At 70.7% G+C, this 41,262-nt stretch carries 41 protein-coding genes, 3 tRNA genes and 1 pseudogene (1 of these 45 cut by a window edge); 19 read left to right on the top strand and 26 right to left on the bottom strand.

Annotation, left to right across the window (positions count from 1 at the left end; genetic code table 11):
- Positions 1 to 513 precede the first annotated feature (513 nt).
- The 4 genes from AB0G10_RS25590 to AB0G10_RS25575 all read right to left on the bottom strand — a co-directional run bounded on the left by AB0G10_RS25590 (position 514) and on the right by AB0G10_RS25575 (position 5,122).
- A complete protein-coding gene (locus AB0G10_RS25590) occupies positions 514 to 1,368 on the bottom strand; it encodes a Rieske 2Fe-2S domain-containing protein (protein WP_360926417.1) in 855 nt (284 codons plus the stop codon).
- A 44-nt stretch (positions 1,369 to 1,412) separates the two neighbouring features.
- Complete coding sequence (locus tag AB0G10_RS25585) at positions 1,413 to 2,768, bottom strand: NAD(P)/FAD-dependent oxidoreductase (RefSeq protein WP_360926414.1); 1,356 nt, start codon at positions 2,766 to 2,768, stop codon at positions 1,413 to 1,415.
- A 156-nt stretch (positions 2,769 to 2,924) separates the two neighbouring features.
- A complete protein-coding gene (locus AB0G10_RS25580) occupies positions 2,925 to 4,235 on the bottom strand; it encodes a deoxyribodipyrimidine photo-lyase (RefSeq protein ID WP_360926411.1) in 1,311 nt (436 codons plus the stop codon).
- Positions 4,235 to 5,122: a phytoene/squalene synthase family protein gene (locus tag AB0G10_RS25575; protein ID WP_360926409.1), complete on the bottom strand. Its 888-nt coding sequence runs from the start codon at positions 5,120 to 5,122 to the stop codon at positions 4,235 to 4,237. Before AB0G10_RS25575 ends, AB0G10_RS25580 begins: the two co-directional genes overlap by 1 nt.
- Positions 5,123 to 5,230: 108 nt before the next feature.
- On the opposite strand from AB0G10_RS25575, the gene AB0G10_RS25570 reads away from it, so the two are divergent.
- The 7 genes from AB0G10_RS25570 (at position 5,231) to AB0G10_RS25540 (ending at position 9,764) form a co-directional block, all read left to right on the top strand.
- A complete protein-coding gene (locus tag AB0G10_RS25570; protein WP_360926504.1) occupies positions 5,231 to 6,259 on the top strand; it encodes a polyprenyl synthetase family protein in 1,029 nt (342 codons plus the stop codon).
- A gap of 34 nt (positions 6,260 to 6,293) precedes the next feature.
- Positions 6,294 to 7,772 (top strand): phytoene desaturase family protein, encoded by a 1,479-nt coding sequence (gene crtI, locus AB0G10_RS25565; RefSeq protein WP_360926406.1) that lies wholly within the window; start codon positions 6,294 to 6,296, stop codon positions 7,770 to 7,772.
- A complete protein-coding gene (gene idi / locus AB0G10_RS25560) occupies positions 7,773 to 8,360 on the top strand; it encodes an isopentenyl-diphosphate Delta-isomerase (protein ID WP_360926403.1) in 588 nt (195 codons plus the stop codon).
- The gene (locus AB0G10_RS25555) at positions 8,350 to 9,312 is read left to right on the top strand and encodes a MerR family transcriptional regulator (RefSeq protein WP_360926400.1); all 963 of its coding nucleotides are present in this window, start codon (positions 8,350 to 8,352) and stop codon (positions 9,310 to 9,312) included. The genes idi and AB0G10_RS25555 overlap by 11 nt, the downstream gene beginning before the upstream one ends.
- Before the next feature lie 174 nt (positions 9,313 to 9,486).
- Positions 9,487 to 9,559: transfer RNA gene (locus AB0G10_RS25550), tRNA-Glu, on the top strand.
- Positions 9,560 to 9,601: 42 nt separating this feature from the next.
- Positions 9,602 to 9,675 (top strand) — tRNA-Asp (locus AB0G10_RS25545).
- 12 nt (positions 9,676 to 9,687) lie between these two features.
- Positions 9,688 to 9,764: transfer RNA gene (locus tag AB0G10_RS25540), tRNA-Phe, on the top strand.
- A 338-nt stretch (positions 9,765 to 10,102) separates the two neighbouring features.
- Here the strand turns inward: AB0G10_RS25540 and AB0G10_RS25535 are convergent.
- Together AB0G10_RS25535 and AB0G10_RS25530 are read right to left on the bottom strand one after the other, a co-directional pair.
- Complete coding sequence (locus AB0G10_RS25535; protein WP_360926397.1) at positions 10,103 to 11,521, bottom strand: calcium-binding protein; 1,419 nt, start codon at positions 11,519 to 11,521, stop codon at positions 10,103 to 10,105.
- A gap of 203 nt (positions 11,522 to 11,724) precedes the next feature.
- A complete protein-coding gene (locus AB0G10_RS25530) occupies positions 11,725 to 12,696 on the bottom strand; it encodes a calcium-binding protein (RefSeq protein ID WP_360926394.1) in 972 nt (323 codons plus the stop codon).
- Positions 12,697 to 12,879: 183 nt separating this feature from the next.
- Between AB0G10_RS25530 and AB0G10_RS25525 the strand changes: the two genes are divergently transcribed.
- Together AB0G10_RS25525 and AB0G10_RS25520 are read left to right on the top strand one after the other, a co-directional pair.
- The gene (locus AB0G10_RS25525; protein WP_360926391.1) at positions 12,880 to 13,269 is read left to right on the top strand and encodes a hypothetical protein; all 390 of its coding nucleotides are present in this window, start codon (positions 12,880 to 12,882) and stop codon (positions 13,267 to 13,269) included.
- Positions 13,266 to 13,949, top strand: coding sequence for a DUF2786 domain-containing protein (locus AB0G10_RS25520; RefSeq protein WP_360926388.1), 684 nt, complete (start codon positions 13,266 to 13,268; stop codon positions 13,947 to 13,949). Before AB0G10_RS25525 ends, AB0G10_RS25520 begins: the two co-directional genes overlap by 4 nt.
- On the opposite strand, the gene AB0G10_RS25515 is transcribed toward AB0G10_RS25520, so the two are convergent.
- Both AB0G10_RS25515 and AB0G10_RS25510 read right to left on the bottom strand, forming a co-directional pair.
- Positions 13,936 to 14,319, bottom strand: coding sequence for a hypothetical protein (locus tag AB0G10_RS25515; RefSeq protein WP_360926385.1), 384 nt, complete (start codon positions 14,317 to 14,319; stop codon positions 13,936 to 13,938). The genes AB0G10_RS25520 and AB0G10_RS25515 overlap by 14 nt on opposite strands.
- A 19-nt stretch (positions 14,320 to 14,338) precedes the next feature.
- Positions 14,339 to 14,737, bottom strand: coding sequence for a hotdog fold thioesterase (locus tag AB0G10_RS25510; RefSeq protein WP_360926502.1), 399 nt, complete (start codon positions 14,735 to 14,737; stop codon positions 14,339 to 14,341).
- A gap of 131 nt (positions 14,738 to 14,868) precedes the next feature.
- Between AB0G10_RS25510 and AB0G10_RS25505 the strand changes: the two genes are divergently transcribed.
- Positions 14,869 to 15,117, top strand: coding sequence for a hypothetical protein (locus AB0G10_RS25505; RefSeq protein WP_360926382.1), 249 nt, complete (start codon positions 14,869 to 14,871; stop codon positions 15,115 to 15,117).
- 45 nt (positions 15,118 to 15,162) lie between these two features.
- Here AB0G10_RS25505 and AB0G10_RS25500 read toward each other — a convergent pair whose 3' ends face one another.
- From AB0G10_RS25500 to AB0G10_RS25485, 4 genes are all read right to left on the bottom strand, one after another.
- The gene (locus AB0G10_RS25500) at positions 15,163 to 16,440 is read right to left on the bottom strand and encodes a PrsW family intramembrane metalloprotease (RefSeq protein ID WP_360926379.1); all 1,278 of its coding nucleotides are present in this window, start codon (positions 16,438 to 16,440) and stop codon (positions 15,163 to 15,165) included.
- A 43-nt stretch (positions 16,441 to 16,483) separates the two neighbouring features.
- A complete protein-coding gene (locus AB0G10_RS25495) occupies positions 16,484 to 17,065 on the bottom strand; it encodes a hypothetical protein (RefSeq protein ID WP_360926376.1) in 582 nt (193 codons plus the stop codon).
- Between the two features lie 83 nt (positions 17,066 to 17,148).
- Complete coding sequence (locus AB0G10_RS25490; protein WP_360926373.1) at positions 17,149 to 17,715, bottom strand: RNA 2'-phosphotransferase; 567 nt, start codon at positions 17,713 to 17,715, stop codon at positions 17,149 to 17,151.
- Entirely contained in the window at positions 17,712 to 18,494 is a 783-nt protein-coding gene (locus tag AB0G10_RS25485) for a methyltransferase domain-containing protein (protein WP_360926370.1), read from the bottom strand. The genes AB0G10_RS25490 and AB0G10_RS25485 overlap by 4 nt, the downstream gene beginning before the upstream one ends.
- 14 nt (positions 18,495 to 18,508) lie before the next feature.
- Here AB0G10_RS25485 and AB0G10_RS25480 point away from each other — a divergent pair, with 14 nt between their 5' ends.
- Positions 18,509 to 18,883: a PPOX class F420-dependent oxidoreductase gene (locus tag AB0G10_RS25480; protein ID WP_360926367.1), complete on the top strand. Its 375-nt coding sequence runs from the start codon at positions 18,509 to 18,511 to the stop codon at positions 18,881 to 18,883.
- 132 nt (positions 18,884 to 19,015) lie between these two features.
- Here AB0G10_RS25480 and AB0G10_RS25475 read toward each other — a convergent pair whose 3' ends face one another.
- Complete coding sequence (locus AB0G10_RS25475) at positions 19,016 to 19,225, bottom strand: BldC family transcriptional regulator (RefSeq protein ID WP_014687221.1); 210 nt, start codon at positions 19,223 to 19,225, stop codon at positions 19,016 to 19,018.
- Between the two features lie 281 nt (positions 19,226 to 19,506).
- Entirely contained in the window at positions 19,507 to 20,346 is an 840-nt protein-coding gene (locus tag AB0G10_RS25470) for a hypothetical protein (RefSeq protein ID WP_360926364.1), read from the bottom strand.
- A 148-nt stretch (positions 20,347 to 20,494) separates the two neighbouring features.
- Between AB0G10_RS25470 and AB0G10_RS25465 the strand changes: the two genes are divergently transcribed.
- Both AB0G10_RS25465 and AB0G10_RS25460 read left to right on the top strand, forming a co-directional pair.
- Entirely contained in the window at positions 20,495 to 21,559 is a 1,065-nt protein-coding gene (locus tag AB0G10_RS25465) for a Glu/Leu/Phe/Val dehydrogenase dimerization domain-containing protein (RefSeq protein ID WP_360926361.1), read from the top strand.
- Positions 21,560 to 21,751: 192 nt separating this feature from the next.
- The gene (locus tag AB0G10_RS25460; protein WP_014440246.1) at positions 21,752 to 21,967 is read left to right on the top strand and encodes a DUF3073 domain-containing protein; all 216 of its coding nucleotides are present in this window, start codon (positions 21,752 to 21,754) and stop codon (positions 21,965 to 21,967) included.
- A 125-nt stretch (positions 21,968 to 22,092) separates the two neighbouring features.
- Here the strand turns inward: AB0G10_RS25460 and amcA are convergent, their stop codons facing one another.
- From amcA to AB0G10_RS25435, 5 genes are all read right to left on the bottom strand, one after another.
- Complete coding sequence (gene amcA, locus AB0G10_RS25455; protein WP_360926358.1) at positions 22,093 to 22,317, bottom strand: multiple cyclophane-containing RiPP AmcA; 225 nt, start codon at positions 22,315 to 22,317, stop codon at positions 22,093 to 22,095.
- Entirely contained in the window at positions 22,286 to 23,389 is a 1,104-nt protein-coding gene (amcB, locus tag AB0G10_RS25450; RefSeq protein ID WP_360926499.1) for a cyclophane-forming radical SAM peptide maturase AmcB, read from the bottom strand. Before amcB ends, amcA begins: the two co-directional genes overlap by 32 nt.
- A gap of 118 nt (positions 23,390 to 23,507) precedes the next feature.
- Entirely contained in the window at positions 23,508 to 24,659 is a 1,152-nt protein-coding gene (gene purM / locus AB0G10_RS25445; RefSeq protein WP_360926355.1) for a phosphoribosylformylglycinamidine cyclo-ligase, read from the bottom strand.
- Between the two features lie 35 nt (positions 24,660 to 24,694).
- Positions 24,695 to 26,245, bottom strand: a complete 1,551-nt coding sequence (gene purF / locus AB0G10_RS25440) for an amidophosphoribosyltransferase (RefSeq protein WP_360926352.1) — start codon at positions 26,243 to 26,245, stop codon at positions 24,695 to 24,697.
- Positions 26,246 to 26,360: 115 nt separating this feature from the next.
- The gene (locus tag AB0G10_RS25435) at positions 26,361 to 26,723 is read right to left on the bottom strand and encodes a sterol carrier family protein (protein WP_360926349.1); all 363 of its coding nucleotides are present in this window, start codon (positions 26,721 to 26,723) and stop codon (positions 26,361 to 26,363) included.
- A gap of 314 nt (positions 26,724 to 27,037) precedes the next feature.
- On the opposite strand from AB0G10_RS25435, the gene AB0G10_RS25430 reads away from it, so the two are divergent.
- Entirely contained in the window at positions 27,038 to 28,576 is a 1,539-nt protein-coding gene (locus AB0G10_RS25430; protein ID WP_360926346.1) for a carboxypeptidase-like regulatory domain-containing protein, read from the top strand.
- Positions 28,577 to 28,630: 54 nt separating this feature from the next.
- On the opposite strand, the gene purL is transcribed toward AB0G10_RS25430, so the two are convergent.
- Genes purL through purS form a run of 3 tightly spaced genes read right to left on the bottom strand, consistent with a single transcriptional unit; the run spans position 28,631 to position 32,033 of the window.
- The gene (gene purL, locus AB0G10_RS25425; RefSeq protein ID WP_360926343.1) at positions 28,631 to 31,072 is read right to left on the bottom strand and encodes a phosphoribosylformylglycinamidine synthase subunit PurL; all 2,442 of its coding nucleotides are present in this window, start codon (positions 31,070 to 31,072) and stop codon (positions 28,631 to 28,633) included.
- Positions 31,069 to 31,782: a phosphoribosylformylglycinamidine synthase subunit PurQ gene (gene purQ / locus AB0G10_RS25420; protein ID WP_360926496.1), complete on the bottom strand. Its 714-nt coding sequence runs from the start codon at positions 31,780 to 31,782 to the stop codon at positions 31,069 to 31,071. Before purQ ends, purL begins: the two co-directional genes overlap by 4 nt.
- Positions 31,779 to 32,033 (bottom strand): phosphoribosylformylglycinamidine synthase subunit PurS, encoded by a 255-nt coding sequence (purS, locus tag AB0G10_RS25415; protein WP_127544662.1) that lies wholly within the window; start codon positions 32,031 to 32,033, stop codon positions 31,779 to 31,781. The genes purQ and purS overlap by 4 nt, the downstream gene beginning before the upstream one ends.
- Before the next feature lie 258 nt (positions 32,034 to 32,291).
- Between purS and AB0G10_RS25410 the strand changes: the two genes are divergently transcribed.
- Positions 32,292 to 32,966: a trypsin-like serine protease gene (locus tag AB0G10_RS25410; protein ID WP_360926339.1), complete on the top strand. Its 675-nt coding sequence runs from the start codon at positions 32,292 to 32,294 to the stop codon at positions 32,964 to 32,966.
- Between the two features lie 102 nt (positions 32,967 to 33,068).
- Here the strand turns inward: AB0G10_RS25410 and purB are convergent, their stop codons facing one another.
- Positions 33,069 to 34,490, bottom strand: a complete 1,422-nt coding sequence (purB, locus tag AB0G10_RS25405) for an adenylosuccinate lyase (protein WP_360926336.1) — start codon at positions 34,488 to 34,490, stop codon at positions 33,069 to 33,071.
- Between the two features lie 105 nt (positions 34,491 to 34,595).
- Here purB and AB0G10_RS25400 point away from each other — a divergent pair, with 105 nt between their 5' ends.
- Positions 34,596 to 35,048 carry an SCP2 sterol-binding domain-containing protein gene (locus AB0G10_RS25400; RefSeq protein ID WP_360926333.1) on the top strand — a complete coding sequence of 151 codons (453 nt, stop codon included), beginning with the start codon at positions 34,596 to 34,598 and terminating at the stop codon, positions 35,046 to 35,048.
- Between the two features lie 60 nt (positions 35,049 to 35,108).
- Here AB0G10_RS25400 and purD read toward each other — a convergent pair whose 3' ends face one another.
- Complete coding sequence (gene purD / locus AB0G10_RS25395) at positions 35,109 to 36,344, bottom strand: phosphoribosylamine--glycine ligase (protein WP_360926330.1); 1,236 nt, start codon at positions 36,342 to 36,344, stop codon at positions 35,109 to 35,111.
- Between the two features lie 96 nt (positions 36,345 to 36,440).
- Here purD and AB0G10_RS25390 point away from each other — a divergent pair, with 96 nt between their 5' ends.
- The 3 genes and pseudogenes from AB0G10_RS25390 to AB0G10_RS25380 form a co-directional block, all read left to right on the top strand.
- Positions 36,441 to 37,730: an adenylosuccinate synthase gene (locus AB0G10_RS25390; protein WP_360926327.1), complete on the top strand. Its 1,290-nt coding sequence runs from the start codon at positions 36,441 to 36,443 to the stop codon at positions 37,728 to 37,730.
- Positions 37,731 to 37,735: 5 nt separating this feature from the next.
- Positions 37,736 to 38,710, top strand: coding sequence for a diacylglycerol kinase family protein (locus tag AB0G10_RS25385; protein WP_360926324.1), 975 nt, complete (start codon positions 37,736 to 37,738; stop codon positions 38,708 to 38,710).
- 183 nt (positions 38,711 to 38,893) lie between these two features.
- Positions 38,894 to 39,820: pseudogene (locus AB0G10_RS25380) on the top strand (ParA family protein); the annotation flags it as partial.
- Positions 39,821 to 40,333: 513 nt separating this feature from the next.
- Here AB0G10_RS25380 and AB0G10_RS25375 read toward each other — a convergent pair.
- Together AB0G10_RS25375 and AB0G10_RS25370 are read right to left on the bottom strand one after the other, a co-directional pair.
- Positions 40,334 to 40,756 (bottom strand): DUF3151 domain-containing protein, encoded by a 423-nt coding sequence (locus AB0G10_RS25375; RefSeq protein ID WP_360926321.1) that lies wholly within the window; start codon positions 40,754 to 40,756, stop codon positions 40,334 to 40,336.
- Positions 40,757 to 40,793: 37 nt separating this feature from the next.
- Positions 40,794 to 41,262, bottom strand: partial view of an ADP-ribosylglycohydrolase family protein gene (locus tag AB0G10_RS25370; RefSeq protein ID WP_360926318.1) — the 3' end only. Its footprint extends 524 nt past the window's final position; only the last 469 of its 993 coding nucleotides appear in the window; its start codon lies off the right edge, out of view; the stop codon is at positions 40,794 to 40,796.

Here is a 41,262-nt window from a genome sequence, read left to right as displayed (position 1 = left end):
CGTCCTGAGCCAGGATCAAACTCTCCAACAAAATCTGTGGAAAATCTGATTCCCAGCAACATGATATGTTGCCAAAGGAATCTCCCACCCATCCCGAAGGACAGGCCGGGGTATTGCCATAATTGGCACTGGCTTATCAAGCACCCTGTTGAGTTCTCAAAGAACAACCGCACACCGTTTCAGCGTTTCCGCTTGCCCGGGGCACTCGCTCTACTTTACTAGAGCTTCTCGGCGTTGTCAACCGGTTGATCCCGGTTGGTACCGATCTAGCCCAGTAAATCCCCCTAGACAGCCCACAGCGAAGCCTTAAGATCCGTTCCAGAGGATTTGGCAGGACGGCCGCTGCGTTCCTGAACTTCCAGGACCGCCGCTCGCCCGTTTCCCTGCCGGCTCGCAAAACATTACCCGCAGGTTTCCCGCTGCTCCAAATCGGGTCCCAGTGTTACGCATCCCCGCAGGTCAGCGCAGGGAAAAGCGGGAAGACGCAGGCTCGTGCCCGAGGAAACCGGCGATCTAGGGCCGGCGGACCTCGACCATCCCGCCCACGACCCGGACCGGAAGCACCGGCTGATCGTTCCCGGCCGGCCCGTGAACGGCCGCTCCATCGCTGAGCCGGAACGTGCTGCCGTGCCACGGGCATACGACACAGGCTTCCCGGCCGCTTCCGATCACCTCACCCTCCCCGAGCGGACCCGCCTCGTGCGAGCACCGCTCGATCAGCGCCGTGACCCGGTCCCCGCGGCGGAAGAGCAGGACGGGCACGTCCCCGGCCTTCCGGACGGCGACCTTCTCCTCGGGGAGCGAGGAGAGCGAGCCGACCGCTGTCCACTCCTCCGGGACGCGGGCCACCTCGGGCGCCGCGTGGCTGATGCCGCCGCCCTGGGCGTACGAGAGATGCCCGCCCAGATAGGCGCCGGCGCCCGCGACCGAGAGCCCCGCGTAGGCGAGGGCTCTCCCCCGGGACGCGTGCCCGGTGAGCCGGGCCACCAGGGAGCCGGCATAGAGCGCGGTCGCCACCAGGTTCGTCGCGGCGTGCACGAGGCCGACCCGCCGGCGGTCCTTGGTCATCTCCGACCAGTCCACCCAGCCGGCCACGGCGGCCGGGAGCACCGCGGCCGTGCCCACGCCGATCAGCGTGGTGGCCGCCTTGTGAGCGCCCGGCACCAGGTCGAGGACGGCCGCCGACATGAACGCGCCGACCGGCACCTGCACCAGGACCGGGTGCAGCGGATGCCCGAACTTGGTGCCGTGCAGCACGTCGCGCAGCGTGCGCGGCCGGATGGCGGAGCTGACCGTCGCCTGCATGGTCTCGCTGATGCCGTCGAGAGCTTCGGCCTGTTCGAGTCGGGTGATCGCCTGCCGCAACATGTAAAGGCCGTTCCCGGAGGGGAACGGCCCAAACAAAAGAGACCTCAGGCGAGCTCGGCGAGCGCCGACCCGATTCCCCGGTGGAACGTCGGGTAGGCCCAGATCGTGCTGTTCAGCGTCGCGATCGGGACGGCCGCGTGCACGGCGACCGACAGCGCGCCGATCATCTCGCCGCCGGCCGGTCCGGCCGTGGTGGCGCCGACGAGGACGTCCCCGGCGGCGATCACCTTGATGAAGCCCTCGTTGCCGGGGCCGTGGATGAAGCCGCGCGAGGTGCCGGATAGCGGGACGTACCCGACGCGCACGTCGAGGCCCTGGTCGCGAGCCTGCTTCTCGGTGAGGCCGACCGCGCCGATCTCCGGGTCGAGGAAGGTCACCCGCGGGCGGGCGCGGTAGTCGGCGCCGGGTCCGCCCTGGCCGAGGATGTCCCGGACCGCGATGTCGGCCTCGTACATCGCCATGTGCGTGAAGGCGCCGTTCCCGGTGACGTCGCCGACCGCCCAGATGCCGTCGGCGACGCGCATCCGATCGTCGGTGGTGAGGAAGCGGGCCGACGGGTCCAGCCCGACGGTCTCCAGCCCGAGGTCCCGGAGCCGGGCCGACCGTCCGGTCGCGACGAGCAGTTTGTCCCCTGTGACAACCGACCCGTCCGAGAGCGTCACGGTGAAGCCGTTGTCATACCGGACATTCTCCGCGCGGACCGACGTACGAACGGTCACGCCGTCCGCACCGAGCACCGACGCGGCGACCGCCGACGACTCCGGCTCCTCCATGGCGAGCAGCCGCTCCGACCCCTCGATGATCGTGACCTGGACGCCGAACCGGGCGAACGCCTGGGCGAACTCGGTCCCGATCGCGCCGCCGCCCAGGATCAGCAGCGAGCCGGGCAGGGTCTCGGCCTCGACGGCGTCCCGGTTGGTCCAGTACGGGGTGCCGGCCAGCCCGTCGATCGGCGGGATGACGGCGGCCGTCCCGGTCGCGACGACGAGCCCCTTCGAGGCGGCGAACTCCTGGTCGCCGACCCGCACCCGCCCCGGTCCCGTGATCATGGCGGTCCCCCGTACGAAAGCTCCGCCCTTGCTCGTGAAGCGATCGACCGCGACCTTGTCGTTCCAATCGTCGGTGGCCTCCTCGCGAATCCGCTTCGCCACCGGCCGCCAATCCGGCTCGACCGTCGCGGAACCGGCCAGGCCGGGGATCCGCCGCGCCTCGGCCAGCGCCGAACCGGCCCGCACCATGATCTTCGTGGGGATGCATCCCCAGTACGGGCACTCGCCGCCGACCAGGTTGTGCTCGACGCCGACCACGCTCAGACCGGCCGCGGCCAGACGTCCGGCGACCTCCTCGCCGCCGACCCCGAGGCCGAGGACCACCACATCAACTTGCCGCACGTCACTCATGCGCCCAGATAACCATCCCGATGCGCATGAGATCGCTTCGCGGTGGGAAAGGTCGGACGCCGGAGAGCGCGGTCCGCGGGGCCTACCGGTGAACGTTTTGACGGACGCAACCGCCGGCAGGCCCCGCGCTCCCCATCCGGCACGCCGGACGGGAACTCATGGCCGCAGCCACACCGCCTCGTCCCGCTGCGACTCGAGCGGTCCGGGATAGTCGAGGCCGCGGCGTTCCGTCCCGGGCAGGCGCCACGGCTGATGGACGGCCGGACCGTCGATGCCCTTGAGCTCGGGTACGTAGCGCCGAACGTACACGCCTTCGGGATCGAATCGGAGCGCTTGGCGGATCGGATTGAACCGGCGATGGGGTCGGCTGTCGTTCCCGGTGCCGGCAACCCATTGCCAATTACCCGAATTATTCGGTACGTCCCCATCGATCAGCCAGCGGAAGAACCAGTCGAGGCCGAGCCGCCAGTCCACGCCGAGGTGCTTCGTGAGGAACGCCGCGGTGATCAGCCGGGCCCGGTTGTGCATCCAGCCCTCGGCGCGCAGCTGACGCATCCCGGCGTCCACGACCGGCACCCCCGTCAGCCCGTCCTGCCAGTGCCGGAGCGCGTCCTCGTCGTAGCGCCAACCCCGGTCGCCCGCCGGTCGCAGCGGCTCGGTCGAGAGCTTCGGGAAGACCCGGGTGACCTGGTAGTAGAAATCACGCCAGCAGAGCTGGCGCACGAAGGCTTCGGCGTTTCTCGCCCTGGCTGCCTCGGCGACGCTCAGTGGGGAGAGACAACCCCAGCGGAGGTACGGGCTGAGCCTGCTCGTCCTGTCCCCGGGCATGTCGTCGTGCCCATCGGCGTACGCATCGATGGACAGCAACCAGGCACTCAGCCGGCGGTGCCCGAGGGTCTCGCCGCCCTCGGCGGCATGGGGCGACTCCCCGTCCGGGATGTCCGGAAGGCGGCCCGGATCGACGCCCTCGGGCAGCGTGATCCGATCGGGGGTGCTCGCCTGCTGCCGCCACGTGGCCTGTGACCAGGAGCGGTAGTAGGGCGTGAAGACCTTGTAGCACTCGCCGCCACCGCCCGGCCGCAGCGCGCCCGGATCGACGACCGTGACGCCGGGGTGCACGCGCAGATCCCGCTCGCCGGCCAGCCGGCGCTCCCGCCGGCGGGCGTATCCGCTCACGTCGGCGGCCACGTGGATCGCCCCGGCCTCGTGCTCGCGCGCCAGCCGGATCGTCTCGGCCACCGGGTCGCCGGTGCGCACGACCAGGTCGCCCCCGCGCTCGCGGAGCTGCCCGCGCAGGTCGGCCAGGCTCTGGTGGAGGAACCGGGACCGGTTCGCGGAGAGGCCGCCCAGCTTCGGGTCGAGGACGTAGAGCGGGATCACGGTCTCCGCGCGCTCGCAGGCCTCGGCGAGCGCGGGGTTGTCGTGCACCCGCAGGTCCCTCGTGAAGAGGACGACCGCCGTACGCATCAGGCGGCCATCTGGATCGGCGTGCCCGGCCTGGTCAGGAGACTGCGGACGGCGACGGCGGCGCGGCGGCGGTTCGGCACGGTGGCCCGGCGGGCGAAGACGTCGTAGCCGGCCGCCTCGATCTCGCCGAGGATCCCGCCGTAGAGCTGGAACGCGGTCCGCATGCAGGCCTGGGAGGCCGGCTCGAGCAGCGGGATGCCGGGCGCGGCGGCCGCGTAGTGCTCCCGGGCCTTGGCGATCTCGAACTTGATCAGCTCCTTGACCGCCGGGGTGGCGACCCGCCGGTCCAGGATCCTGCGCGTCACGCCGAACTCGGCGAGGTGCTCCTCGGGCAGGTACACCCGGTCCCGGTCGAGGTCCTCGGCGATGTCCCGGATGAAGTTGGTGAGCTGGAAGGCGAACCCGAGCTGGCGGGCCGGCTCGCGGGCCGCGACCGGGTCGGACGAGCCGAGGATCGGCAGCATCATCGTGCCGATGACCGCGGCCGAGCCCTCCATGTAGTCGAGCAGGTCGTCGTAGGTCGGGTACGCGCTCACGGTGATGTCCATCGCCATGCTGCGCAGGAACTTCTCGAAGTCCTCCAGGTCGAGGTCGAAGACCGCGATGGTGTGCAGGACGGCGGGCAGGAGCTCGTCCCGGGTGGGCTCGCCCCGCAGCCCCGCCATGAACTTCGCCGACCAGGCCTCGAGCAGCGCTGCTCGCTCCGCGGTGGGCCTGGACTCGGTGCGGTCGACGATTTCGTCCGCATATCGGGTGAATCCATAGAGAGCGTGCACGTGCCGCCTCTTCCACGCCGGTAGCAACCGGGTCGCGAGGTAGTACGTCCGTCCGTGCTCTCGGTGAAGTTCACGGCAGCGGGTATACGCAGCCGTCAGATCGGTATCCATCCCGGGCCTCCCGGCCAAATCGACGCACGAATCGACGCAACTTCAAAAAGTTAGGGTACGGTATTCCGCGTGGCCAATCACACCCTCGAGGGAAGTCGCTGTGAAGCGATCCCACGCCAGCCGGTCTCGCATCGGGCGCTGATCGGAGCCGTCGAGGGAACCCTCGCCGACTTCCTCGCCTCCCAGATCGCCGCCCTGGACGCCGTCGACCCGGCGCTCGGCGGCTTCGCCCGTACCGCCCGTGATCTAGTCATGGCAGGCGGGAAGCGGCTTCGGCCGACGTTCGCCTACTGGGGCTGGCGCGGTGTGGTCGGCTCCGCCGAGCCGCTCGAAGCGGTCTTACCCGCACTCGGCGCTCTTGAACTCATGCACACGTTCGCGCTGGTGCACGACGACCTGATGGACGAGTCGGACACCCGGCGCGGCCGGCCGACGGCCCATCGGATCTTCGCCTCCCAGCACGGGCGGCACTTCGGCGGCTCGGCCGCGATCCTGGTCGGCGACCTCTGCCTGGTCTGGGCCGACCAGCTGCTGGCCCGCACCCGCCTGCCCGCGGCGGCCCTGCTCGACGTGCGCGACCGCTACGACCGGATGCGGGTCGAGGCGATCGCCGGCCAATACCTGGACGTCCTCGGGGAGAGCGACCCCTCGTCCTGGTCGGTGGAGCGGGCGCTCACCGTGGCCCGGCACAAGACGGCCAGCTACACGATCCAGTGGCCGCTCTCGTTCGGGGCGGCGCTGGCCGGCGGCGACCGGCGGCTCGACGAGGCGTACCGGGTGTACGGGATCACCGTGGGCGAGGCGTTCCAGCTCCGGGACGACCTGCTCGGGGTCTACGGCGATCCGGCCGTCACCGGCAAGCCCGCCGCCGACGACCTGCGCACCGGCAAGCCCACCACCCTCCTGATGATGGCGAAGCGGATGGCCACGCCGGCGCAGCTCACCGCCTTCGACACCGGGGACATCGCGCTCCGCGCCCAGATCATCGCGGACACCGGCGCCCCGGCCCGGGTCGAAGAAATGATCAAAATTAGGGTCGACGAGGGCGTGGCAGCGCTCTCCGAGGCGCCCATCCACCCCGACGCCCGGGCCGCGCTGATCGAACTGGCGACCGTGGCGACCCACCGCCCGGCCTGATGTCCTCCTCCCCCCTCATCCTTGGAGTTCTCCCGTGCGCGTTGTGACCGGACCCACCGACCGGGTCGTCATAGTCGGGGCCGGCCTCGGCGGGCTGGCCTGTGCCCTGCACCTCGCCGCCGCCGGCCGGCAGGTGACAGTCGTCGAGCGTGAGCCGATCCCGGGCGGCCGGGCCGGCCGTCTCTCGGTGGGCGGCTACGAGTTCGACACCGGGCCGACCGTCCTGACCATGCCGGAGCTGATCGAGGAGCCGCTCGCCGCGGTCGGCGAGAAGCTGTCCGACTGGCTGGAGCTGCGGCCGCTCGACCCGGCGTACCGGGCGTACTACCCGGACGGCTCGACGCTCGACATCCGTACCGACACCACCCGGATGGCGGCCGAGATCGCCCGGGTCTGCGGCCCCCGCGAGGCGGACGGGTACCTGCGGTTCGTCGAGTACACCCGCCGGCTCTGGGAGCTCGAGCGCAACGACTTCATCGACAAGAACCTCGACACGCCGTTCGACCTGATGAATCTCGGGCTGCTCAAGCTCCTCGGGATGGGCGCGTTCCGGCGCCTCCAGCCGAAGATCGAGCAGTTCTTCCGCGACCCGCGCACCCAGCGGATCTTCTCGTTCCAGGCCATGTACGCCGGGCTCGCACCGCACGACGCGCTCGCCATCTACGCCGTGATCGCCTACCTCGACTCGGTGGCCGGGGTCTACTTCCCGGTCGGCGGCATGCACGCGGTGCCGAAGGCGCTGGCCGGCGCGGCCGAGAAGCACGGCGTCACGTTCCGGTACGACACCACCGTGGAGCGGGTGCTCACCGCGAACGGGCGGGCCACCGGCGTCGTCACGGCCGGCGGCGAGCACATCCCGGCCGACGTGGTGGTGCTCAACCCGGATCTGCCGGTCGCGTACCGGGATCTGCTGCCGGAACGGCGCCGCCGGCCGCTGCGCTACTCGCCGTCCTGCGTGGTGCTGCACATCGGCTCCGACCGCAGCTACTCGAAGATCGCCCACCACAACATCCACTTCGGGAAGGCGTGGAAGGGCACGTTCGACGAGGTGATCCGCAAGGGCCTGCTCATGAGCGACCCGTCGTTGCTGGTCACCAACCCGACGCACAGCGAGCCGTCGGCCGCGCCCGAGGGCCGGCAGACGTACTACGTGCTGGCCCCCGCGCCGAACCTGGAGGCCGGGCCGATGAACTGGCGCGGCGGCCTGGACCGCCGGTACGCCGACGAGATCCTGCGCGTGCTGGAGCACCGCGGCTACATCGGCTTCCGGGACGGCATCGAGGTGCAGCGGATCGTCACGCCCGCCGACTGGGCCGACGAGGGCATGGCGGCCGGCACGCCGTTCGCGGCCGCGCACTCGTTCACCCAGACCGGCCCGTTCCGGCCGTCGAACATGCACCCGAGCCTGCCCAACGTCGTCTTCACCGGCTCCGGCACGCAGCCCGGCGTGGGCGTGCCGATGGTGCTGATCTCCGGCAAGCTGGCGGCCTCGCGGGTCACGGGTGGTCTCTAGGTGGGCTCCCGGGAATCGCATCTGGTCGAGCTCGTCGACACCTCCGGGGTCGCCGTCGGCTCGGCGACCGTCGAGGACGCGCACAACGCCCCGGGGCGGCTGCACCGGGCGTTCTCGGTCTTCCTGATCGACGGCGAGGGGCGGGTCCTGCTCCAGCAGCGGGCCTCCGTCAAGACCCGGTTCCCGCTGCGCTGGGGCAACACCTGCTGCGGGCATCCGGCGCCGGGCGTCCCTCCGGCGGATGCCGCTGTGGAACGGCTGGGTGAGGAACTCGGCGTCGGCGGGGTGCCGCTCGTTGAGGTGGGCGTGTACACGTACTTCGCCGAGGATCCCGTCACCGGACGGGTCGAGCGGGAGTACGACCACGTGCTCCTCGGCCGGCTGCCGGTCGGCACGACGTTCCGGCCCGACCCCACCGAGGTGGCGCGGCTGCTCTGGGTCTCACCGGAGGATCTCCAGGAGCGCCTGGTGAGCGATCCGGACTCCTATGCGCCGTGGCTCGGCGGGGTGACGTCCCGCCTGGTCTCGCATCTCTCGGATTCCTCGCATCCCCCGCTTCTCCGTTCGGAGTGGCCGGGTGGCGAATGACGGACTGAGCGCGGGCGCCGCCGCCCGGCGGCTCGGCGTCGCGGTGACCACCCTGCGCACCTGGCATCAGAGGTACGGGCTGGGTCCCAGCCGGCACGAGCCGGGCCACCATCGGCGGTACACCGTCGAGGACATGGCCCGGCTCCAGGTCATGCAGCGGCTCACCGCGCAGGGTGTGGCGCCCGCCGAGGCCGCCGCGTGGGCGAAACGGTCCCCCGCCGAACCCCCGGAACCGGCGTCCGCGGTCCCCGCGGCACCGGTCGGCGCGGTCCCCGCAGCACCGGTCGACGCGGTCCCCGCGGCGCCGGCCGGCGGTGGGCAGACCATCGCGCTCGGGTCCCGCGCCGACCCCGCCGCCCGCGGCCTCGCCCGGGCGGCCATGCGGCTGGACGGGCCCTCGATGCGCCACATCATCGAGGACGCCGTGACCGGTCGCGGCGTGATCCCGGCCTGGCAGCAGGTGGTCATGCCGGTGCTGATCGGTATCGGGCAGCGCTACGAGGCCACCGAACGGTTCGTCGAGGTCGAGCACCTGCTCTCGCGGACCGTCACCGAGGTGCTGGCCGCCGTGCCGCGTCCGCCCCGCGACCGGGAGCCGCGCGTCCTGCTCGCCGCGGCCGACGAGGAACAGCACACGCTCCCCCTGGAGGCGCTCACCGCGGCGCTGGCCGAGGCGGGGGTGCCCACGCGCCTGCTCGGCGCGCGCGTGCCGTCACGGGCGCTGCTGGACGCCGTGGAGCGCACCGGACCGGACGTCGTGGTGCTCTGGTCGCAGCTGCCGGCCACCGGACGGGTTGATCAGCTGGAGCGGCTCATGGCCGTACCCCGCCCGCCCCTCATGCTCGCGGCGGCCGGTCCCGGCTGGCCCACCGAGGGTTTGCCCCCCGCGACGACGACGTTCGGTGATCTCGCGAGCGCGGTCCGTGCCATCGCCGCGGCAACCTCCGGATGACCCTCACGTTTCTGCAGGTCAGGGACTTACGGAAAGAAAGGGGGGTACCGATTTGGAGACCGCTCGGGGGATCACATATGCTTTGCAAGCACTCAACGGGGCGCGGTTGAGGCGAACGAAGGCCACCAGCGTTGCGATCTCGCTTCCAGCGGGGTGTGCAATGATGGCGGAGTTGCCCTCATCGTCTAGTGGCCTAGGACGCCGCCCTTTCAAGGCGGTAGCACGGGTTCGAATCCCGTTGGGGGTACTGGTAAGTTAGCAGCGCAAGTTGCTGACGAACCAAAAGCAAGGTCCTGTGGAGCAGTTGGAGTGCTCGCCGCCCTGTCAAGGCGGAGGTCGCGGGTTCAAGTCCCGTCAGGACCGCAACACCAGCACGGCCAGGTAGCTCAGTTGGTACGAGCGTCCGACTGAAAATCGGAAGGTCGGCGGTTCGACCCCGCCCCTGGCCACCAGGCTCTTCGCCGGGCACTGAGCATCGTCCACCAGCGTTTCCGCGCGGTGGACGTTTTGCTTTTCCAGGCCCTTTCCGACGCCGTGGTCCACGCCTTCGTTCGCGGGCCGCAGGAGGAACCTGCGCGGTTCATCGTCGTCGTGTCAGAAGCGGCGCCCTCGCCAGATGTGGGGAGGCCCGCGCGGTCACGGGGGAGACGGCGCGGGCCCGGACGCCACCATAGCGTCGATCAACGTGTCTGATCGAGAGGCTGCGGCGGATACATAGGGAAACCACAGGGAGACGGGAACAGCCCGGCCGCCACGAGGGCGACCGGGCTGTCCGGTGTTGCTTCGGTGATTACTTGCGGGCACCCGCGGAGGACGCCTCGGCCTTGACCTTCGGGGCCTCGAAGCCGGTGCCGGCGCCGCCCGCGGACTTGGCCGAGAGGCCGCTGCTGTCCGCCGGGAAGGAGTCCATCTCGCAGTTGACGGCCGAGCCGGCGGCGAGGACGACGCAGATGTCGCCGTCGATGTGGGCGCCACCGTCCAGCTTGTCCGTGGCGGCCGGGTTGCCGATCGGGTTGCCGGCGTCGTCGAAGTCGTCGGCGATCAGGGCGTCGTCGCCGGCGTCGCCCCAGAGGCGGTCGTTGCCGGCGAGGCCGTAGATGATGTCGGTGTCGTTGCCGCCGCTGATGCTGTCGTCGCCGGCCTCGCCACCCATGTAGTCGATGCCGTTCTCGCCCCAGACGTAGTCGTTGCCGTCACCGGACCCGACGAAGTCGTCGCCGGAGCCCGCCCAGATGCGGTCCACGCCGGCCTCGCCGTAGAGCTCGTCGGCGCCGTTGTTGCCCCACACCTTGTCGTCGCCGCTGCCGGCCTGGACCAGGTCGTCGCCGTCGCCGCCGTGCAGGGTGTCGTTGCCGTCCCAGCCGTACACCTTGTCGTTGCCGGCGTCACCGTACGCGGTGTCGTTGCCGGTGTAGGCCCAGAGGGTGTCATTGCCGGTGCCGCCGCCGAGCTTGTCGTTGCCGACGCCGCCCCAGATCTTGTCGTTGCCCGACTCGCCGTACACGAGGTCGTCGCCCGCCTCGGCGTCGAGCTCGTCGTTGCCGGTGCCGCCGACCACGCGGTCGTTGCCGGTGCCGCCCCACAGGTCGTCGTCGCCGGAGTCGCCGTAGATCTTGTCGTTGCCGGTGCCGGCGTCGCCCAGGTCGTTGCCGGAGCCGCCGTAGACGACGTCGTTGCCGGACTCGCCGAACAGCTTGTCGTTGCCGGTGCCGCCGTAGATGCCGTCGTTGCCCGACTCGCCGAACAGCTTGTCGTTGCCGCCGGCGCCCCACAGCTTGTCGTTGCCGGAGCCACCCTGCAGCTCGTCGGCGCCGGAGCCGCCGGTCAGCCGGTCGTTGCCGGAGTCACCGAAGACCAGGGAGGCCACCTTGGTCTTGTTCTTGAACGAGTCGTTCTTGTTGCCGAGGACCGCGATGATCTCGCTGGTCTTCTTCTTGGTGGTGCACTTGACCTTGGTCGAGTCGACCCGCTTGCAGCCCTTGCCGGGCTTGATCGCGACCTTGTCGTCGAGGGTCACGGTACGGCCCTTGATCGTCACGACGAGCGAGTTGGTCTTGTTCTTGCCGGCCACGAACTGGACCTTCGAACCGACGACCTTCGCGGCGCCGGTGGAGGCCGCCTGAGCGGGCGAGGCGAGGAGAGCGGTCGAGGCGACGGCGACGGCGGTCGCACCGATGGCCGCCAGGATCCGGCGCTGGTAAAGGAACATGGATACCCCCGTGAGAGATGTGCCGTCATTTCAACGCATGTAGATCCGTAAACCAAAGAAATTCCCGCAGGACGGGACCGTACCGACGCTTTGTCCAACAGGTGGACAACCGATCCGGACAACCGGCCCGAAAGGCCCTCCGGCCTCGGAGAACGAAGACGGCCCGGACGCGAGAGCGTCCGGGCCGTCGTGGGTTGCGCCGGTTACTTGGTACGGGCTTCGAGCAGTCGCTTCTTCACGTCGGCGAGTTCCGGGGCGACGCCGCCCGCCGACGCCGCCGCGAGGTCCCCGAGCGGAATCTCGGACAGCTCACAGTTGGCCTTGGTCGCGCCCGCGAGGGCGAGGCAGACGTCGCCGGTCAGCTGCGGGCCACCGTCCAGCTTGTCCGTCGCGGTCGCGCTGCCGACCGGCTTGAGCGACTCGTCGAAGGACTCGGCGATCAGCAGGTCGTCCTCGGTGGAGCCGGACAGCACGTCGTTGCCGGCCTCGCCGACCAGACCGTCGAAGCCGGCCTCGCCGTAGAGGAAGTCGTTGCCGGTGTCGCCGAAGGCGGTGTCGTCACCCGCGCCGGCGTAGATCCGGTCGACGCCCGCGCCACCGTCGAGGAAGTCGTCGTGGTTGCCGCCGAGCAGCTTGTCGTCGCCCGCGCCGCCGTCGGCCCAGTCGTATCCGTCGCCGGCACTGAGCACGTCGTTGCCGTTGCCGCCGATCAGGTAGTCGTCGCCGCCGACACCCCAGATCCTGTCGTTGCCGGCGCCGCCCCGCAGCTCGTCGGCGCCCGATCCGCCGGTCAGCTTGTCGTTGCCCGGGCCACCGTTCGCCAGGAGCGCGACCCTGGTCTTGTTCTTGACGGCGTCGTTCCTGTCGCCGAGCGCCACCTTGATCAGCTTGGTGGCCTTCTTGGTGGTGCACCTGACCTTGGTCTTGTCGACCTTCCTGCAGCCCTTGCCCGGCTTGAGCGCGACCGAGTCGTCGAGCGTCACGGTGCGGCCCGAGATCGAGATGACCAGGTTGTTGGCCTTGCCGTTCAGGGCCTGGAACTGGACGGTCGTGCCGACGACCTTCGCGAGACCGGCCGAGGCCGCCTGCGCCGGCGTCGCCAGGACGGCGGTCGAGGCGACGGCCGCGGCCGAGGCGCCGATGAGCGCCAGAGCCTTGCGGGTGAACAGGAACATGCGGTTACCCCCGTGTGAGCCGAAGTGCCGTGGCGCACATTTCAACGCACGTGGATCTCGGTGCCAAGGCCGTTTTCGGCAGAACGGCACGGTACCGGCGTGTTGTTCACCCAACCTTCACTGTGGTGCGGAAAACCACCCGTCCGCGAGCGTCGCTTGACGGTTGGACGTACCTTTTCTTGCGTGACCGAAGTACCACAGCACGCATTCGACGACGCCGCTCAGATCCTCGAGTGCGCGATCAGCGGCGACAGCGCTGCTGTGGCCGACACCTTCGACGCGGTCGTCGACCGCGAGGGTGTGGTCGGCGCGTGGGACGTGGCGTGGTGCCTCGCGGCGACCATGGTCGGGCAGCTCCCCGGCGGCGGCGCCTGGACGCTCGAGTTCCCCGGCATCGACGACGCGCAATACGACAAGCGCTGGGTGGCGCGGTTCGTCAGCGCGTACGTGAACGGCGACTTCCCGACCGGCGAGGCGCTCTTCGGCGCCGCGATCGCCGACGGCCTGCTGCCCGACTGCCTGCTCGCGCTCGCCGGCTCCACCGTGGCGACGCTGCGCCGCCGGGCCGCTTGAGCGAGCGCGTGGCCACGGAGCTGGCCCGCGTACGCAAACTCCTCGCCATGGCCGAGGACCCGGCCTGCACACCCGGCGAGGCCGAGGCCTTCACCGCGAAAGCCGCCGCGCTGATCGCGAAGTACGGCGTCGACCGGGCCATGCTCGCGGCCGGCGACCCGGCGGCTGACCCGGTCGGGGATCGCGTCGTCACGATCGACCCGCCGTACGCGCGGGACAAGGCGGGCCTGCTCGCGGCCGTGGCGTCACCGCTGCGCTGCCGCGTCGTCCACCTGGAGCGCCGCGGGATCGCGCGCAGCCACCTGTTCGGGCACGCGGCCGACCTGGAACGCGTCGAGCTGCTCTTCACCTCGCTGCTGGTGCAGGCCGCGCACGGGCTCGCGGCCGGTCCGGTGCCGTTCGCCGAGCATCCGGCGGCCTACCGGCGGTCCTGGCTCGTCGGGTACAGCCAGGCGGTCAGCGCCCGGCTGTGGTCGGCCGAGAAGGACGCCGCGGCCGAGACGCCCGGCGCCGAGCTGGTCCTGGTCGACCGCACCGATCTGGTCGAGCGGCGGCGCGACGAGGCCTACCCCCGGCTGGCGAAGCTGCCGCCGCGCCGGCTGCGAGGAAGCGGGCGGGTCCGCGGGTACCGCGCCGGGCAGCAGGCCCACCTCGGCGGCCCCGAGGTCAGTGACTCCTGAGATACAGCGCCTTGGCGTACTGGGTGGCGGCGGCGCTGTTGTACATCTGGGCCAGGGACATGAAGAACTGGTTGTCCGAGATCGAGCGGGCCGCCTGCGAGGTGCCGGAGTAGCGGATGTCAGCCTCCGCTTCGGACAGTCCGCGCGCCTTGAACTGCCGGCGCATCGCCATCTTGCCGGAGCGGAACGCGTTGCCGGCCTCCTCGGCGTTCTTCATGAAGGCCATGGCCTTCTCGCTGAGTGCTTCCGCCAGGGTGTACGCCGCCTGCTCCGCTTCGTTCGTGAAGGTCTGCACGATGTCGCCCTCCTCGATGAGACCGAGACCCGTTAACACTCTGATCGAACGGTTCGCGGCCATCAAGAGGCTCATCAGGAAGAGGCAGCGGGCGTCAGGCGCCGCGGAGCAGGCACGTGATCCGCGCGGTGCAGACCCGCTCGCCGGACTCGTCGGTGAGGACCACCTCGTACGTGGCGACCGCGCGGCCCCGGTGCACCGGCAGCGCGACGCCGGTCACCAGGCCGGACCGGGCCGCCTTGTGGTGCGTGGCGTTGATGTCGACGCCGACCGCGAACGGCCGGTCCACGGTCTGGCCGTGCATCACCGCGCCGACCGAGCCGAGCGTCTCGGCGAGCACGCAGGAGGCGCCGCCGTGCAGCAGCCCGTACGGCTGGGTGTTGCCCTCGACCGGCATGGTCCCGACGACCCGGTCGGCCGACGCCTCGGTGATGACGATGCCCATCCGCTCGGCGAGCGCGCCGCCGCCGTTGCTGGTGAACAGGTGCTGCATACCGTCTTCCGCTATATCCACGTCGGCGTACGTTACCGGCGCATGTCGTGCGGCCCAGCGACAACCGTCACAGGGGCAGGAGTGATCCGCCGGGGCGCCGGGTACGTGTAGTGCCCGACGAGAGGAGCACCATGAGCGAGCCGCAAGAGATCATCGAGACTCGGGGCGAGTACCGCGTGGACCTGCTCAAACAGGATGCGAACGGGGACGGACGGACGGACGTCTGGGTCGCGGACACGGACGGCGACGGCAAGCCGGACCTCTACCAGTTCGACACCGACGGCGACGGCAAGGTCGACGTCACGATGGTCGACCTCGACGAGGACGGCACCCCCGACAAGATCGTCGACGGCGACGGCGGCCTGCCGCCGCAGGCGTAAAGACCTGCCGCCGCAGGCGTAAAGACCAGCCGCCGCAGGCATAGGTCAACCTCCGCCCAGCGCGGACAGGGCCACCCAGACCACCGCGATCGCGACGACCGTGGTGCCGACCGTGGACGCGGTGTGCCGCCAGGACGGCACGCCCTCCACGGCCTCCGGATGACCGAGCTGCTCCAGGCGCGCGCGGTGTTCGCGCACCTCCGAGGCGGCCGGCGTGTCCGGGGCGCCGGCGGGCTCCGAGGTGGAGCCACGGCTCAGGTCGACCGCGAGCCGCGCCTGGGCACGCTGCAGCCGGCGTACCGTCGCCCTGGCTCTTCTCCCGGCCTGCGCCGCGGCATGCCGGCGGGCCGCCGCCCGCCGCGACCCCGATCCCAGCACCCGCAGCTCCTGCTCGGTGATCAGAGCGGGATCACGCAGGGTGGCGAGCTTCGCGACGTAGTAGGCCGCCTCCCGATCGTGCGCCCGGCGGACCAGCCAGAGGATCAGCAGCAGCGGTGGCAGGCCCTTGAAGACCAGCACCGCGAGCAGGGCCAGCGCGCCGTTGCCGAGGCCGTCCCGGAAGAGCGGCGAGTTCCAGAGCACGTGCGAGGCCCACGCGCCGAAGAGGGCGAGGCAGGCCATCCCGATCCGGTGCCGGCGGGTGCGGTCCGGATTCACCACGAGATAGCCGATACCGGCGCCGGCGAGCGCGCCGAAGAGCGTGTGGCTCCACACCCCGGCGAGGAAGCCGCGGACCAGGAACGTGGTGACGACCGGCTGAATCTGATCACCCTGCCCGGCCAGCGCGACCGCCCCGATCGCGAAGACCACGTCCTCCACGATCTGGAAGCCGAGGCCGACCAGAGCGCCGTAGACCACGCCGTCGAGCACGCTGTTCACCTGCGATCGGGCGATCACCACGATGGCGACCACGCCGAGCGTCTTGGCGATCTCCTCGACCGTCGGGCCGGCCAGCGCGGCGCCCCAGTCGGCGGCGAGGCGCGTCGAACCGAGTTTCGCGATCAGGTTCTCCAGCGCGGTGCTGCCCGAGATCGAGACGGTGGTGGCGACCAGGCCGCCCCAGGCGAACGCCAGCACCCGCAGGCTCGGCGGTTCCCGCTCGAGGAAGTCCAGCTCCGAGACGAAGAGCCAGAAGGGTACGGCGAGGAGCGCGAACAGTCCGATCGCGGTGAGGGTGGCGACCGGATAGGCGCCGAAGAACCGCCCGCCGATCTGGGCGATCCGCCAGCCACCGGCGATCAGCAACGCGAACACCACCCAGAACGCCGGGTTGCGGGCGGAGAACGCCGCCCGGGCGCCGCCGGGGCGGACCGGATCGCTCACGCCGGCGCCTCCGCTGCGCCGGCCGGCCCCGCCGGGCGCCCGCTCATCGGCGGCCCTCGTAGCGCAGGGTCCGGGTGCTCGCGTCGATCGCCGGCAGGGTGTGGTCGAGCTCGGCGTCGCCGCCGCTCACCGTGACCTCGATGGTGAGGCCGTGCGCCACGAAGACCGCGTATCTGCCGCCCCGGTTGCCGGCGGTGTATCCGCCCTGGACACCGGCGAGCCCGCCGGCCGTCGAGACGGCGAGCTGGGTGCCGGTCACCTGATAGCCGTTCGTGCCGGTGATGCGCTGGCGGAGGCTGTTCGCCGCGGCGGTCAGGTCGCCGTCGAAGGGCTGCACCGCCACGGCGTAGCGGACCGGTCCGATTCTGAACAGCGCGGTGCCGCGATCCTCGCCGGGCCGGGTGCCGGTGACGTCGAGCGTCGCGCCGGGCGGCGGCACGAGGGTGACCCCGGCCCCGACCTCGTAGGGCTCGCCGGCCGGGACGGCCCGCTCGGCCGGAACCGAGCGGTCGAGCATCGGCAGGCCGAACGCGAGACCGGCCAGCACGAGCACCAGGACGAGCGCGAGGGGCAGGCCGAGGGTACTGGGAAGGTCGGTCTGTTGACTGCGCGTGACCCTCCCCATCCGTCCACGCTAACGGCGCTCACCGGGAGTTGTCCTTCAGATCCTCCGGGTGCCCATTGTGGATAGAGAATCAAGCTGGCAGATTACGGATTTGTCCGTTTTATCGAAAGGTGAGCAGGGGGCACCACGGAGGTGAGCCACACCCCGTTGTCGCTGCGGTGGAAGACGTGCCCCTCCTCCGCCATCACCCCGGACGCGACCCGGAGGACCACCACGTCGGGCGATCGCCGGCGGCCCACCACGAGGGCGGTCGGCACGTCGGCCGAGAGGTGCACGTGGTGCCGGCTCCGCGGACGCAGGCCCTCCCGGAGGATCGCGTCGAGGTTCGTCCGGGGCGTGCCGTGGAAGAGCTCGGCGGGCGGTGTCACGGCCGGCAGCTCCAGATCCACGGCGACCCGCCGGGAGTGCCCCTGGCTGGCCCGGATGCGGTCGACGCCGTCCGGCCCGGGCGCGACGGCGAACCGCTGCTTGTCGTTGCCGGCCACCACCGCGTCCAGCTCCTCACGGCCGATGCCGAGGGCGGCCAGCAGCTCGGGGACGGGCACCCAGCCGTTCGCGTCGAGGGTGAGGCCCGCGGTCTCCGGCCGGTGGCGCAGCACCAGCGAGATCCGCCTGCTGAGGCGGACCTGATCGCGGGTGAGTCCGGTCATGGCTGTCGCTCCATGACCGCAAGGTAGTAGGGCCGGTCCCGGTCGTCGATCGATTTCAGCCGCCATCCGGTGCCCGCCAGCAGCGCCTCCAGCTCGGCCGCCGAGCAGTTCAGGTAGTCGAACCAGTCGGTCGCGACCTCGCGGTAGCGCAGCCGCAGCCGCAGCTGCCCGCCGAGCCGCCCCCGCTGCCGGTTCCGCTCGTGATAGGCCACGTGCACCGGGTCGCGGGTGCCGTACGGGTCGCTGCCCTGTGCCACGATCCGCGCGCCGGGAGCGGCCAGCCGGGACAGCGCCGCGAGGAACGCCGGTGCCCGCTCCGGGCCCTCCAGCAGGCCGAGGTTGTTGCCGAGCAGGAGGAATGTGTCGTACCGCTCGGCGGCCCGGGCGAAGTCGTCGACGGTGGCGAGGACGGTGTCGCGCAGCCCGCGCCGGCGGGCCACCTCGATGGCGCCGGGCGAGTTGTCCAGCCCGGTCACGGCGATGCCGCGGCGCTGCAGCTCGAGGGCGACGCGGCCGGCCCCGGCGCCGATGTCGAGCACCCGGCCCCGGCAGAGCTTCAGGGCCCGCCTGTCGTACGCCTGCCAGTCGGCCGGCTCGTCGAGGTAGTGGTCGGCCGGCGCGCCGTTGATGAGGCCGTCGTCCCGCTCGATCACCTCGATGACGGGGCGGGGGTACTTCCCGCCGGCCAGGGGCCTCGGCCCGATTCCGGTCCGTACCGCGTACGCGTCCCGGATCATCTCTCCGAAGGCGTCGCCGATCGTCGGCTGCTGCATGGTCATCTACTCTTGGGCACATGGCCGGACTGGAGCAACTCGGGTCGGAGAAGTACGTCCTGCTCACGACGTTCCGCAAGGACGGGCGAGCGGTGGCGACACCACTGTGGGTCGTTCCCGACGGCGACGGCCTCGGGTTCTGGACCGTCGCGGACAGCGGCAAGGTGAAGCGGATCCGCAACAGCGGCCGGGTCACCGTGGCGCCCTGCGACATGCGGGGCAACCCGACCGGCGGCGAGGCCGTCGAAGGTACCGCCCGGATCGGCGACCCGGCCGACTTCCAGCGGGTCGCTCAGACGCTCAAGAAGAAGTACGGCCTGATGGGCCGGCTCACCGTGCTGGGCAGCCGGATCCGTCGAGGGGCCGACGGAACCGTGGTCGTGCTGGTCAGCTGACCCCGTACCCAAATGGTCTTGGCCTCGTTGATCACTTCGACGAGGCAGAGAGACACAACTCCAGAGTACGAAGAAGGGGCGATCGCCTTCCCCAGCGCTCGCCCCTTACAACGATGATCGGTCGATGCGGTGTCAGTCGCCCTGACGCTGCGTCGGAATCTGGCCCTGGAGCAGGGCACGGACTTCCGACTCCCGGTAGCGACGGTGGCCACCCAACGTGCGAATTGCGCTGAGCTTGCCAGCCTTCGCCCACCGAGTCACGGTCTTCGGGTCGACGCGGAACATCGACGCCACCTCGGCCGGCGTTAGTAGCGGCTCAGGATCGTGCGTACGCGATGCCATCGGTCACTCCTCCACAGGTGCCTAAAAACATCGGCCGGGGTCCCGCCGGCCGGTGCGTCTCTCATGGTCCGGCTAGTCCCCGATGTCCGACATGGGCCGAACGGACGAACGTCCCCAGATAGATGGATGAAGCATGCCCGATTTTTGCGTGTTTTATACGCCAGATAGTGTCTCGTTTAGTCCGATTATGACGGTTCGGCGAACGCCGATTACGAAGAGTGTTCGCTTCGGGAGCGCTCCCGTCGGCAGGGATTAATCCGCCTCTGTCCTATTTCCGCAGGTCAGTTGCACCGCTCGAGAAGCTGCACGGAACGCCACCGCGCCACGAGCTTCTCGTATGCCTCACTAGCTGACTCAGCGTCACCGCGGGAGAGTGCCGAAAGTCCGGCTGCCACCAGTCCGGGGGAATCATCCTCGGTGAGCTTGTCCTCCGGAAGGAGGTTGACCAGGCCGCCGTAGTCGAGCTCGACCACCGAACGGGGATGGAACTCCTCCAGCCAGCGGGTGCCCTCCTCGACCGCCTCGGTGATCGGCGCGTCGCCCAGCGACTTGCGCAGCACCGAGACCGCGCGGTGCGCGCGCCGGCGGGCCTTGGAGATCTCGGTGCGGTACCGCAGCGTCCGCCGCCGGGCGTTCAGCGCGATGTCCCGCTCCTCCAGGTCCACGAAGGCGAACCAGCGCAGCGGCACGCCCCACGTGGAGACCTGCTCGTGCACCCGGGGCACGCCCTGCTCCAGGACCTTGGCGCCGCTGCGCCAGTCCTCCACCACGGCCTTCGCCTGGCCGGCCAGGATCGGCGGCACGAACGCGTCGGCGAGCACGGCCGGCACGCCGTCCCGGGCGCTCAGCGCCGCCTCGGCGACCCGCAGCCGGAGATTCCACGGGCAGACCAGGATCGCGTTGTCCCACTCCAGCACGTACGCCTCGTCGGGCAGGTCGGGAAGCCGGGTCCAGCCCGCCCCGAGCGCCTCCAGGACGGCGGTTCGCTGGCGTACCGGGCCCTCGACCGGGCCGAGGTCACGACCCTCCTTCGCGTACCTGCGCCAGAAGGACTGCCGCTCGCGGTCGAAGGCGGTCAGTGGCTCATAAACCCGAAGGTAAGAGGCGAAGAGTGACGGCACGGCGCGATCCTTTCACGAATCCGGCCGGGTGGAACTTCCCGCGCGGACGTAATGCGCGTCCGTTACCCGCCACTAGGCTTCTTCGTATCCCCGGCACACCCCCGCCGGGGCAACGGCCCCACGAAGGCCTACAACAAGGAGAGCAACCATGGACGTGTTCGACACCGACGGGCACGAACAGGTCGTCTTCTGCCAGGACCGGGCGACCGGCCTGAAGGCGATCATCGGTATCTACTCGACGGCGCTCGGCCCGGCGCTCGGCGGGACCCGGTTCTACCCCTACGAGGACGAGTCGGCCGCCCTCGCCGACGTGCTGAAGCTGTCCCGCGGCATGGCGTACAAGAACGCCCTCGCCGGCCTGGACCTGGGCGGCGGCAAGGCGGTGATCTGGGGCGACCCGGCCCGGGTGAAGTCCGAGGGCCTGCTGCGGGCGTACGGCCGTTTCGTCGAGTCGCTGCGCGGCCGCTACTACACCGCCTGCGACGTCGGCACCTACGTGGCCGACATGGACGTGATCGCCCGCGAGACCCGGTACGTCACCGGCCGCAGTGTCCAGCACGGCGGCGCCGGCGACTCCTCGGTGCTCACCGCCTGGGGCGTCTTCCAGGGCATGCGCGCCGCCGCCGAGCACACCTGGGGCAGTCCGACCCTGCGCGGCCGCACCGTCGGCGTCGCGGGCCTCGGCAAGGTCGGCAAGTACCTCACCGGCCACCTGGTCGAGGACGGCGCGACCGTGATCGCCACCGACGTGAGCGAGAGCGCCCTGGAGTGGGCCCGCACCACCCACCCCTCCGTGCAGCTCGTGGCGGACGCGGCGGCGCTGATCGCCTCCGACATCGACGTCTACGCGCCGTGTGCCCTCGGCGGCGCCCTGAACGACGAGACCGTCGCGGTGCTGCGGGCCAGGATCGTCACCGGCGCGGCGAACAACCAGCTCGCCCACCCCGGCATCGGCAAGCTGCTCAGCGAGCGCGGGATCCTCTACACGCCGGACTACGTGGTGAACGCCGGCGGCGTGATCCAGGTGGCCGACGAGATCCAGGGCTTCGACTTCGAGCGGGCGAAGCTCCGGGCCACCGGGATCTTCGAGACCACCCGCCGGATCCTCCAGCTCGCCGACGACGAGGGCGTGCCGCCGGCCGTGGCCGCCGACCGGCTCGCCGAACGTCGAATGGCGGAGGTCGGCCGTTTGCGTGCTATTTACCTGAACTGAGCCGGTTAAGTCGCTGCCGCGCGGCGCCGGGAAGGCCGTGGAGAGGCCAAACCGCGACGCGCGGCAGTGTCACACGCAACCCGAGGTGCCGAACGCGGCATCGTCCATGTACCGTAAGACCCACGAGAGATGCCTGACGTCATCGGGGCCCGCCTTCGGGCTGCCCCGAATTCTGTGCGAGGGGGTCGAGCCATGGGGCGCGGCCGTGCTAAGGCCAAGCAGACGAAGGTGGCGCGGGAGTTGAAGTATCACTCCCCGAACACCGACCTCACCGCCTTGCAGCGCGAACTGGCGAGTGCCGGTAAGTCGAATCATCACTTCGACGACGACAACGACGAGTTCGTCGATGATGATGAGGACGACGACGCGGATGACGACCGGGATACCTGGTCGCCGACAAGGCGCTGACCCGCAGTAGCACACAGAGCACGCGGCATGTCCGCGTGCTCCGGTGAGTCGTGGTCACACATTTCTACGGTTGAACCGAAGCCCACGCGGGTTGCCCCCGCGTGGGCTTCGACCGGGCGGCGCCCTCAGCGCGGCCGGTTGTTCCAGTTGTAGAACGTGGGAATGTTCTCGAAGTGGTTCCAGGCGCACACCGCCGAGCCGCCATCCGAGACTGCCTGTTCGGCTCGCTGCTGCCTGGCGGCCTCCGCCTCCGCGATGAGCGCGGTCAACCCTGCCCGGGTCTCGTGCACCCGTGCCGTGACCGGATCCTCCACACCGTCAGACGGCCGTGGCTTCATGATCTCGGGCATGGTCCAGCACTCCCTCCAGTAGGCGAATCTTGCTGTTCCGGCAGTGGTCCGTCTCGGTGACGTCGAACCTGCCGTGTTCGAAGTAGCGGTTGGCCGCGTGCGCGCCACCGCAGAAGCCGAAGTAGGGGCAGCTGCTCCGGCACGCCTCGATGCCGCTCAGGAACTCGCCTATCCACGGTGTGCCGGCCGCTCCGGCCAGGATCTCGCCGAGCGGCGTCCGCAGCACGTTGCCGCTGGAGAAGTCGCCGTACCGCGGGTCGGAGAAGCCGGCCAGCTCCGGCGAGAGCAGCACGACCGAGCCGTCGTACGCCACGGTCGGGATCGGGTCGAGCCGCCGGGGCAGCAGCGCGTCGGCCGTGCCGTCCAGCACCGCTGCGGCGTACCTCAGCGACCACTCCACCTCGCGCAGGTGGATCCGGGGCGCCCGGCGCCAGGCGCCGACCAGCTCGGCCCAGAACGCGCTCACGGCGGCCGGGTCGTGCCGGTTGGCCCGGGTGTTGACGCCCTCCAGCTCCTCGACGTTGATCCCGAGCACCTCGCAGCCCAGGTCGAGGAAGTAGTCGTACAGCTCGGAGGCCACGCCGGGTCGCGGGTCGCCGACCACGCAGAGCGCCGAGAACGGGATGCCGTGCCGGCGCAGCGCGTCGATCCCCTTCACGATGAGGTCGTAGGCCGGCCGGTTCCGGCGGTCCACCCGGTCGCCGTTGCGCTCCCGGGGGCCGTCCACGCTCACGCTGACGCGGACGTCGTGCGCCTTGAAGAACTCGCACCAGGCGTCGTCGATGAGCGTGGCGTTGGTCTGCACGTGGTGCTCCACCGACCCGCCGAACGGGGCGAAGAGGGCGGCCAGGTGGTCCAGGCCCGCAGCGAGCGGCTCGCCGCCGTGCCAGACCACCGAGAACCTCTGGTCCTTCGTGAACACGGCGACCGACTCGGCGACCTTCTCGGCCACCGCGACCGGCATCTTGAGATTCTCCCGCCGCAACGGTAGGTAGCAGTACCCGCAGGCGAGGTTGCAGAGGGTAGTCGGCTGCATGACGACGTAGCTGGGCACCGCGGAGATCCCCCGCATGCCGCTCCACGTCTCGGTCATGTCACGCACACTAGGCCTCGCGGTCCACCAATACGAAAGATCCGCATGTGCCGGACATCGACACACGCGGATCATTTCACGTTTTGTCCCGTTGCGGTCAGCCGCGGGTGTAGGAGCCGACCATCTGCACCTCGCCGGAGCCCTCGATGACCTCGCCGACCTGCCACGCCTCGACGCCACGGCCGGTGAGGTAGGCCATCGCGCGGTCCGCGTCGTCGGAGGAGACGACAGCGAACATGCCGACGCCCATGTTGAACGTGGCCTCCATCTCGGAGTCCTCGATGCGGCCCTTCGCCTGGATCAGGTCGAAGATCGGCTGCGGGCGCCAGGTGGACCGGTCGACCACGGCGTCCAGGGTGCCCGGGAGCACGCGGTTCAAGTTGCCGGGGATGCCGCCGCCGGTCACGTGCGAGAACGCGCGGACGTCGGTCTCCTCGATCAGGCCGAGGCAGTCCTTGGCGTAGATCTTGGTGGGGGTGAGCAGCTCCTCGCCGAGGGTGCGCTGGGTGCCGAAGTCGTCGACCACGGTGTCCAGGCGCATCCGGCCGGCGCCGAGCAGCACGTGGCGGACCAGCGAGTAGCCGTTGGAGTGCAGGCCCGAGGAGCGCATCGCGATGACGGCGTCGCCGATCTCGACCCGCTCCTTGCCGAGGATCTCGCTCTCCTCGACCACGCCGACGCCGGTGGCGGAGACGTCGTATTCGTCCGGGCGCAGCACGCCCGGGTGCTCGGCGGTCTCGCCACCGAGCAGCGCGCAGCCGGCGTAGCGGCAGCCGTCCGCGATGCCGGCGCCGATCTCGGCGACCTTGTCCGGCACGACCTCGCCGCAGGCGATGTAGTCGAGCAGGAACAGCGGCTCGGCGCCACACGCGACCAGGTCGTCGACGACCATGGCGACCAGGTCGATGCCGATCGTGTCGTGGATGTCGAGCTGCTGCGCGATCACCAGCTTGGTGCCGACGCCGTCGGTCGACGAGGCCAGCACCGGGCTCTTGTACTTCGCGGTGTTCAGCTTGAAGAGGCCGGAGAAACCGCCGAGGTCACCCATCACCTCGGGGCGGCTGGTCTTCTTCACCTTCGACTTGAGCAGCTCGACCGCACGGTCACCCGCGTGGATCGAGACACCCGCGTCCGCGTACGTCGCCGAGCGCTTGCGCGGGCCGCGGCCGGCGCCGGCCGTCCACAGCTGGCGGTCCGCGCCTTCGGCGCCGTTCGATCCGGCACTGCTGCGCTCGGACACGTGCGTCACGGTTCTCCCCTTAAGCGGTTCTATGTATCGAAAGGTCACGGGTGGGTCAGCGCGTTCGCGGCTTCGTAGTCCGACTCGAGGTCGGCCACCGCCGCGGTCGCCTGGTCCGGTGTGGCGTTGGGCATGCTCGCCCGCTTGCCGACGCCCTCCAGCAGGTGCTTGCCGATCAGGTCTCCGGCCGGGAGCTCGATCGGGTATTCACCATCGAAGCAGGCCATGCAGAGCCTTGTCTTCGGTTGCTCGGTCGCCTGCACCAGACCGTCCAGCGAGACGTAACCGAGACTGTCGGCGCCGATCGAGCGGCGGATGCCGTCGATCTCGAGGCCGTTCGCGATCAGCTCGGCGCGGGTCGCGAAGTCGATGCCGTAGAAGCACGGCCACTTGACCGGCGGCGACGAGATGCGCACGTGCACCTCGAGAGCGCCGGCCTCGCGCAGCATCCGGATCTGGGCGCGCTGCGTGTTGCCGCGGACGATCGAGTCGTCGATCACGACGATCCGCTTGCCGCGGACCACCTCGCGCAGCGGGTTCAGCTTGAGCCGGATGCCGAGCTGGCGGATGGTCTGGGAGGGCTGGATGAAGGTCCGGCCGACGTACGCGTTCTTCATGAAGCCGGCGCTGTAGGGAATGCCGGACGCCTCGGCGTAGCCGATCGCGGCCGGGATGCCGGACTCCGGCACGCCGATCACCAGGTCGGCCTCGACCGGGTGCTCCTTGGCCAGCTTGCGGCCGACCTCGACGCGGGCCGAGTAGATGTTGCGGCCGGCGATCGTGGTGTCCGGGCGGGCGAGGTAGACGTATTCGAAGAGGCAGCCCTTGGGCTCCGGCGCGGCGAACCGGCTGGACCGCAGGCCGTGCTCGTCGATCGCGATGATCTCGCCGGGCTCGACCTCGCGGACGAAGCTCGCGCCGGTGATGTCGAGGGCGGCGGTCTCGCTGGCGACCACCCAGCCGCGCTCCATCCGGCCCAGCACCAGCGGGCGCACGCCCTGCGGGTCGCGGGCGGCGTAGAGGGTGTGCTCGTCCATGAAGACGAAGCTGAAGGCGCCGCGCAGGGTCGGCAGCAGCTCCATGGCGGCGGCCTCGACCGAGAGGTCGGGTCGGCCCGCGAGCAGCGTGGTGACCAGGGCGGTGTCGGAGGTGGAGTCGCCCACCTCGAGGCCGCGGTCGGCGACCTCCTTGGCGAGCTCGGCCGTGTTGACCAGGTTGCCGTTGTGGGCCAGCGCGATCGTCGTGCCGGCCGGGGTGGCGCGGATCGTCGGCTGGGCGTTCTCCCAGTTGGAGCCGCCGGTCGTCGAGTACCGCGCGTGGCCGATCGCCAGGTGGCCGCGGAGGCTCGCCAGGGTCGGCTCGTCGAACACCTGGGAGACCAGGCCGATGTCCTTGTAGACCACGACCCCGGAGCCGTCGCTCACCGCGATGCCGGCGGCTTCCTGACCCCGGTGCTGCAGTGCGTAGAGCCCGAAGTACGTGAGTTTGGCGACCTCTTCTTCAGGGGCCCAGACGCCGAAGACGCCACAGGCATCCTGTGGGCCGCGCTCCTGGGGGTCGAGATCGTCGGTCAGTAGGCCGTCGCCTCGGGGCACCTGCTCGCTCCCTCATGTCGGATCTGCTGAAACGCTCGAAGCGCTGATCTGCTCGAACTCGCTGGTCCGCTCCGACCGACCAGTGTACGCGAGGTCAAGGGGAGCGGCCCCTTGCTCATCGACCGGCCAGCGGCAGGTATTCGGAGAGGTCGGTGCGAATTCCGCTGGCCCGCAGACGGCCGTCGCGCACGGCGTCCGCCCACTCCAGGCGCCCCACGGCCAGGAGCAGGAAGGTCATCGGATCGGTTTCGACCACATTGGGCGGTGTGCCGCGCGTGTGGCGCGGGCCGGCGACGCACTGAATCGCACCGAAAGGTGGAATCCGCACCTCCACCGAACGGCCAGGCGCGCGTCGGGACAACTCGGTCAGCAGTGCTCGGACGGCATCGCGCAGCACGGGGCGCTCAAGCTCAGCGCCGCGGTCCAGCGCGTCCAGCGCCTGGTTCACCGACTCGGATTTATTGTGCGCAGGAGACACGTCGGGACAATACGACTCGGTTTGTAGACAACGGCACACTCCCCTGGGTCGCGAAAGTGACGTGCGACAAGGCATAGTGGCCGACGGTGTTCAAGTCGCGGGATCTGCCGGTCACCGAAACCGGGGACCGCGCGACCCGGAAGGTGGTGGATGTGACAACGCACCTACGCGCCAGGACGACCCAGGCCGGTGCGTTCCTGGCCCTGGTCGCAGGCCTCGTGGCCGGCGTGCAGACGGCTGCATTGGCAGCCCCACCGGACGTGCAGATCACAAACCTCTCACCGACTGAGGTGGCCCCGGGAAGTACTGTAACCATGCAGTACACCATCAGTAACCCCGGGGGCACCGATGGTGGTGAGGGAGAAGAGGGCGGCGGCAGCGAGCAGCAGGCCGGCACCGCCAACATCAAGGTCAGCGGCATGAGCTGCAACGGCGACTGCTCCTCGATCAAGCGGATCGAGGGCACCCAGACGTTCAACGCGACGCTCACCGCGCCGAACGTCGCCGCCGGCGAGACCAAGGACGTCTCGGTCCAGGTCACCGCGACGATCGGCGGCGAGACCGGCACCGCGAGCCAGACCATCACGGTCAAGGGCGCGGACAAGCCGACCACGGTCACCCGGGTCTCCGGCAAGATCAAGGATGCCGACGGCAAGAAGATCGCCGGTGTCTCGGTCGCCATGCAGGACGCGGCGAACCACTCCTACACCGCGAACACCAACAGCGACGGCAGCTACTCCTTCATCTCGTCGGACAGCAACCCGATCGAGGCCGGCAACATCACCGTCGGCGCGCTGAAGGAGGGCTACTCCGCCACCACGGTCACCGTGCAGGGCACCGCCGGCAAGTCGGTGAACGTGCCGATCACGCTGAAGAAGCTCGCCGTCGAGAGCCCCTCCCCGACCCCGGCCGCGAGCGTCTCGGCGAGCGCCGTGCCGACCGAGGAGGCGACCGACGAGGAGACCGAGGAGGCCGCGGACGAGACCCAGGCGCCGCTCGCGCAGGACCCGGTCTCGGACGACTCCGAGGGTGGCACCAACTGGCTGCTGATCATCATGGGCGTACTGCTGGTCGCCGCCGGCATCGGCGCGATCGTCCTGGTGATGATGCGCCGCAAGAACGCGGCCGCCGAGGAGGACGCCGCCGGTCTCGGCGCGGGTCCCGGCGGGCCGGGCGGCCAGCCGGGCGGGAACGCGTTCGACGCGACCCGGGTCGCCTCCCCGGTCGGCGCGGGCCGCGGCGCCGACGCCACGATGGTCGCCTCCCCGATGGGCGGCGGCATGGGTGGCGGCATCGGCGACGCGCCCACGATGGTGCACCGGCCGGTGGTCGAGGACGAGTTCCCCGACCCGTACGGCGCTCCGATGCCCCCGCAGGGCGGCTACAACGGCCAGTGGGGCAACGACCAGGGTGCCGGGCAGTACGGCCAGCAGCAGGGCGGCTACGCCGACCAGGGCTACGGTCAGCAGCAGCAGGGCGGGTACGGCCAGCAGGCGCCGCAGCAGCGGTACGACGAGCACACCAGCCTCTACCAGCCCGAGCAGCCGCAGCAGCGCTACGACGAGCACACCAACCTGTACCAGCCCGAGCAGGGCGGCGGCTACGGCGGCTATGACCAGCAGGGTGGCTACGGCGGCTACGACCAGCAGGGCTACGGTCAGCAGCAGGGCGGCTACGCCGACCAGGGCTACGGTCAGCAGCAGCAGGGCGGCTACGACCAGCAGGGGTACGGCCAGCAGCAGGGCTACGGCCAGCAGCAGCCGCCCCAGCAGCCGCGCAACGGCTACGACGACGACCCGGACGGCTACGGCAACTACGGCCAGCAGCGCCCGCCGCAGAACTGGAACGGCTGAGCGGACATACAAAAGGAGGGCCCCCTCGTGGGGGCCCTCCTTTTTCGTGCTCGATCAGCCGCGCGGGTCGGTCAGCTCCAGGGTCACCGAACGCTCCGCGCCGGACGCCTCGGCCGGGCCGCCGAAGAGCTTCTTCAGCGTCCCCGACCACGCCTCACGCGCCTCGGCGAGCGGGATCGTGAACTGGTCCTGCACCTCGAGCGCCTGCTCCTCGGTGGTCGTGCCGATCGCCGACACCGGCACGCCGAACTCGGCGGCCAGGGCCAGGAACGCCTTGTCGTGACCGCGCGGGACGGCGACCACGGCCCGGCCGGCCGACTCGCTGAACAGGTGGACGAACGCGGAGTTGCCGTCCTCGGGGAACGTCACCTTCGCGCCGACGTCGCGCCGCAGGCAGCTCTCCAGCAGCGCCTGCGCGAGGCCGCCGTCGGAGAGGTCGTGCGCCGCGCTGACCAGGCCGGCCTTCGAGGCCCGGCTCATCAGCCGGCCCAGCGCCTGCTCGGCCGCGAGGTCGACCTTCGGCGGCTTGCCGCCGAGGTGCCCGTGCGTCACCCAGGCCCACTCCGAGCCGGAGAGCTCGTTGCGGGTCTCGCCGAGCAGGTAGAGCAGGTCGCCACCGGCCTTCGCGGGCGGCGGGAAGCCCATCGGGACGCGGCGGGCCACGTCGTCGAAGATGCCCAGCACGCCGACCACCGGGGTGGGGTGGATCGCCGCGGCGCCGGTCTGGTTGTAGAAGCTGACGTTGCCGCCGGTCACCGGGGTGCCCAGCTGCAGGCAGCCGTCGGCGAGACCGCGGACGGCCTCGGCGAACTGCCACATGACGGCCGGGTCCTCGGGCGAGCCGAAGTTCAGGCAGTCGGTCACCGCGACCGGCTCGGCGCCGGTGACGGCGACGTTCCGGTACGCCTCGGCGAGCGCGAGACGGGCGCCCTCGTACGGGTCGAGCCGGGCGAACCGGCCGTTGCCGTCGACGGAGAGGGCGACACCGAGGCCGGTCTCCTCGTCGATCCGGAGCACGCCGGAGTCCTCCGGCTGCGCCAGCACGGTGTTGCCGAGGACGTAGCGGTCGTACTGCTCGGTCACCCAGGTCTTGTCGCAGAGGTTCGGCGACGCGGCCATCCGCAGCACGGTCTCGCGCAGCTCGTCACCGGTCGACGGCCGCGGCAGCGTCTCGGCCCGGTCGGCCTGGAGCAGGATCAGGTCGCCCGGCTCGCGCAGCGGGCGGGCGTAGACCGGCCCGTCGTCGGCGAGCGAGCCCGGGGGCACGTCCACCACGACGTGGTCGTTCCAGCTGATCACCAGGCGGCCCGGGGTGCCGTCGGCGCCGGCCGGGGTGACCTCGCCGATCGCGGTGGCCCAGACGCCCCACTTCTCGGCGACCTTGAGGACCGCGTCGAGGTTCTCCGGCGTGACGATCAGGAGCATGCGCTCCTGCGACTCGCTGGCGAGGATCTCGGTCGGCGACATCGAGGCCTCGCGGAGCGGGACCCGCTCCAGCCAGACCCGCATGCCGGTGCCGGCCGCCGCGGCGGTCTCGGTGAGCGCGCAGGTGAGGCCGGCGCCGCCGAGGTCCTGGATGCCGCTGACCAGGCCGGCGTCGTACAGCTCGAGGCAGCTCTCGATCAGGAGCTTCTCCATGAAGGGGTCGCCGACCTGCACCGACGGGCGGCGCTGCTCGGCCTCCTCGTCGAAGGTCGCCGAGGCCAGCACGGAGACGCCGCCGATGCCGTCCCGGCCGGTGCGCGCGCCGAGCAGCACGACGATGTTGCCGTCGCCGGTCGCTTCCTTCTTCTGGAGCCGCTCGACCGGCAGCACGCCGATGCTGAGCGCGTTGACCAGCGGGTTGCCCTGGTACGACGGGTCGAACACGATCTCGCCGCCGATGTTCGGCAGGCCGAGGCAGTTGCCGTACCCGCCGATGCCGGCCACCACGCCGGGCAGGACCCGGGCGGTGTCGGGGTGGTCGGCCGCGCCGAAGCGCAGCGGGTCCATCACCGCGATCGGACGGGCGCCCATCGCCAGGATGTCCCGGACGATGCCGCCGACGCCGGTCGCCGCGCCCTGGTAGGGCTCGACGTAGCTCGGGTGGTTGTGCGACTCGACCTTGAAGGTCACCGCGATCTTGTCGGAGATCTGCACCACACCGGCGTTCTCCCCGATGCCGGCCAGCATCCGGGTGTTCGCCGGCGCCTTCTCGCCGAACTGGCGCAGGTGCACCTTGCTCGACTTGTAGGAGCAGTGCTCGCTCCACATGATCGAGTACATCGCGAGCTCGGACGCGGTCGGCCGCCGGTCCAGGATCTGACGGATCCGCTCGTACTCGTCGTCCTTGAGGCCGAGCTCCGCGTGCGGCTGGAGCTCGTCCGGGCTGGCCAGCGCCTTCTCGACCGTGTCCGGTCCTTCGGCGAACTCGTTGACCAGCACGTCGGTCGCGGCGAAGCCGCTCTGCTTGGTCGGGGCCGCGTCGCTGGAGACAGTCTCCGGCTGCGTGGTCATCGCTGTTGTCCCCCTGCGAGCTGACCGTCCGCGGTCGCCCCCGCCAGGGCCCGCAGGACGGAGGTGAAGAAGCCGAGGCCGTCGAGCGACGGTCCGGTCAGCGCCTCCACGGCGTGTTCCGGGTGCGGCATGATGCCGACGACGTTGCCGGCCTCGTTGGTGATCCCGGCGATGTCGCGCTGCGAGCCGTTCGGGTTGCCGCGGACGTAGCGCGCGATCACCCGGCCCTCGCCCTCGAGCGAGTCCAGCGTCTTCTGGTCGGCGACGAAGCAGCCCTCGCCGTTCTTGACCGGGATGAGGATCTCCTGGCCGGGGGTGAAGCGGTTGGTCCAGGCGGTGTTCGTCGCCTCGACCTTCAGCCACTGGTCCCGGTTGCGGAAGTGCAGGTGCTGGTTCCGGGTCAGGGCGCCGGGCAGCAGGTGTGCCTCGCAGAGAACCTGGAAACCGTTGCAGATGCCCAGGACGGGCAGGCCGCCGCGGGCCGCGTCGATGATCGACTCCATGACCGGAGCGAATCGCGCGATGGCGCCGCAGCGCAGATAGTCGCCGTACGAGAAGCCGCCGGGCAGGACCACGGCGTCGACGCCGTGCAGGTCCGGGTCGCCGTGCCAGAGGCGGACGGCCTCGGCGCCGGCGAGACGGGCGGCGCGGGCTGCGTCCCCGTCGTCCAGCGAACCCGGGAATGTGACCACACCGATCCGCATGGTCAGGCGACCTCCGCCGCCGCGTCCTCGACCCGGATCTCGAAGTCTTCGATCACGGGGTTGGCGAGCAGCTTGTCGGCGATTTCACGAGCCCGATCGAGGTCGGGCTCACCGGCGAAGTCGATCTCGATTCGACGGCCGATACGGACGGAGGAGACATCGGTGACGCCGAGCCGGGGCAGCGCATTCGCCACTGCTTGACCCTGCGGGTCCAGGATCTCCGGCTTGAGCATGACGTCGACCACGACGCGAGCCACGGGCACTCCTGACTGATAGGTGTAAGCACGCGAAGCCTACCTGGTCAAGCTCGCACACGACCCACGGCCCGGTGTCGACCAGCCGACGTAACGGTCATTGAGCTGGGAATCTCCCATTGATCCCGAGGTCATCACACCGTGATAGGTGTCGATTGATTGGTATCGCCGCGGCCGTTCGTGCTCTAGGTTGCATCCATCGAATTCGATGCACTTCCGCGCGGCAACCGTCGACCCGATCCCCCAGGAAGGAATCTCGACGTGCGCATTCGACTCATGGCCGCACTCACCGGCCTCGCCGCAGCACTGGTCACCCCGGCCGCCGCCCAGGCGGACGACGTCACCCCCTACATCATCGGCGGCGGGACCGTCTCGTCCGCGCCATGGGCTGCCGCGGTCCTCAGCAACGGCAGCTTCACCTGCTCCGGGACGATCATCTCGGCGAACTACGTGCTCACCGCCCGGCACTGCATCAGCGGCACGATGTCGGTCCGGGTCGGGAGCGTGAACCGGACCAGCGGCGGGGTCACCCGTACCGTCAGCAGCACGTCGACCCGCTACGACCTGGCTCTCATGCGCCTGAGCAGCGCGGTGAGCACCACCTACATGCCGCTCTCCAGCTCGTACCCGCCGGTCGGGTCCACCAACTCGATCTACGGCTGGGGCATGACCTGCTACTCCGGCTGCTCGGCCTCCACGGTTCTCAAGACCGCGACGGTTCAGGTCACTTCGACCAACCAGACCGATGCGTACGGGGGCCGGGCCATCGGCAGCACCCGGATCAACGGAAACGCCTGGCGCGGCGACTCGGGCGGCCCCCAGGTCTACAACGGCGCCCAGGTCGGCGTGGCCTCGACCGCTGACGGCTCCAGCCGCCAGTACTACGGCAGCGTCGCCTACAACCGCGCGTGGATCACGTCAGTCGCCGGCGTCTAGATCCCGCGCCGCTCCCCCTTCCGTCGATCTTGTGAATCTCCGCGGCAACGGCGCTGCCGGAATTCACAAGACCGCGGGAGGGGGTGCGCGGTGGGCAGAAGGTCAGAGGATCGGCGCGGGGGCGTAGCCCGCGGCCGACGGGTTCTTCGCGACCACCTCGGCCACCCGGGCCGCGACGGCATGCACCTGCGCCGGAGCGGCTCCGACGAACGCCGCCCGGTCCGCCACCAGCGTGTCGATCTCGGCGCGGGTGAGCTGCAGCCGGCCGTCGTCGGCGAGCCGGTCGAACAGGTCGTTCACGGCCACGCCCTTCTCCCGCATGGCGAGGGCCACGCCGACCGCGTGCTCCTTGATCACCTCGTGCGCGACCTCCCGGCCGACGCCCTTGCGGACCGCCGCCACCAGGATCTTGGTGGTCGCCAGGAACGGCAGGAAGCGGTCCAGCTCCCGGGCGATCACCGCGGGGTACGCCCCGAACTCGTCGAGCACCGTGAGGAACGTCTGGAACAGGCCGTCGGTCGCGAAGAAGGCGTCCGGCAGCGCGACCCGGCGCACCACCGAGCAGGAGACGTCGCCCTCGTTCCACTGGTCGCCGGCGAGCTCGCCGACCATCGAGAGGTAGCCGCGGACGATCACGGCGAGGCCGTTGACCCGCTCCGACGAGCGGGTGTTCATCTTGTGCGGCATCGCCGAGGAGCCGACCTGGCCGGGCTTGAAGCCCTCGGTCACCAGCTCCTGGCCGACCATCAGCCGGATCGTGGTGGCCAGCGACGACGGGCCGGCGACGATCTGGGCCAGCGCCGAGACCACGTCGAAGTCGAGCGAGCGCGGGTAGACCTGGCCGACGCTGGACAGCACCCGGGCGAACCCGAGGTGGTCGGCGACGCGCCGCTCCAGGTCCTCCAGCGCCGAGGAGGAGCCGTCGAGCAGGTCGAGCTGGTCGGCCGCGGTGCCGACCGGGCCCTTGATGCCTCGGAGCGGGTAGCGCCCGATCAGGTCGTCGAGACGCTCGTACGCGATCAGCAGCTCCTCGGCCGCCGAGGCGAAGCGCTTGCCGAGCGTGGTGGCCTGCGCCGCCACGTTGTGCGAGCGGCCGGTCATCACCAGGTCGGAGTGCTCGACCGCGAGCGCGGCGAGCCGGGCGAGGGTGGCGACGACCCGGTCCCGGATCAGCTCGAGGGAGGCGCGGATCTGGAGCTGCTCGACGTTCTCGGTGAGGTCGCGGGAGGTCATCCCCTTGTGGATCTGCTCGAAGCCGGCGAGTTCGCTGAACTCCTCGATGCGCGCCTTCACGTCGTGCCGGGTGACCCGCTCGCGGGCCGCGATCGACTCCAGGCCGACCCGGTCGAGGACCGCTTCGTACGCCTCCACGGCGCCGTCGGGAACCGCCACGCCGAGGTCGCGCTGGGCCTTCAGGACGGCGAGCCAGAGCCGCCGCTCCATCCGGATCTTCTCCTCCGGGGACCAGAGGGCGACGAGGTCGGTGGAGGCGTAGCGGGCGGCAAGCACGTTCGGGATGGTCACGGGCCCGATTCTTCCATGACCCCCGAGTGGCACACTGCACAAGGACGAGCAGCCTCGCTAAGGTTACTGGCGAGTAGCTAGACGATCATTCCGAAAGGTCCACTGATGACTGATTTCAGCCCTGAAGCGCTCTCGTCGATTGGCCCCAAGGAGTTCAGCCAGCTCGTCAAGTCCACTCCGGACTCCAAGATCGCTGAAGTGATGTCCTCCGACCTGCGTACGAAGATCCTCGACGAGGTCTTCAACCGGATGCCCACGCTCTTCCGCGCCGACCGGGCCGGCAACACCCAGGCCGTCATCCACTGGATCATCACCGGCGGACCGGACGGCTCGAGCGACACCTACGAGACCGTGATCGAGAACGGCGCCTGCACCGTCACGAACCAGCCGGTCCGGGAGCCGAAGCTGGCCATGACCATGGACGCGGTCACGTTCCTGAAGACCGTCTCGGGCGACGGAAACCCGATGATGCTGTTCATGACCGGCAAGATCAAGGCGAAGGGCGACCTGTCGCTGGCCGCCAGCATCGCCAAGCTCTTCGACATCCCCAAGGGCTGACGCGCTGAAAAACCCCTCGCGATCCCGGTGAAGCGCACCAGGATCGCGAGGGGTTCGGCGTCAGATGCGGCCCTCCACCGCCTTCAGGGCGATGTCCTTGCGGAACTGGGCGCCGTCCAGGCGGATCCCGTCGACCAGGGCGTAGGCGGCCTCGCGCGCGCCGCGCAGGTCGTCGCCCACCGCCGTGACGCTGAGCACCCGGCCGCCGGCCGAGACCAGCGCGCCGTCGGCCCGCCGGGCCGTCCCGGCGTGGATCACGCCCGGCACCTCGGCGCCCTCGATCACGTCGCCGGTGCGCGGGACACCCGGGTAGTTGTGGCTCGCCACCACCACCGTGATCGCCGAGCCGTCCTTCCAAGCCAGCGGCGGGTGCTCGGCGAGCGTCCCGGTGGCCGCCGCGTTCAGCAGGCCGCCGAGCGGCGTGTCCAGCAGCGCCAGCACGACCTGGGTCTCCGGGTCGCCGAAGCGGGCGTTGAACTCGATCACCTTCGGGCCGTCCGGGGTGAGCGCGAGCCCGACGTAGAGCAGGCCGGAGAACGGCGTGCCCCGGCGGCGCATCTCGGCCAGGGTCGGCTCGACGGTCTCCCGGATCACCCGCTCGACCAGGTCGGCCGGCGCCCAGTCCAGTGGCGCGTATGCCCCCATGCCACCGGTGTTCGGTCCCTCGTCGCCGTCGGAGAGCCGCTTGAAGTCCTGGGCCGGCATGAGCGGCGCGACGGCGGTGCCGTCGGTGACCACGAAGAGCGAGACCTCGGGGCCGGGCAGGAACTCCTCGATGACGACCTCGCCGCACGCCTCGGCGTGGATCAGCGCCTCGTCGAGGTCGTTCGTGACGACCACGCCCTTGCCGGCGGCCAGGCCGTCGTTCTTCACGACGTAGGGCGCGCCGAGCTCGGTCAGCGCGGCCCGCACCGCCGCCATGTCGGAGCAGGCGAAGGACCGTGCGGTCGGCACGCCGGCGGCGGCCATCACCTCGTTCGCGAACGCCTTGGAGCCCTCCAGCCGCGCGGCGGCCGCGCTCGGGCCGAAGACGGCGACGCCCTTGGCGCGGACCGCGTCGGCGACGCCGGCCACCAGCGGCGCCTCGGGACCGATGACCACGAGGTCGGCGCTCAGCTCGACGGCGAGCGCCGCGACCGCGGCGGGATCGGTGGCTTTGACATCGTGCAGCTCGGCGACCTGGGCTATGCCCGGGTTGCCCGGCGCGGCGGCCAGGAAGTCGACGGACGGGTCGGCGGACAGCCCGACGGCAAGCGCGTGCTCGCGCCCACCGGAGCCGATCAGAAGTACGCGCACGACGTCCTATCTTACGTCGCGTAAACTTCGGCAGTACCCGGGCTCCTCCGAGGTACAACCTTGGGGCTAAGCCTCTTCGGGAAGGGCAACACTCAAGTGCCGGTGATCGTGTTGGTCGGCGCCCAGTGGGGCGACGAGGGCAAGGGCAAAGCCACGGACCTGCTGGGCGACCGGCTGGACTACGTGGTCAAGTTCAACGGTGGCAACAACGCGGGCCACACCGTCGTGATCGACGGCGAGAAGTACGCGCTCCACCTTCTGCCGAGCGGAATCCTCTCCCCCGGCGTCGTACCCGTGATCGGCAACGGCGTGGTCGTCGACCTCAACGTGCTGTTCCAGGAGATCGACGGCCTGGAGGCGCGCGGCATCGACACGTCCCGCCTGCGGATCAGCGCGAACGCGCACGTCATCGCGTCCTACAACCGGTCGCTCGACAAGGTCAGCGAGCGGTTCCTCGGCGCGCGGCGGATCGGCACGACCGGCCGGGGCATCGGCCCGACCTACGCCGACAAGATGAACCGGGTCGGCATCCGGGTCCAGGACCTCTTCGACGAGTCGATCCTGCGGCAGAAGGTGTCGGCCGCGCTGAACCTGAAGAACCAGGTCCTCTCGAAGATCTACAACCGCAGCGCCGTGAAGGCCGAGGACGTCGTCCAGGAGCTGCTCTCCTACGTCGACCGGCTCCGCCCGTACGTCGCGGACACCGCGCTCGAGCTGGCCCAGGGCATCGACGCCGGCAAGGTCGTGCTCTGCGAGGCGGGCCAGGCCACCCTGCTCGACGTCGACCACGGCACCTACCCGTTCGTGACCAGCTCGAACGCGACGGCCGGCGGCGCCTGCACCGGTTCCGGCATCCCGCCGACCCGGATCGACCGGGTGATCGCCGTGATGAAGGCGTTCACCACCCGCGTCGGCGAGGGCCCGTTCCCGACCGAGCTGCACGACGAGATCGGCGACTACCTGCGCAAGGTCGGCCACGAGTACGGGACGACCACCGGCCGCCCGCGCCGGATCGGCTGGCTCGACCTGGTGATCGGCCGCTACGCGCAGCGGATCAACGGCGTCACCGACTTCGCACTGACCAAGCTGGACAACTACGACGGCCTCGACGAGATCCCGGTCTGCGTGGCCTACGACGTCAACGGCGTCCGGCACGACGAGATGCCGGTCAACCAGACCGACTTCCACCACGCGAAGCCGATCCTCGAGACGCTCCCCGGCTGGAAGCAGGACATCTCCGGCTGCCGCACCTTCGACGAGCTGCCCAAGGAGGCGCAGGGCTTCGTCGAGTTCGTCGAGCAGCGGATCGGCGCGCGGATCTCGATCGTCGGCGTCGGCCCGGGCCGCGAGGCGGTCATCGAGCGGCACTCGGTCCTCGAGGCATAACCCTCATGTACGACGTGGTCCTTCTCAGCCTGGCCGAGGGGTCGGGTTCGGCCGACGCGTGCGGCGGCGGTTGCGGCGGTGGCGGCTGCGGGTCGCCGGCCGCGGAGGCCGCCGTCTGCGCGCCGCGCACCCCGGTGCTGGCCTGCGCCGACGCGCTGCGCAAGGCGGGCGCCCGGGTCGAGACGGTGATGGCCGCCTCGGACAAAGAGATCGACGCGGTCCTCGCACGGTTCGACGGCCCGGCGCGACCCGACGGGCTGACCTGGCCCGACCCGGACACCAGACTCCGACTGGTGGTGGCGACCGCCACCGACGGCCAGTTGCGCGCCGTCGTGCGCCGGCTGGTCCGGCGGTACGCCCCACCGCCCAGCAAGCGGCCCGCCGACCTCGACGACGTCCGCACCGTGCCGGACCTGCCGCCGCTGGCCATCCTCCCGCTCGACCGGGGCAACAAGGACGACCTCGCCGCGCAGCTCGGCCTTCCGCGTACGCCCGAGGAGGTGGCCGCGGCCGTGCTGACCGGCCCGGTCCGCCGGCTCGACCTGCTGCGCAACGACGGCGGCTCGGTCACCCTCGACGGCGCGCTGCTCGGCGGCGCCGACGACAACGGCCGGGCGGTGCCGTGGCGCGGCCGGGTCGAGGTCGACGACGCCCTGCTCACCGACGGCGAGGAGCCGGTGCTGGCCTGCGCTGTCGGCAACGCCGGCGGCTACGCGGAATTCGACGGCTTCCGGCTGCTGGCCGACGGCGACCCCACCGACGGGCGGGTCGAGGTCGCGGTGGCCGTGCCGATCGTGGTGAAGCAGCGGTTCCGGGGCACGAAGATTCGCATCGAGGTCCGGCGCGCTCGGGGACGGGCCGTCTCGGTCCTTCCCCGCGAGGGTGACCTGCAGTTCCTCGACGACGGCGTGGCGGGCTCGACGAGCCGCAAGCGTTCCTGGTGGACCGAGCCGGGCGCCTGGGCGGTGTACGCGGGCTGATCTCTGTGCGACGCTGGCGGGACATTTGGCTGGATGAATGTCTTTACGGAGGTCGCATCCGTGGCGGACGAACTCACCGAATCACGGGGGCCCTGGTCGCAGCCGTTGCAGCGGCCGGTGCCCCCACCGCCCCCACCCGCTGCTCTCGACGACGAGCCGGAGGAGGCGGAGAAGGACGAGTCGCCGACCGCTGACGAGTTCGCCCGCCGCCGCCTCGTGAAACCCGCGCAGCAGACCGCCACGATGGGCGCCCGGGCGCTGCTGCAACGAGGCACGCTCGGACTGGTGAAGCTGCCGCCCGGCAAGCGCGAGCTGGAATACCGGCAGGACGTCGAGACGGTCCGGCGCAACTTCGGCGGCCTGCGCCAGGTCACCGTCGTGAACCCGAAGGGCGGCGCCGGCAAGACGGTGGCGGTGCTGCTGCTCGCCATGACGTTCGGCCAGAAGCGCGGCGGTTACGTGCTGGCCTGGGACAACAACGAGACCCAGGGCACCCTCGGGATGCGCGCCCAGCAGGACTTCCACTCCCGCACGGTCCGCGACATGATGCGCGACCTGCACCTCTTCCACGGCGCGCAGGGGCGGGTCGGCGACCTCTCGCAGTACGTCCGCTCGCAGGGCGAGGGCATGTTCGACGTGCTCGCCTCGGACGAGTCGGCGACGGCCGGCGAGATGCTGACGGCCGGCGCGTTCGCCGAGATCCGCGACGTGGTGAGCCGCTTCTACAAGCTGATCTTCGTGGACACCGGGAACAACGTCCGCGCGGAGAACTGGCAGGCCGCCATGGACGCGACCGACCAGCTGGTGATCACGATGTCGGCCCGCAACGACTCGGCCGAGACGGCCGCCCGGATGCTCGACCACCTGGAGCAGAGCGGCCGGCGGCGGCTGGTCCGGGAGGCGATCACCGTGGTGACGATGCCGCCGACCCGCAAGGACATCGACCTGCCGGCGATCCAGCAGCACTTCTCGGCGCGGACCAGATCGGTGCTGCTGGCGCCCTACGAGAAGCTGATCGACTCGGGTGAGCCGCTGCGCTACAGCGCCCTCTCGGCGAACACCCGCGACGCCTGGCTCAAAATCGCCGCAGCCGTGGCCGAAGGCCTCTGACGACTGGCCGCCGCCCTCGGCACGGTCGCCACCCAGCCCCAGCGCCCCCACGCAACCCGAACTCCCCACGCACCCCAAGCCGCCGCCCAGCAGGCCCGGCGACGCCGCCGCCACCCGGCCAACTCCCCACGCACCGCGCACCCCCACCGCGCACCGCGCACCGCCACCGCGCACCGCGCACCGCCACCGCGCACCGCGCACCGCGCACCGCCACCGCGCTCCCCCACCGCGCACCGCGCACCCCCACCGCCGCGTACCGCGCACCCCCACCGCCGCGATCTTGTGACTTGGCGCAGGAACGGTCCTGCACCGAGTCACAAGATCGCGGAGCGAGGGGGATCTTGTGACTTGGCGCAGGAACGGCCCTGCGGAAAGTCACAAGATCGCGAAAAGCAGGGGGATCTTGTGACTTCGTGCAGGAACGGCCCCGCCGAAAGTCACAAGATCGCGGAAGGCAGAGCGGGCGGGCGGGCGGGCGGGCGGGCAGGGCGAGCGGGGCGGGCGGGCGGCAGATCAGGTCAGGGCGTCGGCCGCGGCCGGGTCGCTGTCGCGGAGGAACTGGGCGCACCGGGCCGCCTCGTCCGCCTCGCCGATCGCGGCCGCGGCCAGCGACAGCGAGTGCAGGCAGCGCAGGAAGCCCTGGTTGGCCTCGTGCGCCCAGGGCACCGGGCCGTGGCCCTTCCAGCCGTTGCGGCGCAGCGCGTCCAGGCCGCGGTGGTATCCGGTGCGGGCGTAGGCGTACGCGGTGACCGGCTCTCCGGCGTCGAGTGCGTCGGCGGCCAGCGGCGCCCAGACGGCGCTGTAGGAGGGGTACTTGGCGGCGACCGCCTTGTAGGCCTCTGCGGTGCCCGTCGTGGCGGCGTCGGCGAGGGCCTTGTCGGCTTCCGCGTCGGCGGGCAGACGGGTGGCCGGCGGCTCGGGAAGGAGGTTCTGCATGACCTCATTCAACCCGTCCGGCCGTGGTTCATTCCGCTCAGTCCCAGGCTTTTCCGAGACGGAACAGCCGATCGGCGTACTCGATCTGGGTCTGCCACTCGGCCGGCCACGCACCCAGGCCGAGCGATGCGCCCGCGAACGCGCCCGCCAGGCAGGCGATCGAGTCGGAGTCGCCGGACGAGGCCGCGCCCCGGCCGACGACCGCGACCGGGTCGTCCGGGGAGATCAGATAGACGTAGAGCGCGGTGGCGAGCGCCTCCTCGGCGATCCACCCGGCGCCGGTCGCGAGGCACGGGTCGCCGTCGTGCTTCCCGGCCGCGAACGCCGCCTCCACCCGCTCCAGCGCCGCGGCGCACTCGTCCCACCCGCGCGCGATGAACTCCTCCGGCGACGTCACGGTGGGTTGCTGCCACAGTTCGGCGAGCCAGTCCCCGCGATAGATCGTGCGCTGCTCGACGCAGCGCTCCCGCAGCGCCTCCAGCAGGCGATCCGGCGCCATGCCGTTT

This window comes from Actinoplanes sp. NPDC023714 (assembly GCF_040639855.1).
Lineage (GTDB): Bacteria > Actinomycetota > Actinomycetes > Mycobacteriales > Micromonosporaceae > Actinoplanes.
The sequence above is the reverse complement of the archived record's forward strand: the minus strand, read 5'-3'. Positions and strand labels throughout refer to the sequence as shown.

Excerpts from the sequence above, each read along its gene's own strand:
- AB0G10_RS25590 (WP_360926417.1), bottom strand. The coding sequence starts at position 1,368 with ATGTTGCGGCAGGCGATCACCCGACTCGAACAGGCCGAAGCTCTCGAC.
- AB0G10_RS25585 (WP_360926414.1), bottom strand. The coding sequence starts at position 2,768 with ATGAGTGACGTGCGGCAAGTTGATGTGGTGGTCCTCGGCCTCGGGGTC.
- AB0G10_RS25580 (WP_360926411.1), bottom strand. The coding sequence starts at position 4,235 with ATGCGTACGGCGGTCGTCCTCTTCACGAGGGACCTGCGGGTGCACGAC.
- AB0G10_RS25575 (WP_360926409.1), bottom strand. The coding sequence starts at position 5,122 with ATGGATACCGATCTGACGGCTGCGTATACCCGCTGCCGTGAACTTCAC.
- AB0G10_RS25535 (WP_360926397.1), bottom strand. The coding sequence starts at position 11,521 with ATGTTCCTTTACCAGCGCCGGATCCTGGCGGCCATCGGTGCGACCGCC.
- AB0G10_RS25530 (WP_360926394.1), bottom strand. The coding sequence starts at position 12,696 with ATGTTCCTGTTCACCCGCAAGGCTCTGGCGCTCATCGGCGCCTCGGCC.
- AB0G10_RS25515 (WP_360926385.1), bottom strand. The coding sequence starts at position 14,319 with ATGAGCCTCTTGATGGCCGCGAACCGTTCGATCAGAGTGTTAACGGGT.
- AB0G10_RS25510 (WP_360926502.1), bottom strand. The coding sequence starts at position 14,737 with ATGCAGCACCTGTTCACCAGCAACGGCGGCGGCGCGCTCGCCGAGCGG.
- AB0G10_RS25505 (WP_360926382.1), top strand. The coding sequence starts at position 14,869 with ATGAGCGAGCCGCAAGAGATCATCGAGACTCGGGGCGAGTACCGCGTG.
- AB0G10_RS25495 (WP_360926376.1), bottom strand. The coding sequence starts at position 17,065 with ATGGGGAGGGTCACGCGCAGTCAACAGACCGACCTTCCCAGTACCCTC.
- AB0G10_RS25490 (WP_360926373.1), bottom strand. The coding sequence starts at position 17,715 with ATGACCGGACTCACCCGCGATCAGGTCCGCCTCAGCAGGCGGATCTCG.
- AB0G10_RS25485 (WP_360926370.1), bottom strand. The coding sequence starts at position 18,494 with ATGACCATGCAGCAGCCGACGATCGGCGACGCCTTCGGAGAGATGATC.
- AB0G10_RS25480 (WP_360926367.1), top strand. The coding sequence starts at position 18,509 with ATGGCCGGACTGGAGCAACTCGGGTCGGAGAAGTACGTCCTGCTCACG.
- AB0G10_RS25475 (WP_014687221.1), bottom strand. The coding sequence starts at position 19,225 with ATGGCATCGCGTACGCACGATCCTGAGCCGCTACTAACGCCGGCCGAG.
- AB0G10_RS25465 (WP_360926361.1), top strand. The coding sequence starts at position 20,495 with ATGGACGTGTTCGACACCGACGGGCACGAACAGGTCGTCTTCTGCCAG.
- AB0G10_RS25460 (WP_014440246.1), top strand. The coding sequence starts at position 21,752 with ATGGGGCGCGGCCGTGCTAAGGCCAAGCAGACGAAGGTGGCGCGGGAG.
- amcA (WP_360926358.1), bottom strand. The coding sequence starts at position 22,317 with ATGCCCGAGATCATGAAGCCACGGCCGTCTGACGGTGTGGAGGATCCG.
- amcB (WP_360926499.1), bottom strand. The coding sequence starts at position 23,389 with ATGCGGGGGATCTCCGCGGTGCCCAGCTACGTCGTCATGCAGCCGACT.
- AB0G10_RS25430 (WP_360926346.1), top strand. The coding sequence starts at position 27,038 with ATGCAGTACACCATCAGTAACCCCGGGGGCACCGATGGTGGTGAGGGA.
- purL (WP_360926343.1), bottom strand. The coding sequence starts at position 31,072 with ATGACCACGCAGCCGGAGACTGTCTCCAGCGACGCGGCCCCGACCAAG.
- AB0G10_RS25400 (WP_360926333.1), top strand. The coding sequence starts at position 34,596 with ATGACTGATTTCAGCCCTGAAGCGCTCTCGTCGATTGGCCCCAAGGAG.
- AB0G10_RS25385 (WP_360926324.1), top strand. The coding sequence starts at position 37,736 with ATGTACGACGTGGTCCTTCTCAGCCTGGCCGAGGGGTCGGGTTCGGCC.
- AB0G10_RS25375 (WP_360926321.1), bottom strand. The coding sequence starts at position 40,756 with ATGCAGAACCTCCTTCCCGAGCCGCCGGCCACCCGTCTGCCCGCCGAC.